Genomic DNA, 57,671 nt, shown 5'->3' with positions numbered 1-57,671 from the left:
GCGGCTGACGTAGTCCTTGACCTGCTCGCAGTAGGTGATCGCGTCGATGTAGTCGTCGCGCCCCTCGTGCTCGAGCTTCAGATCGCACTCGAGCATCTCGCGGACGTTCTCGCCGATGTTGAGCTTGCCCAGGTCCTGCAGGTTGGGGACGCCCTCGAGGAACAGGATCCGCTCGATCAGCTTGTCGGCGTGGTTCATCTCCTCGATGGACTCGTCGTACTCCCACTTGGCCAGCGCCTTCAGGCCCCAGTCCTTGTACATCTTCGCATGCAGGAAGTACTGATTGATTGCCACCAGCTCGTTGCCAAGCGCGGTATTCAGGTGCTGGATGACCTTGCTGTCGCCTTTCATCTCATTACCTCGATCACGGTTGTCAGGACACGATTTCAGCTTGGCATGGGCGCGACGGCCTGGCCAGCCTATGGCACCCCAGTGTAGACATCGTCAGAGATAACTCAATCAAATCATAGAGTTGGAAAACTCAAGACGAACGATAACGATTGCCGTCACACGGCGTAGGCGAGCCCCTCGGCGGCGGCATTCATCTCGGCCTTGATGGCCTCGCGGGTGATCTCCTTGCCCGTGCCGGCACACTTGCCGCACTGGGTCGCGCATCCCGTTTGCTGCTGGACCTCGCGCCAGCTGCGCGCGCCCTCCTCGACGGCGCCGCGGATACGATGGTCGGTCACGTTCTTGCAGAGACACACGTACATGTCATCACCCCACGCTGATCATGGAGTGAATGTAAATGATTCGCATGGGTAACCGCAAGCGCCGAACGGTGAAAATCTGATCAATATCCAGTTTTCTCTCCCGGCACTGCCGCGACTCAGCGGCGCTTGGGCAGCACCACCACCCGGGTGCCGGAGACGATGTCCGGCCAGCTGCGCCGCTCGGCATCGAAGAGGATCCACAGGTAGCCGAGCCCGAAGGCGGCCAGCGAAATGCCGGCCACCAGGAAGCGCTGCAGCGCCTGGAAGGCGGTGATCGAGCAGCCATCGAGGGTCTGCACCCGCAGCCGCCAGGCCTGCATGCCCAGCGTCATGCCGCCCTTCGTCCAGAAGAAGGCGAAGAACACGAAGGCGCCCAGTGCCATCAGCAGGCGCAGCGAGAGCACCTGGGCGGGCCCCACGCCGACCTGCTCGGCCGGCACCCCGAGCACCAGCCGCACCACCGCCAGGTGCAGCGCGGCGATGACGATCCAGATCGCCAGCACCAGCAGGCCGTCGTAGAGCATGGCGCCCAGCCGCCGGCCAAGGCCGGCGGGCCAGACTTCGTCGAGTCGTTCGAAACGTCGCTGCATGGGGTCCTCGTCTCAGCCGGTACGGCGCAATAGGTACAGGCCCAGCCCAGCACACAGCAGGGTCGGCGCCAGCACCGCCCAGGCCGGCGAGAAGCCGAACACCGTCGATGCCGGCCCCAGCAGGTCCTGGAGGTACTTGAAAGTGAGGCCGGTGACCACGCCGTAGAAGACCCGGGTGCCGGCCGCCACGGTCCGCAGGGGGCCGAACACGAAGGAGGCCGCCACCAGCACCAGCGAGGCCATGGTCAGCGGCATCAGCATCTTCTGCCAGAAATAGAGCAGCGGCTGGGTCGCCTGCTGCCCCTGCTCGCGCAGGTAGCGGGCATAGTTCCACAGCTCGCTGGGCGCCTGGGTCTCGACGTCGCGCAGCAGCCGGTCGAGCTGCGCGGGGGTCATGGCGGTCTCCCAGGGCAGGGTGTCGTGGTGCCGTGCCTCGGTGCGCCCCCCATCGAAGCGGGTCACGGCGACCTGCCTGAGCTGCCAGTGATCGCCCTGCCAGACCGCCTGGCGGGCGCTCAGCGCCTCGGTGAGCGTGCGGCCCTCGAAACGATAGCGGGTCAGGTCGAGCACGGTGTCATCGGCGCGGATGGCGCCGAAGCGGTAGACGTCGTCCCCCTCACGCTGCCAGCCGCCCCGCTCGGTGAGCAGCGCGCCTTCGCCCTGCATCTGCTCGAGGCGCCAGGCGCTGGCGAACTGCTCGGTGCGGGGGCTGACGAACTCGGCGATGGTCAGCACCACCAGGATCACCAGGATGATCGGCTTCATCACCCCCCAGAGGATGCGCACCAGGGAGCGACCGGCGGCGCGCATCACCGTCAGCTCATTGCTCGAGGCCATGCTGCCCAGGCCGATCAGCGCACCGATCAGCACCCCCACCGGCGCGTATTGATAGAAGCGCCAGGGCAGGCGCATCAGCAGGTAGAGCAGCACCTGCAGGGCGCCATAGTCACCCTCGACGTCGCCGAGGTCGTTGATGTAGGTGATCACCAGGTCCAGCCCCAGCAGTACGACCTGCACGACGAGGATGGCGCCCAGCACGTTGCGGGCGATATAGCGATCGAGACGGTCGGTGATCATCCACTCATTCCCTTGTGCTGGGCCCTGGCCATCATGGCCAGGCCGATGGCCAGAAAGCCGCCGTGGATCGGCCACATCCCGATCGCCACCGGCCAGCTGCCGCGGCCGATGGCGTCCAGCGCCGCCAGCAGCAGGCTGAGGTAGGCCACGTAGAGAAAGATCGCCGGCAGCAACTTGGCGAAGCGCCCCTGGCGCGGGTTGACCCGCGAGAGCGGCATGGCCAGCAGGGTCAGGATGAAGACCATCAGCGGCAGACCGAGGCGCCACTGCAGCTGGGCCAGGGCCGGCAGGGCCTCGGCGCTGAACAGCGCGGCGGTAGTGGCGTACTCGGGGGCGTCGAGTTCGGGACTCTGGGCGGCCCCGGAAAGGCGCACGGCGTAGGTGCCGAACTCGAGGCGCTCGGCCTGGGCGCGGCCGGGGTCGACGCTGTAGCGCTCGCCCTCTTCCAGCACCAGGAAGCGGCTGCCGGTCTCCTCATCGACGGTCTGGTAGCCGCTCCGCGCCCGGGTCACCACGCTTTCCGGGGTCGTGTCGCCGCGCGACTGGCGCTCGCTGATGAAGACCTCCTGCATCCGCGTGCCGTCGTCGTTGAACCCCTCGGTATAGGCCGTGCGCCCGCCACCGAAGTCCTGGAAGCGTCCCGGCGCCAGCGCCGTGAAGTCGAGCTGGCTGCGCTGCTCCTCGAGGAGCACCTCGTTGTGCAGGGCGCCGGCCGGGGTCAGCCACAGGCTGCAGAGTCCGACCAGCAGCGCCACCAGGGTCGCCGGCACCAGGCTGACCTGCAGCAGGCGATGGGGACTGGTGCCACAGGCCACCAGCACGGTGATCTCGCTGTTGAGATAGAGCTGCCCATAGGCCAGCAGGATCCCCAGGAAGAAGGCCAGCGGCAGGATCAACTCGAGAAAGCCCGGCAGGTGGAAGAGCATCAGGGTGCCGAGGATGCTCACCGGGATCTCTCCTTCCGCCGCGTTGGAGAAGTAGCGGATGAAACGGCTGCCCATGATCACCAGCAACAAGACGCCGGCCACGGCGGACATGGTCAGCAGGATTTCGCGGGTCAGGTAACGAAATATGATCAACGTTGTCTCCCGGCTGGACACCCCCTGGTGCCCGGCCATCTTCCATGCAATGACGCCTTGCCTTGGGTACACTGGGATGACTCGGCAACGTGCCGGCATTATCCAGAATCCCCCTTCGCTTGTAACCCCAAAGCTTGTCTTGTGGAGACTCCATGGAATTCCCCGTTCAGACGGCCAATCCCGCCAAGGTCGAGACGGCCTGTCTCGTGGTCCCGGTATTCAAGGACGGTGAGCTGCTGCCCGCCGCCGCCAAGCTCGACAACGCCAGCGAGCGGCTGATCGGCCAGCTGATCGAGCGCGGCGATTTCGAGGCCACGCTGGGCAACGTCCTGATGGTGCCCTTCGCCCCGGGACTCAACACGGACCGACTGATGCTGGTGGGACTGGGCGAGCGCGGCAAGTGCCAGGAAGGCGCCTTCCGCAAGGCCGTGGACGCCGCCTTCACCGCGATCGCGCCGCTGCCCGCCGAGGACGTCGCGGTGGCCTTCACCGACGTGCCGGTCGCCGACCGCGGCTGCGACTGGAAGGCCCGCATGGTGGCCGAGGCCGCGCATCGCGCCCTCTACCGCTTCGACGATTTCAAAACCGAGAAGGCCCCCGCCCCGCGCCTGGAGAAGGTCACCCTGCTGATCAGCGAGCAGGGCGTCGCCGACGACGCCCGCCAGGGAGCGCGCATCGGCGACGCCATCGGTCGCGGTGTGGCCACCACCCGCACCCTGGGCAACCTGCCCGGCAACGTCTGCACGCCGAGCTACCTGGCCGAACGCGCCGAGCAGCTGGCCGCCGAGTCCGGCGGCGCGCTGACCGCCGAGATCCTCGACGAGGCGGCGCTGGAGGAGCTCGGCGCCCACAGCCTGCTCTCCGTGGGCCGCGGCAGCGCCGAGCCCTCGCGCCTAATCGTCATGCGCTACCAGGGCGCCGACGAGGCCGACGAGGCCCCCCACGTGCTGGTCGGCAAGGGCATCACCTTCGATACCGGTGGCATCTCGCTCAAGCCCGGCGAGGCCATGGACGAGATGAAGTTCGACATGTGCGGCGCCGCCAGTGTGTTCGGCACCGTCACCTCGGTGCTCGCCCTCAAGCCTAGGATCAACCTGGTGGCCATCGTGGCCGCCGCCGAGAACATGCCCGACGGCCGTGCCACCAAGCCCGGCGACATCATCCAGACCCTCAAAGGCCTCTCCGTGGAGGTGCTCAACACCGACGCCGAAGGCCGCCTGGTGCTGTGCGACGCCCTGACCTACGCCGAACGCTTCGAGCCGGCCAGCGTCGTCGATATCGCCACTCTGACCGGGGCGGCGATCATCGCCCTTGGCCATCACGCCACCGGCCTGCTCTCCAACGACGATGACCTGGCGCTGGATATCCTGGACGCCGGCGAGACTGCCTGGGACCGCGCCTGGCACCTGCCGCTGTGGGACGAGTATCAGGAGCAGCTCTCCTCCAACTTCGCCGACCTGGCGAACATCGGCGGCCGTCCGGCCGGCACCATCACCGCCGCCTGCTTCCTCTCGCGCTTCGCCGACAAGTTCCCCTGGGCGCACCTGGACATCGCCGGTACCGCCTGGACCTCGGGCAAGCAGAAGGGCGCCAGCGGACGCCCGGTGGGCCTGCTGACCCAGTACCTGCTGGACCGCGAGGCCGACAGCGAGGTCGAGCTCGCCGACGACTGATCGCCGCCGGCGGGGTTGCCTTTTCCCCACGCTGACCTTTTCATGTGGGATGTCGATTCTCATGTACCGGGCCCTCGCCGGCCCGGTTCCCTTTTTCGTGACGAGGGCGCCCGATGGCGCCCCGCCAGAAGCGGAGACCCCTTGCCGTGTCCATCGAACGCTTTACCGTGCTGCCGACCGCCCAGCCGACCGCGCCGCAGATCCGTGACGACATCCTTGCCAACCCCGGCTTCGGTCGCTACTTCACCGATCATATGGCCCATGTGCGCTGGACCCTCGACGCCGGCTGGCACGCCCACGAGGTGCGCCCCTACGGCCCGCTAACCCTGGATCCCGCCGCCGCCGTGCTGCACTACGGCCAGGAGATCTTCGAGGGGGTCAAGGCCTACCGCCACGCCGACGGCTCGGTGTGGACCTTCCGCCCCGAGAAGAATGCCGAGCGCTTCCGCCGTAGCGCGCGTCGCCTGGCGCTACCGGAGCTCTCCGACGAGGACTTCGTCGACTCACTGAAGGCGCTGCTGGCCCAGGACCAGGGGTGGGTGCCCACCCCGGCCAGCGAGGCCGATGAGTCGAGCCTCTACCTGCGCCCCTTCATGATCGCCAGCGAGACCTTCCTCGGCGTGCGCCCCTCCCACGAGGTCGACTACTACGTCATCGCCTCGCCGGCGGCGGCCTACTTCCAGGGCGGCGTGAAGCCGGTCTCGATCTGGCTCTCCTCGCACTACAAGCGCGCCGCCGCGGGCGGCACCGGCTTCGCCAAGTGCGGCGGCAACTACGCCGCCTCGCTGGCCGCCCAGAAGGAGGCCGCGGCCCACGACTGCAGCCAGGTCGCCTTCCTCGACGCCGCCGAGAACAAGTGGATCGAGGAACTCGGCGGCATGAACCTGTTCTTCGTGTTCAAGGACGGCCGCATCGTCACCCCGCGCCTGACCGACACCATCCTCGAGGGCGTGACCCGCGACTCGGTGCTGACCCTGGCCGGCGACGAGGGGCTGACTCCGGAGGAGCGCCCGATCAGCATCGACGAGTGGCGCGAGGGCGCCGCCTCCGGCGAGATCACCGAGGTCTTCGCCTGCGGCACCGCCGCGGTGATCACCCCGGTGGGCGAGCTGGTCACCGAGGAGGGCAGCATCCGGCTCGCCGCCGAGGGGGACAACGAGGTGGCCAAGCGCCTGCGCACCCGCCTGCTCGACCTGCAGTACGGTCGCAGCGAAGACACCCGCGGCTGGCTGACCCGACTCGCCTGAGCCCTTTCCGGCCCCGATGATGGCGGGGCCGGCCGGGGGCAGGGCGACGACACGACCTGACCGGCTCGGGCCTCTTCGCTCGGGCCACTTCGAGATCCCATGACCCGCATCGACTTCTACATCCTGCCCGATACCACTCTAGAGGCCCGCCTCGACTTCGCCTGCCGGTTGGCCGAGACGATCTACCGCAAGGGCTATCGGCTGCACCTGCACGCCGAGGACGAGGCGATGGCCCGCGAGCTCGACGAGCGGCTCTGGACCTTCCGCCCCGACGCCTACCTGCCCCACGCCCTGCTGGGCAGCGACCAGGAGCCGACGGTGCCGGTGACCATCGGCTGGGAGGGCCCGCCGGAGCCGGGCGCCCAGGCGCTGCTCAACCTGCACCCGGGCATCCCCGAATGGTTCTCGCGCTTCGAGCGGGTCGCCGAGATCATCAACCAGCACCAGGACGTGCTCACCGCCAAGCGCGAGTGCTGGCAGACCTACAAGAAGCGCGGCTACCCGGTCACCCCGCACCACCTGCGCGGCCAGGGCTGATCGCCTCGCCCATGACGCCGGCACGCTCGGCACGCTATAATCGAGCCCATTTTTCGCGCCCTGCGGCGCCGCCATGACGCGGCCTGCCGTGCCTCGACGCCACTCTGAACACCCGGAAGCCCCCATGGACAAGACCTACCAACCCGAGCAGATCGAAACCCGCTGGTACGAGCGCTGGGAGGCCGACAACCGCTTCGCCCCCTCGGGCGAGGGCGAGCCCTTCTCCATCATGATCCCGCCGCCCAACGTCACCGGCAGCCTGCACATGGGCCACGCCTTCCAGGACACCATCATGGACACCCTGACCCGCTGGCGGCGGATGCAGGGGCGCAACACCTTGTGGCAGGTCGGCACCGACCACGCCGGCATCGCCACCCAGATGCTGGTGGAGCGCAAGGTCGCCGCGGAAGAGGGCAAGAACCGCCACGATCTCGGGCGCGAGGCCTTCACCGACAAGATCTGGGAGTGGAAGCAGGAGTCCGGCGGCGAGATCACCCGCCAGTTGCGCCGCATGGGGGCCAGCGTCGACTGGAGCCGCGAGCGCTTCACCATGGACGACGGCTTCTACCGCGCCGTGCAGGAAGTCTTCGTGCGCCTGCACGAAGAGGAGCTGATCTACCGCGGCAAGCGGCTGGTCAACTGGGACCCGACCCTGCACACCGCCATCTCCGACCTCGAGGTGGAGAACCGCGACCAGCAGGGCAGTTTCTGGCACTTCCGCTATCCGCTGGCCGACGGCGTCACCACCGATGACGGCCAGGACCACCTGGTGGTCGCCACCACCCGCCCCGAGACCCTGCTCGGCGACAGCGCCGTGGCGGTCAACCCGGAGGATGCGCGCTACGCCTCGCTGGTCGGCAAATTCGTCGAACTGCCGCTGGTCGGGCGTCGCATTCCGGTAGTGGCCGACGAGCACGCCGACATGGAGAAGGGCTCGGGCTGCGTGAAGATCACTCCGGCCCACGACTTCAACGACTACGAGGTCGGCAAGCGCTGCGGCCTGCCGCTGATCAACGTCTTCACCCAGGACGCCGCCGTGCGCGAGCACGCCGAGGCATTCGACCTCCAGGGTCGGCCGCTTCTCGACGTCGACCCCAGCCTGCCCGCCGCCTACGCGGGCCTCGGCCGCTTCGAGGCCCGCGAGCGCATCGTCGCCGACATGGAGGCCGCTGGCCTGCTCGAGCAGGTGGAGATCGTCAGCAACACCCTGCCCTACGGCGATCGCAGTGGCGACGTCATCGAGCCGCTGCTCACTGATCAGTGGTTCGTCGCCGTGGAGGAGCTGGCGGGGCCGGCCATCGCCGCGGTGGAAAACGGCGACATCGAGTTCGTGCCGAAGAACTACGAGAACATGTACTTCGCCTGGATGCGCGACCTCCAGGACTGGTGCATCTCGCGCCAGCTGTGGTGGGGCCACCGCATCCCCGCCTGGTACGACGATGAGGGCAACGTCTACGTGGCGAGAAGCGAGGCCGAGGCCCGCGAGAAGCACGGCCTGCCCGCCGAGCTCGCGCTCACCCAGGACGAGGACGTGCTCGACACCTGGTTCAGCTCCGGGCTCTGGACCTTCGGCACCCTGGGCTGGCCCGAGCAGACCCCGGAACTCGCCACCTTCCACCCCACCAGCGTGCTGGTCACCGGCTTCGACATCATCTTCTTCTGGGTCGCCCGGATGATCATGATGACGCTGAAGTTCACTGGTGAAGTGCCCTTCCAGCAGGTCTACGTGCACGGCCTGGTGCGCGACGGCCAGGGCCAGAAGATGTCCAAGTCCAAGGGTAACGTGCTCGACCCCATCGACCTGATCGACGGCATCGCGCTCGAGACCCTGGTCGAGAAGCGCACCAGCAGCCTGATGCAGCCGCAGAAGGCCAAGGCGATCGCCAAGGCGACCCGCGCCGAGTTCCCCAAGGGCATCGAGCCCCACGGCACCGACGCCCTGCGCTTTACCTTCCTCTCCCAGGCCACCACCGGGCGCGACATCAAGTTCGATATGGGCCGCCTGGACGGCTACCGCAACTTCTGCAACAAGCTGTGGAACGCCTCGCGCTACGTGCTGATGAACGCCGAGGGCGAGGACTGCGGCGCCGACGAGGGTAGCGAGGTCGAGCTGTCGCTGGCCGATCGCTGGATCGTCTCCCGCCTGCAGCAGACCCAGGCCCAGGTGACCCAGGCGATGGAGGAGTTCCGCTTCGACCACGCCTCCCAGGCGCTCTACGATTTCGTGTGGAACGAGTACTGCGACTGGTACCTGGAGCTCTCCAAGCCGGTGCTGTGGGACGAGGGCGCCAGCGCCGCGGCCAAGCGCGCCACCCGCCGGACCCTGGTGCGCGTGCTCGAGGCGATCCTGCGCCTGGCCCACCCGATGATGCCCTTCATCTCCGAGGAGATCTGGCAGCGCGTCGCGCCGCTGGCCGGCACCCTCTCGGCGGACGGCGGCTCCATCATGAACCAGCCCTGGCCGCTGGCCGATGAGTCCCTGGTCGATGAGCGAGCGACCCGCGACATCGAGTGGCTCAAGGGCGTGATCGTGGCCGTGCGCAACATCCGCGCCGAGATGAACATCGCCCCGGGCAAGCCGCTGGAGGCGCTGCTCACCAAGGGTGGACCGGAGGACGCCGAGCGCCTGGCGGCCAACCGCCTGTTCCTCTCCAAGCTGGCCAAGCTCGAGCGCGTCGAGTGGCTCGACGACCCCGCGCAGGCGCCGCTCTCGGCGACCCAGCTGGTCGGCGAGATGGAGGTGCTGGTGCCGATGGCCGACCTGATCGACAAGGACGCCGAGCTCGCGCGCCTGGCCAAGGAGATCGACAAGCAGGAGAAGCTGATCGGCGGCATCGAGAAGAAGCTCGACAACGAGAGCTTCGTCGCCAAGGCCCCGGAAGCGGTGGTCGAGAAGGAGCGCGCCAAGCTCGCCGACTTCGAGGCCGCGCGCCGGCTGCTGGTCGAGCAGCGCGAGAAGATCGAAGCACTCTGACCGAGCACGGCGATCCCTGACGGCAAAGGGGCCGGGCGCTTGGCGCCCGGCCCCTTCTGCTGCGCGACGCGATCAGTCCACGCGCCGGAAGCCCCCCAGCACCCGCTGATCGGGACCGAAGAACACCAGCCGGTCGTGGTCGATCAGGTAGCGGTAGGCGTTCTCCAGCATGCCGGTCACCCGGGCGGCATCCTCGGCCCGGGGGCAGGCGCGCCGCGTGGTGGCAAGCTCGGTGAAGGCGATCCGCTGGTTATCGCCCAGCGTCGCCTGGCCGGTCAACTGGTTGCAGCCGTCGCTGCCGCTCACGCGTCCCTCGCCGTCGATCACGAAGTAGGGGCGCGTGGGCATGTCGAGGCGCTCGCTGGTGCCCACCAGCAGCAGGTTCCAGCGCTGGTCGACCACCGGCCCCTCGAGGCGGGCCGAGGGCTCGTCGACGACGCGGGGCGCCGGCCCGCCGCTGCAGGCGACAAGCATCAGGGCGCCGGCGGCCAGCAGGGCGGTATTGCGTAACGTTTTGATCATCATGGTATCTTCCTTGAGGCGCAGGACGGTGGCCCGGGCCAAGCTTGCCCCAAACCGGCCTTTCGGACAATGCTGGGACTATCGCCATCGACAAGGACGCTTCTGATGCTCAACGCTCTTCACAACGACGCCCTCGGCAAGCTGATCCTGCGCCTCGCCGTGGGCGGCCTGATACTCTTCCACGGCGTGGCCAAGCTGCTCAACCCGGGCAGCCTCGACTGGATCGGCGGGATGCTCCAGGGCTACGGCCTGCCCTCCTTCCTGGCCTACGGGGTGCTGATCGGCGAGGTGCTCGCACCGATCATGGCCATCGTCGGCTGGCAGACCCGCCTTGCCGGGCTGCTGATGGCCGGCAACATGCTGGTGGCCTTCCTGCTGGTGCATACCGGCGAGGTGTTCATGCTCAACGACAACGGCGGGTGGCAGCTGGAACTACAGGGCATGTTCTTCCTCTCGGCCCTGGCGCTGATCTTCCTGGGCAGCGGGCGCATGGCCTGGCGGCCGGACTGAGTCGCGCGTCCGGCCACCACGACACCTACCAGCTGCCGGTGTTCTCCATCGATGCCCAGGGCTCCTTGGGCGGCAGCGCATCGCCGGCCTGCAGCAGCTCCACCGAGATGCCGTCGGGGCTTTTGACGAAGGCCATGTGGCCGTCCCGCGGCGGGCGGTTGATGGTCACGCCGTTTGCCTGGAGGTGCTCGCAGAGGGCGTAGATGTCTTCCACCCGATAGGCCAGGTGGCCGAAGTTGCGCCCGCCGGTGTACTCCTCTGGGTCCCAGTTCCAGGTCAGCTCGATCTCGGGCGCCTGGAGTTCGGCCGAGCGCGCCTCGTCCTGGGGCGCGGTCAGGAAGACCAGGGTGAAACGCCCCTTCTCGTTCTCCTTGCGGCGCACCTCCTTGAGGCCCAGCAGGTCGCAGTAGAAGTGCAGCGAAGCGTCGAGGTCGCTGACGCGAACCATGGTGTGCAGGTACTGCATGGGGGACTCCTGTCGCTTCAGTCGTGGGTATATTCGGCGAAGACCGAGGGCGTGCGATCGTCATGACGCCAGCCCAGCACCGCGTAGTCGTCGTGGCGGCCGGTCTCCATGCCGGGGGAGCCATGGGGCATGCCCGGCACCGCCAGGCCCGCCAGGTCGGGGCGTTCGTCCAGCAGGCGGCGGATGTCGGCCGCCGGGACGTGCCCCTCGATCACGTAGCCGTCGACCACCGCCGTGTGGCAGGAGGCGAGCCCCGGCGTCACGCCATGCTCGATCTTCACCCCGCGCATGTCGCGGGTCTCGTGCTGTCGCACCTCGAATCCCGCCTCCTCCAGGTGCTCGGCCCAGGCCGTGCAGCAGCCGCAGTTGGGGTCCTTGTGCATCTCCACCAGGGGCGCCTCGGCCCAGGCGGGACTGGCGGCGGCGGCCAGCAGGGCGCCGGCGAGCGTCAGGCGGTGCAGTGATGTCATGACGGGCACTCTTCGCGATAAGGTAACGACGATTGTCGGGCATCTCCCGGCTTCTCTGCCACCCCGGAGCGACAGCATGAGCCACTACTGCGACCTGGCCCCCGGCCATCCGTTCCACGGCCCCTACCATGACCACGAATACGGCTTTCCGGTCGTGGACGACGACGCCACCCTCTTCGAGCGTTTGGTGCTGGAGATCAACCAGGCGGGGCTCTCCTGGCTCACCGTGCTGAAGAAGCGTGCGGCCTTCCAGGCGGCCTTCGAGGGCTTCGACGTCGATCGGGTCGCGGCCTACGACGAGGCCGACCGGGCCCGGCTGCTGGCCGACGCCGGGATCATCCGCAACCGCTTGAAGGTCGATGCGGCGATCCACAACGCCGGCGTGATCCAGGTCCTTCGCGCCGAGCACGGCAGCTTCCAGGCGTGGCTGGATCACCAGCATCCGCTGGACCATGGCGACTGGGTGCGCCTGTTCAAGCGCACCTTCCGCTTCACCGGGCCGGAGATCGTCGGCGAGTTCCTGATGAGCAGCGGCTACCTGCCCGGCGCGCATCGCGACGACTGCCCCGTTCAGGCGCGCATCCTGGCCGCGGGTCCCCCCTGGGCTCAGGCCTGAGAATAGAGCTATCGCAGATGGCAAGGTCGCTGGGGGCTGTTCCGTCGATAATCCTACGGGGAGGCGCTGTGAATACCTCCCTGTACGCTACCGACGCCATCCCTGGCGTCGGACCTCCCCTACGGATTATCCCCGGCGCCCCTTGCTATGAACCTGGATAGATCCTGTCTATGGGGAGCGTAGGAGAACCCAGACATCGGCCGTGGCATCATAGCCAGACACTCTCGCTGCGAGGAAAGCCTCCCGATGGATTCGATGACCCAGGCCGCGCTGGGCGCGGCGATCGGCGGCGCGGTGCTCGGCCGGCGGCTGGGCCGTAAGGCGGTGCTGCTCGGCGCGGTGCTGGGCACCCTGCCCGACCTGGACGTGATCATCTACTACGGCGATGCCGTGGCCAACGTCACCCAGCATCGCGGCTTTTCCCACTCGCTGTTTGTGCTGGCGGGGCTAGCCACCGCCCTGGCGCTGCTGTCGGCGCGCCTCTCGCGCACTCGGGAGATCTCGCCGGCCCGCTGGGGGGCCTTCTTCGGGCTCGTCCTGCTGACCCACCCACTGCTCGATGCCCTGACCACCTACGGCACCCAACTCTGGTGGCCGCTGGACGTGCGGCCCGCGGCCTGGCCCCACGTCTTCATCATCGACCCGCTCTACACCCTGCCGCTGCTGGGGGGGATCGCCGTGGCGCTGATCAGCGGCCGCGCGGCGCGCCCCGCAACCTGGGGCCTCGCCCTCGCCTGCGCCTACCTGGTGCTCGCCGTCGGCGCCCGGCAACTGGTCGAGGCGCGCATCGAACCGGTGCTGGCCGAGCGGGGCCTCGAGCAGGCCCCACGACTGATCCAGCCCACGCCCTTCAACATCCTGCTGTGGCGGGTCACCGTGATCGACGGCGAGCGCTATCACGAGGCCCTGGTGGGGGTGTTCGACGGCGACAGCGCCCCGGCACTCGAGACCTACGCCCGCGGCGCCGAGTTGGAGGCCGAGGCGCTGGAGAGCCGGCGCGGCCGGCGACTCGACTGGTTCGCCGGTCCCTTCCTGCGCTTTGAGGTGCGCGAATACGGCGGCAGCGACACCCTGGTGGCCACCGACCTGCGCCTCGGCTTCCCGGGCTTTCACCCCTTCGCCTTCACCCTGGCGACCCGCGAGGGCAGCAACTGGCGACCGGTAGCGGTCTCCGAACAGCTCGCCTCTGCCGGGCGCAACCGCCGCGAGGCGCTGACGCGGCTCGGCGCACGCCTGCTGAACCCGGAACCGCGGCTCTGCACCAGCGACTTCGTCTCCCATCGCTGGCTCATCGCGCCCACCGGCCCCTGCTGAGGCTCGACACGCGAACGGGGTGGCCGATGCCACCCCGTTCGCGGTTTCCGATCAGCGCAGCGTCGCGGCGATCAGAGGCGCTGCACCAGGCCCTCGATGGCCTGCTTCGCCTCCTCGAGCGCCGCCTCGCGATGGGCCTCACCCATGGCGAGCCCCTCGGCGTAGACCACATCCACCTCGGCGATGCCGATCAGCCCCAGCATGCCCTTGAGATGCGGCGTCTGGCTGTCCATCGCGGTGCCGGCATACTGGCCGCCGCGGACCGCCAGGATCACCGCGCGCTTGCCCTCGACCAGGCCCTGGGGGCCATTCTCGGTGTAGCGGAAGGTCTCGCCGGCCCGCAGCACGCGGTCGAACCACGCCTTGAGCTGGCTGGGCACGCCCAGGTTATACATCGGCACCGCCAGCACCACGACGTCGTGCTCGTTGAGCTCGGCGATCAGGGCGTCGGAGCGGGAAGCCAGCGCATGCTGCTCGTCGGAGCGCTCGGCGGCCGGCACCTGCCAGCTGGCGAGCTCCGGCTGGGTCAGGTGCGGCAGGTCGTCGGCCACCAGGTCACGGGCGGTGATCTCGAGACCGTCGCGCTCGGCGGCCAGGGTGCGGAAGTGGTCGGCCAGGGCGATGGACTGGCCGTTCTCGCCGAGGATCGACGAGGTGAGAATGAGGGCGCGGGTGGTCATGGCGATCTCCTTGAGACGTCAGCGGATAGCGAACGCCATTTTACGTGCACTAAATACAACGAAAAGCGCAAATAACCGCCGCCCTCTTTCAATAAAAACGAAAGAAACGCCCGCGCCGCCTCAGGGCGCGATGCCCTGACCGCAGCCCCGATAGACCTTGTCGTTCAGGGCCAGGGTCACCCGAGCCGGCCAGGGCTGGCCGCTCATGGTGTCGAAACAGGCCTTCGCCTCGAGGCGCAGGGTAAAGGGCCGCGCCGCCTGGCCGCTGGCCAGGATCACCCGCCCGGCCTCGTTGTCCAGGGTGGTCACCCGGTAGGGCAGGGTCACCTCCCGGCGGCCGTAGTCCAGCGTCATGGTCAGCTCGGGGACGTCGTTGGCGAGCTCCACGTGCCAGCCCGGCTCGTTGCCCTGGCCGCGGAACATCACCCCGGGGTGCTCCTGACGGGTCAGCGCGTCTTGGGTGACGTCGACCCGGCAATCGAGCCGGCCGCGCTGGCTCTCGACCAGCGCCTCCCGCCCCTTGCTCCAGAAGCTCAGGTCGCCCTGCTGATAGCGGGCGCCGCTGGCCACCACGGCAGGGGCGAGACGCGCGGCCCCCTGGGCCGACCACAGCCGCAGCTCCTCCTCGGTGGCGGCGGTGACCAGGTCCTGTGCCGGGGTGCAGCGCCAGGCGGTCAGCTCATCGGCCTCGCCAGGAAACAGCGTCGAGGGCAGCAGTGGCGCCTTGGCCGAGGTGTCGTCCTGCGCCGTGTCGGCCGCCTCCGGGGAGGACGGCGCCGGCTCAGGCGCCGGCGCGCTCACGTAGGTAACGCAGCCGGACAGCCCCAGGGCCAGCAGCAACGGCAGGGCAAGACGAAGGGGGGCATGATGGGACATGACAGGGCTCCTTGGCAGACGAATCCTTGACGTGCGCTTACGTGGCGTGCGCTTACGTTACCGCAGGATACCAGCCGCCGGACGGCTTGGCGCCGCCCGGCAAGAGACGCATCAGCCGTGGCGCTGACGCAGTACCCGCGCCGCCTCCACCATGTTGGCAAGCGCCGGCTCCACCTCGGCCCAGCCGCGGGTCTTGAGGCCGCAGTCCGGGTTCACCCAGAGCCGCTCGACCGGGATGCGCTCGGCGGCCTGCTCCATCAGCGCCACCATCCAGGCCACCTCGGGAATGTTCGGCGAGTGGATGTCGTAGACGCCGGGGCCGATGGCGTTGGGATAGGCGAAGTCCTGGAAGGCGCCGAGCAGCTCCATGTCCGAGCGCGAGGTCTCGATGGTGATGACGTCGGCATCCAGGGCCGTGATGGCAGCGATGATGTCGTTGAACTCGGCGTAGCACATGTGAGTGTGGATCTGCGTCTCGTCGCGCACCCCCGCCGAGGCCAGCCGGAAGCACTCCACGGCCCAGTCGAGATACTCCTGCCACTCGGCCTGACGCAGCGGCAGCCCCTCGCGCAGCGCGGGCTCGTCGATTTGGATGGCGCGGATGCCCGCCGCCTCGAGGTCGAGCACCTCGTCGCGCAGCGCCAGGGCGATCTGCCGGCAGGTGGTCTCGCGGGGCTGGTCGTCGCGCACGAAGGACCACTGCAGCACGGTGACGGGCCCGGTGAGCATGCCCTTCATCGGCCGCTCGGTGAGCGACTGGGCGTACTCGCTCCAGTGCACCGTCATGGCCGCCGGGCGCACCACGTCGCCGAAGAGGATCGGCGGCTTGACGCAGCGCGTACCGTAGCTCTGCACCCAGCCGAAGCGGGTGAAGGCGAAGCCGTCGAGCTGCTCGCCGAAGTACTCGACCATGTCGTTGCGCTCCGGCTCGCCGTGGACCGGCATGTCGATACCGAGTGCCTCCTGGCGCGCCACGGCCCGAGCGATCTCCTCGCGCATCTGCGCCTCGTAGGCCTCCCGGGACAGGTCGCCGGCCTTGAAGGCACGCCGCGCGGCACGGATCTCGCCGGTCTGGGGGAAGGAGCCGATGGTGGTGGTGGGGAACAGCGGCAGGGCGAGATGGCGCTGCTGGGCCACGGTGCGCTCGGCGAAGGGCCGCCGGCGCCGCGCGTCGTCGTCGGTGACGCCGGCCAGCCGCTCGGCCTCGCGGCGCGCCTGCAGGGCGCGGCTGGCGGCCTCCACGCGGTCGCGGTCGGCGGCGTCGGCACGGCCGTCGAGCAGACGAGCCAGGGTGGCGACTTCATCCAGCTTCTGCCGGGCGAAGGCCAGCCAGCTCTTGAGCTCGGGCGCGAGGGCGGTCTCCGCCTCGAGGTCCACCGGCACGTGCAGCAGCGAACAGCTGGTCGCGATCCACAACCGCTCGCCCAGGCGGATGCGCGCCACGGCCAGGCGCTCGCGCCATAGGGCCAGGTCGGCTCGCCAGACGTTGCGCCCGTCGATCGCCCCCACCGAGAGCACCTTGTGGGGCAGCAGACGGTCGAGCACCGCCTCAAGCTCGTCCGGGGCGCGCACCGCGTCGATGTGCAGGCCGGCCACCGGCAGGCCCACCGCCAGGGAGAGGTTGTCACCCAGGCCCCCGAAGGGGCTGGCCAGCAGCAGCTTGACCGGCGCGGCCTGCAGGCGGTGATAGGCGCGCTCATAGGCCTGCCGCCAGGCGAGCGGCAGGTCCTGCACCAGCGCCGACTCGTCGAGCTGCACCCACTCGACGCCCTGCCCGCCCAGCCGCTCGAGGACCTCGGCATAGACATCGAGCAGGCCGTCGAGCAGCGCGAGGCGATCGAAGTCCTCGGGCACGTCGCCACGCCCCTTGCCAAGCCACAGCCAGGTCAGCGGGCCGGTCAGCGCCACCTTGACCGCGTGGCCGGCGGCCCTGGCCTCCTCCACCTGATCAAACAGCCGTGCGCTGGCCAACCGGAAGCGCTGCCCGGGATGCAGCTCCGGCACCAGGTAGTGGTAGTTGGTATCGAAGTACTTGGTCATCTCGCAGGCCGCGGCAGGCGCGCCGCTGGGGGCGCGCCCCCGCGCCATGCGAAAGGCGGTGTCGAGATCCACCTCGCCGCGCGCCACCTCGTCCTCGGCGGCGAAGCGCGCCGGCACCGCGCCGACCATCACCGAGACGTCGAGCACCTGGTCATAGAAGGCGAAGTCGCCCACGGTCACCAGATCGAGGCCGGCCTCGCGCTGGGCCGCCCAGTTCACCAGGCGCAGCTCGCGCCCGGTGGCCTCCAGGGCCTGCCGGTCCAGGGTGCCCTGCCAATAGGCCTCGGTGGCACGTTTCAGTTCGCGGTCCGCGCCGATGCGCGGATAGCCGGTCACATGAGCCATCGTCATGATGACATCCTTTGTTCATGAATGATGCTGGTAAGTCTCGCTGGCCACGGGAGGTGAATCAAACTAGACTTTCTAATCTTCAAGATGAATCAGGCTCACCCCCATGCTCGAACTTCGCCATCTGCGCACCCTGGTCGCCCTGCGCGATGCCGGCTCACTGGTGGAGGCGGCCGAACGCGTGCACCTGACCCAGTCGGCCCTCTCCCACCAGATCAAGGACCTGGAGGAGCGCCTGGGCAGCCCGCTGTTCCTGCGCAAGACCCGGCCGGTGGAGTTCACCCGCGCCGGCCTGCGCCTGCTGACCCTGGCCGAGCAGGTGCTGCCGCAGGTACGCATGGCCGAGCGCGACCTGGCGCGACTGGCCGGCAACGAGCAGGGGCGCCTGCACATGGCCATCGAGTGCCACAGCTGCTTCCAGTGGCTGATGCCCACCGTCGATCACTTCCGCGATCACTGGCCGGAGGTGGAGATCGACATCCCCGGCGGCCACCACTTCGACCCGCTGCCGGCGCTGGCCCGCGAGCAGCTCGACCTAGTGATCACCGCCGACCCCCAGCCGCTGCCGGGGGTGCACTACGAGCCGCTGTTCCGCTATGAGGGGCTGCTGGCGGTGGCGCGCCGGCACCCGCTGGCGGGCCTGCCCTTCGTCACCCCCGAGGATCTCGGCGAGGAGACCCTGATCACCTACCCGGTGGAGCACTCGCGCCTGGATGTCTTCACCCAGTTCCTCGACCCCGCCGGCGTGCGCCCCAAGGAGGTCCGTACCGCCGAGCTGACGATCATGATGATGCAGCTGGTCGCCAGCGGTCGCGGCGTCTGCGCGCTGCCCAACTGGGCGTTGACCGAGTACCTGGAGCGCGACTACGTCAAGGCCGTGGCGCTGGGCGAGAAGGGGGTGTGGAGCACGCTGTTCGCGGCGATCCGCGAGGAGACCCGCGGCGCGCCCTGGATGGAGGACTTCCTGCGCACCGCCCGTGAAACCTCCTTCGCGGTACTGGAGGGGATCAGGCCGGCGTAGGGGCGCGGCGCGGCAGCAGCAGAGTGAAGCGGGCGCCGCCCAGCGTGGCGCTGGCATCCAGCACCACGCTGCCGCCGTGCCAGGCCATGACCTTCTGCACGATGGAGAGTCCGAGGCCGTAGCCGCCGGAACGCCGGGTACGGCTGTCATCGAGGCGTGCGAAGGGCTTGAAGACCTCCGAGCGCGACGCGGCGGGGATGCCGGGGCCGTCGTCCTCCACGTCCACGCGCACCAGCCGCGGCTCGCCCTGCAAGCGAATCACCACCCGGCTGCGGGCATGGCGGCAGGCATTGGCCACCAGATTCTGCAGGGCGCGCTGCAGGTAGCGGGGCTCGGCCTGGATCTCCACCTCCGGCCCCTCGATCAGCTCGATGCAGATATCTCCATGCAGCGGTCTCAAGGCCTCGATGACGCGCCGCGCCATGGCGCGACAGTCGACCAGCGAGGTCTCGAGCTCGCCGCCGTTGGCGGTCTCGTTGCCCAGCCGGGCGTAGGTGAGGATCTCGTCGATCAGCTCGTCGAGCTCGGCGATGTCGCCGTCGACACCCTCGAGCTGGCGGCGGATCGCCGGATCATCGGTCATGTCCTCGACCATCTGCACCGCGAAACGGATGCGCGCCACCGGGGTGCGCAGCTCGTGGGAGACGGCGCGGATCATGTCCTGTTGGGCGCGCAGCAGCGACTGCACCTGGGCCGCCATGCCGTTGAAGGCCATGCCTAGCCGCCCCAGGAAGTCGCCGCTCTCGACCTTGACCCGGGTGTCGAGACGGCCGCCGGCGATGCGGGTGGCGGCGAGCTCGAGCCTTGCCATGCGGGCCTCGACACCGCGCACGATCAGGTAGATGATCGCCGCCAGCACGCTGAGCAGCAGCATCAACAGCGTCAGCTGCAGCGGCAGGGGCAGCGGCTCGAAGGCCTTCACCGGGCCGATGGCCAGCCAGCTCGCCCGGGGACCGTCGCTGGGCAGCAGACGATACATCGCCATGGAGAGGCGTCCCGGGATCAGGCGGATAACCACCTCGCCCTCCGCCATGCGCACCAGCTGCCGGGTATCTAACCCCTCGGGGGCCGTGACCAGCAGCTCGAGGGGAACGGCGTCGCCGGCCATGCTCTCGAGCTGCGCCTGGCGCTCATCGGCGGGTACCCGGGCGAGCCACTCGGCGAAGAGCTCGGTAAGCCCGCGCAGCTGCTGCTCGCTGATGGTCGCCACGTCCACCTCGAGCAGCCGTTGCTGGTCGGCCAGCAGGTGCCAGAGCCGCCAGCCGCGATCCTCGCGGGGCATCACCAGCACGCGCCCCGCCCGCAGGCGCGTGCGCGAAAAGTAGTTCAGGTAGCGCGTCTCGACCGGCACCACCCGCAGGGTCATGTCGAGCTGTTCGGAACGCTCCATCAGCCACGCCTCGCGCTGCGCCTCGGGCAGCGACTCAACCCAGCGGGTCAGCATGCGCATGGGCGGTTCGACCAACTGCTCGCGATAGTGCTCACGGCGGACCTGATCGACCAGGGCCAAACCCAGCAGGGCCAGGCCGAAGGTCAGCAGCAGCGCCAGGGCCAGCAGCACATAGACGCGCAGGAAGGTGCTGTCGGCCAGCATCCGACGCATGGTTCAGCCATCCCTGACGAAGAGGTAGCCCTTGCTGCGCACCGTCTTGATGCGGTGCGGCTGGTTGGGATCGTCGCCGATCTTGGGCCGAATGCGCGAGACGCGCACGTCGATGGAGCGATCCTGGCCATCGTAGCGGATGCCGCGCAGGCGATCGAAGATCTCCTCGCGAGTCAGTACCCGGCCGGCATTGCTGGCCAGCAACCACAAGAGGTCGAACTCGGCGCTGGTCAGGTCGATGCGCTCGCCGTCGAGCCACGCCTCGCGGGTCGCGTTGTCGATTACCAGGTCGCTGAAGGTCAGGCGAGTCTCCTCGCCGGCGGCCCCCGGCTCGGCGCGACGCAGCAGGGCGCGCATGCGCGCCAGTAGCACCCGCGGCTGTACCGGCTTGGGCACGTAGTCGTCGGCGCCCATCTCGAGCCCCAGCACCTGATCCATGTCGTCGGTGCGGGCGGTCAGCATCATGATCGGGCCGGAGAAGTCACTGCGCACCCGGCGACAGATCGACAGACCGTCCTCGCCGGGCAGCATCAGGTCGAGGATCACCAGGTCCGGTTGCAGGGAGAGGATCCGCTCGACGCCGCGGGCGCCGTCGGCTTCCACCGTGACCCGGAAGCCGTTGGCCTCCAGGTAGTCGCGGGTCAGCCCGGCCAATCGCTCGTCGTCCTCGATGATCAGCACGTGATCCAGTTCCTGGGCTTGCAAGCTGTCGTCCATCCTCTGTTCCATCCTGGCGAGCAGGTGAGCGGAGCGGGCTCCCGGGGTCGAAGCCAACGCCTTTGCCTAGAAGGATACCCGAAAACCGGGGTCTCGCCTTCCCGTCGCCATACGGCGACAGATGGGCGTCGCCAGGCCCAACCACGGGGCCTGGCGAGACGCCCGATTCTACCCCACGGAAGGTCACAGCCCATCCACAGGTTATCCACTTGATGAAGCCGAGAAAGCACACTATCTTGTGCCTCGTTCCGGCACGAACACTACATCATGTGCCACTAACAATCACACCCAACGCTGTCAACCGTCGTCCGAGCGGCGGCCTTCACCACACGTTTCACCGAGTCAGGGACCCGGCGCCATGGATACCAATGTCACACCGGACGAGTCGTCCGTTTCCGTCACCGCACCCAAGGCCCTGCGCGTCATCAAGCGCAACGGCGACGTCATGCCCTTCGATGCCGACAAGGTCGCCGTGGCCATGAGCAAGGCCTTCATCGCCGTGGAGGGCAACAACGCCGCGGCCTCTTCCCGAGTCCGCGACTTCGTCCGCCAGTCCACCGAGGCGATCGAGCACGCCTTCGTGCGCCGCATGCCCGACGGCGGCACCCTGCACATCGAGGACATCCAGGATCAGGTCGAGCTGGCGTTGATGCGCGGCGGTGAGCAGCAGGTCGCCCGCGCCTACGTGCTCTACCGCGAGGAGCACGCCCGGGCCCGCGCCGCCGCCGGTGACGATATCCAGAAGCCCCACCCGAGCCTCAACGTGACCCTGCCCGACGGCAGCACCCGTCCGCTGGATCTCGGGCGCATCGAGACCCTGGTCTTCGAGGCCTGCTCGGACCTGCCTAACACCGAGCCGCAGAAGATCGTCGACGACTCGGTGCGCAACCTCTATGACGGCGTAAGTGCCGACGGCGTCTCCCAGGCGCTGACCATGACCGCGCGCACCCTGGTGGAGAAGGACCCGAGCTACACCTACGTCACCGCCCGCCTGCTGCAGGACAGCATCCGCCGCGAGGCGCTCTCCTTCCTGGGGGTGGCCGAAGAGGCCACCTACGGCGACATGGCCGAGCTCTATGCGCCGGCCTTCAAGGCCTACATCGAGAAGGGCATCGAGTTCGAGCAGCTCGACGAGGCGCTGGCCGAGTTCGACCTGGAGCGCCTGGCCGCGGCGCTGGATCACACCCGCGACAACGCCTTCACCTACCTGGGCCTGCAGACCCTCTACGACCGCTACTTCATCCACCGCGATGACGTCCGCTACGAACTGCCCCAGGTGATGTTCATGCGCGTCGCCATGGGCCTGGCACTCAACGAGGACGACCGCGAGGCGCGGGCCATCGAGTTCTACGAGCTGCTCTCCAGCTTCGACTACATGGCCTCCACGCCGACCCTGTTCAACGCCGGCACCCAGCGCAGCCAGCTCTCCAGCTGCTACCTGACCACCGTGCCCGACCACCTGGACGGCATCTACAGCGCCATCCGCGACAACGCCATGCTCTCCAAGTGGGCCGGCGGTCTCGGCAACGACTGGACGCCGGTGCGCGCGCTGGGCTCCTACATCAAGGGTACCAACGGCAAGTCCCAGGGCGTCGTGCCCTTCCTCAAGGTGGTCAATGACACCGCCGTGGCCGTCAATCAGGGCGGCAAGCGCAAGGGTGCCGTCTGCGCCTACCTCGAGTCCTGGCACCTCGACGTCGAGGAGTTCCTGGAGCTGCGCAAGAACACCGGCGACGACCGCCGCCGCACCCACGACATGAACACCGCCAACTGGGTGCCGGACCTGTTCATGAAACGCGTCTTCGACGACGAGGAGTGGACGCTGTTCTCGCCGGCCACCTGCCCGGACCTCCACGACCTGTACGGCGCGGCCTTCGAGCAGCGCTACCAGGAGTACGAGGAGATGACCCGCAACGGTCAGCTCAAGCTCTTCAAGCGAGTCAAGGCCAAGGACCTGTGGCGCAAGATGCTCTCGATGCTGTTCGAGACCGGCCATCCCTGGATCACCTTCAAGGATCCGTGCAACCTGCGTAGTCCGCAGCAGCACGCCGGCGTGGTGCACAGCTCCAACCTGTGCACCGAGATCACCCTAAATACCTCGGTCGACGAGATCGCGGTGTGCAACCTGGGCTCGGTCAACCTCGCCCAGCACATGACCGACGGCGAGCTCGACGGCGAGAAGCTCAGGAAGACCGTGCGTACCGCGGTGCGGATGCTCGATAACGTCATCGACATCAACTACTACGCGGTGCCCCAGGCCAAGAACTCGAACTTCAAGCACCGTCCGGTGGGGCTCGGCATCATGGGCTTCCAGGACGCCCTCTACGCCCACGGCATCGCCTACGCCTCCGAGGACGCCGTCGCGTTCGCCGACCGCTCCATGGAGCTGGTCAGCTACCACGCCATCGAGGCCTCCTCTGACCTCGCCGCCGAGCGCGGCCAGTATCAGAGCTATGAAGGCTCGCTGTGGAGCCAGGGCGTGCTGCCCATCGACTCCATCGAGAAGCTGAAGCAGGAGCGTGGCGAGCAGTACATCGAAGTCGACACTTCACAGACCCAGGACTGGTCGCGCATCCGCGAGAAGCTGGCCGAGCAGGGCATGCGCAACTCCAACGTCATGGCCATCGCCCCGACCGCGACCATCTCCAACATCTGCGGCGTGTCGCAATCGATCGAGCCGACGTACCAGAACCTGTTCGTGAAATCGAACCTCTCCGGCGAGTTCACGGTGGTCAACTCCTACATGGTCAACGACCTCAAGGCGCGCGGCCTGTGGGACGAGGTGATGATCAACGACCTCAAGTACTACGACGGCAGCGTGCAGCCGATCGACCGCGTGCCGGCCGATCTCAAGGCCCGCTACGCCACCGCCTTCGAGGTCGAGCCCAAGTGGCTGGTGGAGGCCGCCTCGCGTCGCCAGAAGTGGATCGACCAGGCGCAGTCGCTGAACCTCTACATCCAGGGCGTCTCGGGCAAGAAGCTCGACGTGACCTACCGGATGGCCTGGTATCGCGGCCTGAAGACCACCTACTACCTGCGCGCCCTGGGCGCCACCTCGGTGGAGAAGTCCACCGTGGAGCGCGGCACCCTCAACGCGGTGAGCAACGCCGCCCCGGACGCCACGCCGGCACCGGCGCCGAGCCCCGAGGCCAAGCCCGAGGCGCGAGGCGTCGAGGATTTCCTGTCCGGCAAGAGCGGCAGCGGCTCCCGCGCCCCCTCCGCGGGCGATCTCGACGAGCTGGGCTGCGAGGCCTGTCAGTAACTTCTTGAGCTGTAAGCCATAAGCTGGAAGCCGTAAGAAAAACCGGCGGCTTCCGGCTCAACGACCAACTTATTGCCGTGGGAGCGCAGCAAGCTGTGCTCCCACGGATCATCCGGAATGCCACCGGGAGAGACATCATGCTGAACTGGGACGAATTTCACGAAGACGATGCCGCGGTCGCCGAGCAGCCGGCCGCGGCCCAGACCGCGCCGGCCCCGGCGCCCGAGCCTACGCCCACCCCGGACGCCGTGGCGGAGAGCGCCGGCGCCTACGAGGTGGCCGACGAGGATCGCATGGCTCGCGCCAAGCGCTCGCTGGAAGAGCTCGACGTGGCCGCGGGCCTCGAGGAGCTCGAAATGGGCGCGGCGCGCATCGAGGTCGACGACAAGCAGATGATCAACGCCCGCGCCGACCTCAACCAGCTGGTGCCCTTCAAGTACGAGTGGGCTTGGCAGAAGTACCTGGACGGCAGCGCCAACCACTGGATGCCCCAGGAAGTGAACATGAACGCCGACATCGCCCTGTGGAAGAGCGCCGAAGGCCTCACCGCGGACGAGCGGCGCATCGTCGAGCGCAGCCTGGGCTACTTCTCCACCGCGGATTCGCTGGTCGCCAACAACCTGGTGCTGGCCCTCTACCGCCTGATCACCAACCCCGAGTGCCGCCAGTACCTGCTGCGCCAGGCCTTCGAGGAGGCGATCCACACCCACGCCTACCAATACTGCGTGGAGTCGCTGGGCATGGACGAGGGCGAAGTCTTCAACATGTACCGCGAGGTGCCCTCCGTCGCCGCCAAGTCGGCCTGGAGCCTCAAGCACACCCAGTCGCTCTCCCGCCCGGACTTCAACACCGGCACCCCGGAGACCGACCAGGAGCTGCTGCGCAACCTGATCGCCTTCTACTGCGTGACCGAAGGCATCTTCTTCTACTGCGGCTTCAGCCAGATCCTCTCCATGGGTCGCCGCAACAAGATGACCGGCGTCGCCGAGCAGTTCCAGTACATCCTGCGCGACGAGTCCATGCACCTGAACTTCGGCGTGGACATGATCAACCAGATCAAGATCGAGAACCCGCACCTGTGGACGGCCGAGTTCCAGGACGAGGTCACCCAGATGATCCTCGAGGGCACCGAGCTCGAGATCGCCTACGCCCGGGACACCATGCCCCGCGGCGTGCTGGGTATGAACGCGGCGATCATGGAGGAGTACCTGCACTTCATCTGCAACCGCCGCCTGGCGCAGATCGGCCTGAAGGAGCAGTTCCCCGGCGCGAAGAACCCCTTCCCGTGGATGAGCGAGATCATCGACCTGCGCAAGGAGAAGAACTTCTTCGAGACCCGCGTCACCGAGTACCAGGTGGGCGGCGCGCTGAGCTGGGATTGAGCCATAGCTGGGATTGAGCCATAGATTGACACCATAGACGGCCGGGGCATTTCGCCCCGGCATGCTGGAGATGCCCATCGCGACCCGCGAGATGCGACGCGTCCACCGGCCTGCCGCCACCCCAGATGATGACGCCCTGTCCGGCCACGCCGGGCGGGGCGTTTTTCAGGTTCTTCGACGTTTCATGGCCCGGAAACTGGCATATCAATGGAGGTACACCCCCTGCAGGTAACTCACTCCACCGCACGTCACAACGCCAGGGCGTGACAGACCGCCCTGGATCGCGCCCTGAGCGTTCACGGCCGCTTACCGTCGCCTGGCGATTGCGTCTCGGCCATCGGCATGAGAGCTTCTGGTACTATCATCATCACTCGATGCCCGCCAGAGACGCCGGGGCGGGGCCGTCCTGACGGCCGACCACCTGCCAGGAAGAGACCTCGATGAAGGTGCAAGACCCTATCCCCCCGCTGTCATGGGACTCGCGTCGGATCCAGATTCAGGGCTTCATGGCGGGGCTTCATCAGATCGAGTGGTTGCTGGTCACCCTGATCACTCTCTACCTGGTGATCATTGGCGCCCCGAATGAGCGTAGCCTGGGACTGCTGCTCACCACGGTGACCTATTTCGGCTTCAGCCTGCTCGCCAGCCGCCTGCATTTCTTCGGCGACAGGCAACGCTGGCTGCTGGCCATTCACACCTGGGTGATGATCGGCTTCATCAGCTGGTTTCTCCACAACACCGAGGGGGTATCGGGGCCCCTCACGAGCCTCTACCTGCTGGCGGTGGTGACCAGCGCTCTGACGCTGGGAGTCCTGGCCACCATGCTCCAGGTCGTGGCAATCGGCGCGTGCATCCTGCTGCTGTTTCAACTCAGCGGCGAGAGCCTCACGGAACCTGCGAACCTGTCCCTCCTGGGTATCAATCTCATCGCCTACCTCATCGTCGGCTACCTGATATCGACACTGGTCAACGGCATAGAGGTCTCCAACCGGATGCTGCTCGAGATGGCGAGTAAGGACCCTCTGACCGGCCTCTTCAATCGTCGTGCCTTCAATGACCTGATCAAGCCGATTCACGCCATGTCCCAGCGGGCCCAAACCCCCTACAGCGTCGTGGTCATCGACATGGATGGCCTCAAGACCATCAACGACACACAGGGGCACGGGGAGGGAGACCGCACGATCAAGGCCCTGGCCGATCAGCTCAAGGACCACACACGCAGCAGTGACCTCCTGGCTCGCCATGGTGGCGACGAGTTTGTCATCATGCTGCCGGATACCGACGTCAGCGGGGCGGTGAAGATGTTGCAGCGCCTGATCACCGACCCGGTCGATGAGGTGCCACCCCTCAGTATCGGGGTGGCCTGCTACCCCGAACATGGCGACAGTTTCGACGTCCTCTTCGAGCAGGCCGACCAGGCGATGTACGTCAGCAAGCGTCTCGGCGGCCATCGCGTGCACGTCACCGGCAAAGGAGAGACCCCCTGAGCTATTCCCCCTCGCCACACCGCTATGAGCGGATGCCTTATCACCGCTGCGGACGCAGCGGCCTGACGCTGGGGTTCTGGCAGAACTACGGCCTTCCTCCCATGGCACATGCCTTCAGGCATTGGCCGTTTTTCGTTGCCGGGCACACCGCAACATCGCTTTTTCGTGGACATCCTCTGCGGCTTGCGGCAGCGTGAATCGCCACAGCCACATGAATGAGAGGCGATTCACTGCATGATCCCACCTTCATGGCGCGAGGAAGTCCTGACGCTTGCGCGCACCGTCCACCTGCAGGTCGACCGCGACGGGCGGATCCTGGATGCCATCGGGGACACCGACACGCTGCTCGACGAGCCCCGGGAGGCGCTGATTGATCGCCCCCTTCACGAGCTGGCTGACCCGCGCGTGCGCCTCGCCGCCACGCTGATCGAGCAGTTCAGCATCCTGGCGCCCGAGCCCGGCCAGACCCGGGCCGTGGAGACCGACGCCTGCAGCGTCTACGCGCTCTCCGACAGTAGCGTCGCCCTGCGGCTGACATCCGAGGCCTCGCACGACGACGGCGTGATCCGGCGACTCGCCGACCGCCTGCCGGTGATGGTCGCCTACGTCGACCCGGACGGCCGCTTTCGCCTCAACAACCAGGCCTACCTGGACTTCATCGGCCTCAGCCGCGAGGCCCTCTACGGTCGACCGGTGTCGTCGGTGCTCGACGAGGCCTCCTACGCCAAGGTGGCACCGCGTTTTCGTCGCGCCCTGGCCGGCGAGGAGGTGACCTACGAGGATCGCCTGACGCTGGCCGACGGCCGCATTGTCTACTTCAAGGTCCACTACGTCCCCGACTATATCGACGGCGAGGTCGCGGGGTTCTACGCCATCATCCAGGACATCTCCGAGTACGGGGCGATGATCCAGCTGCTGCGCGACGTGCACACCGGCATCAACCGCACCGATATCGATACCCGGGAGATCGTCGAGCAGTTGCTGGAAGATGCCCTGGCCTACCTCTCTCTGGAGATCGGCCTGATCAGCCGCATCGAGGACGAGCGCTACACCGTCTGGTGGGCCGCCTCCCGCGGCCCCGAGATCGCGCCGGGTACCACCTTCCCGCTGGGCGACACCTACTGCCGGCTGGTGCTTGACGAGGCGGACGTCTTCCATACCGTCCGGGCGGGCGAGGATCCGCGCATCAGCGGCCACCCCTGTTACCAGGCCTTCGGCCTGGAAAGCTACATCGGCATACCCCTGCGCGTGAACGGCCGGGTCTGGGGCACCCTCAACTTCTCCAGCGCTGCCCCGCGCGGGCGCCCCTTCAGCGAGATCGAGGAGGAGCTGCTGCGGCTGATCGCCAACGCTACGGAGCGCGTCATCACCCACGAGGTCGAGTTCGAGCGGGTACGCCGCGAGCGCGACCGCATGGCCAACCGGGCGATGACCGACCACCTCACCGGCCTGCCCAACCGCTCCGGCCTGGAACATCGCATCGAGGGGCTGATGCAGGCGCGCGAGGCCGGTGAACCGCCCTTCTGCCTGGCGATGCTGGACATCGACCACTTCAAGGTGATCAACGACACCCACGGTCACGACGTCGGCGATCGCGTGCTGCGCTGGCTCGGCGAGCGCATGGCCCAGTGCCTACGCGACGGCGATCTCGTGGCCCGCACCGGCGGCGAGGAGTTCGTGATCGTGATGCCCGGTGCCAGCCAACGGGCGGCCCGGGAGATCGTCGAACGCGTGCGGACCCACGTGCGCCGCGGGCGAGTGTCCCTCGACGACGGTCAGGAGATCGGCGTGACCGTCAGTGGCGGCATCGGCGAGCACCAGCCGGGCGAGTCCTACCCCGGCCTCTTCCGGCGCACCGACGCCGCCCTCTACGCCGCCAAGCGCGCCGGACGCGACCGCACGCATCTCGCCGCCTGTCCCGCGTGACGCCCCGGCCTCGCCCGCTCCCCCGAGTGGGCACATGAATAACCAGGAGATCCCCATGTCTTACTCCCCCGCGGAAGATCGCTACGAGCGCATGCCCTACCACCGCTGCGGGCGCAGCGGCCTGAAGCTGCCGGCCCTGTCGCTGGGGCTGTGGCAGAACTTCGGCGAGACTGGAAGCGTCGACACTGCCCGGGCGATCTGCCGCACCGCCTTCGATCACGGCATCACCCACTTCGACCTGGCCAATAACTACGGCCCGCCCCCCGGCAGCGCCGAGGCGCTGTTCGGGCGCATCCTCGCGAGCGACTTCGCCGGCTACCGCGATGAGCTGGTGATCTCCACCAAGGCCGGCTACCGCATGCACCCCGGCCCCTATGGCGAGTGGGGCAGCCGCAAGTACCTGCTCTCGAGCCTCGATCGCAGCCTCGAGCGCCTGGGGATCGACTTCGTCGACATCTTCTACTCCCACCGCTTCGACCCCGAGACCCCGCTCGAGGAGACCATGGGCGCGCTGGACCAAGCCGTGCGCCAGGGTAAGGCGCTATATGCCGGCATCTCCTCCTACAGCGCCCAGCGCACCCGCGAGGCGGTGGAGATCCTGCGCTCGCTGGGCACCCCCTGCCTGATCCACCAGCCCAGCTACTCGCTGGTCAATCGCTGGATCGAGGACGACGGCCTGCTCGACACTCTGGACGACCTGGGCATGGGCTCGATCGTCTTCTCGCCGCTGGCTCAGGGCCTGCTGACCGACAAGTACCTGGACGGCATCCCCGAGGGCAGCCGCGGCGCTCGCGGCAAGACCCTCAAGGACGCCCACCTCTCGGCGGAGAACCTGGCGCGGGTGCGCGCGCTGAACGAGATCGCCCGGCGCCGCGGCCAGACCCTCGCCCAGATGGCCATCGCCTGGACGCTGCGCGGCGGCCGGGTGACCTCGGCGCTGATCGGCGCCAGCCGCCCACAACAGGTCGTCGACGGCGTGGATGCGCTCAGCGCGCCGGCCTTCACCGACGAGGAGCTCGCCGAGATCGACCGCCATGCGGTGGAGGGCGGCGTGAACCTCTGGGCGGCCTCCTCAGAGCGCTGAGGCGCCGGAGCGAGGACGCCGCGAAGCGAGTGGCGTCAGGCACGACGGCGGCCGGCTCGGCGAGGTCCGTTGCGATTTAATCAGCTGATTAATACACTGCGGCATGGTCTCGGGCGTGCCCGACGCCCATCGCTCGCCGTCGAGGATTGCGCCCATGCCGTTCCCCCGCCGCATATCGGCCCTCTGGCTCCTGCTGGCCGGCCTCTCGTGGCTGGCCGCCGGCTGCTCGCCGGAGGCGGGCGCGCCCGCCAAGCCACCGCCCACGATGGTCGACAGCCATGTCATCCAGGCGGGCAACGGCGCCGCCATCACCCGCCTCTCGGGCCGGATCAAGGCCGCCGAACGCACCACGCTGAGCTTCGAGATCCCCGGGGAAATCCGCCGCCTGAACGTGGACATAGGCGAGCGCTTCGCCGCCGGCGACGTGCTGGCCGAGCTCGGCGCCGCCCGCTATCGCCTGGTGGCCGACCAGCGCCGCGCCGAGCGGCAGGAGGCCGAGGCGGTGCTGCGCGAGAAGCGCCAGGACTACCGCCGCCAGGCCAGCCTCGCCGACAAGGGCTATGTCAGCGAGATGCGTCTGGATGCCGCCCGGGCCGCCCTGGGCACCGCCGAATCCCGCCTGGCCTCGGCTCGGGCAGCCCTCGCACTCGCCGAACGCGACTTGACGCTGACCCGCCTCGCGGCCCCCTTCGACGGCTCGGTGAGCCGGCGCCAGACCGAGCCCGCCGAACGGGTCGCGGCCAGCCAGCCGGTGCTCGAGGTGATCTCCGACCGGGAGGGCTTCGAGGTGGAGACCAGCGTGCCCGAGACGCTGGTCGACGCCCTGGCGACGGGATCGACCCACCGCGTCATCCTGCCCGCCCTGGGCAACGCCGAGAGCGCGGCCAACCTGCGCCACCTGGGCACCCAGCCCCGCTCTTCCAACGACTATCCGGTGATCCTCGGCGTGGACACGCCGCCCCCCGGCCTGCGCTCGGGTATGACCGCCCGAGTCGAGCTTTCGCTTGACGAGCGCGAGACCGCAAGCGAGGGCGCACCGCTGCTGCCGGTGCCGATGACCGCCCTGGTGTTCGGTGACAAGCGCGATGGTCAGCCCGGTGACAGGCGCGACGGTGAACAGGCGGGCGGTGAGGATAGCGACGCCCGCCGCGCACACGTGCTGCGCATCACCGAGGACCTGACCCTCGAGCGCGTCGCGGTGGAGGTGGTGACCATGGGCGAGGGCCGGGCCTCCGTGCGCGGCGCACTGGCCCCGGGTGAGCGCATCGTGGCTCGCGGCGTGGAGTTCGTGCGCCCCGGACAGGCCGTGAGCCTGCTCGGCCACGGCCCCGAGCGCTACCACTGAGGCCGCCATGAACCTGAGCGAGCTCGCCCTCGAGCGCCGTCCGGTCTTCTTCCTGGCCACCCTGGTGGCCATACTCTACGGCCTCTACAGCTATGCCACCCTGCCGGCCCGGGAGGATCCCGAGATCACCGTGCGCGAGGCGGTGGTGACCACCGCCTTCCCCGGCCTGCCGGCCGCCCAGGTGGAGGAGAACATCACCAAGCCCCTGGAGGAGAACATCCGCACCATCGGCGAGGTGGAGCGGATCCGTTCGACCTCGATGCGCGGCCACTCGATCCTCCACGTGGAGATCCAGGACCGCTACTTCGACCTGGAGCAGATCTGGGACGAGGTGCGCCAGAAGGTCGAGGCAACGAGGCCGGCCCTGCCCGCCGGCACCCAAGACCCGGTGCTCAACGACGACTTCGGCGACGTGGCCGTGGTCACCGCGGCGCTCACCGCCGCCGACTTCCCCCAGGCCGAGCAGCAGGAGATCGCCGAGCATATCCGCACTCGCCTCTACGGCGTCGCCGGCATCAAGCGGGTCGAGCTGCTGGGCGTGCAGGAACAGCGCATCTTCATCGACATCGCCGAGGCGCGCCTCGCCGAGCTCGGCCTCTCCCCGACCGAACTAGCCGGCCAGATCCAGCGCCGCAACATCTTCCCGCCCGGCGGCATCCTCGAGGCCGGCGAGCAGCGCCTGGCCCTGGAGGTCAGCGGCGAGTTCGCCAGCCTCGAGGCGCTGGGCGACACCGAGCTGCGCCTGCCCGACGGCGGCACCCTGCGCCTGCGCGACCTGGGCGAGATCCGCCGCGGCTACGAGGATCCGGCGGACCGTCCCGCCTACTTCAACGGCCGGCCGGCGATCGTCTTCGCCGTCTCGATGCTCGAGGGCGAGAGCGTGCTGGACGTCGGCCGCGCCATCAAGACGCGCCTGGACGCGATTCGCCCCACCCTCCCGGCTGGCTACCGCCTCGACATCATGACCTTCCAGCCCGAGCAGGTGGCCAACGCCGTCTACGGGGTGACCGCCAGCGTCATGCAGACGCTGGCCATCGTGCTGGGGGTGGTGATCCTCTTTTTGGGCCTGCGCACCGGGCTGATCGTCGGCTCGATCATCCCCGCGGTGATGCTGGTGACACTGGCCATCATGGGGCTCGCCGAGCTGACGCTGCAGCGGGCGAGCCTCGCCACCCTGGTGATCGCCCTGGGCCTGCTGGTCGACAACGCCATCGTCGTCGCCGAGGACTTCAAGACGCGGCTGGAGGCCGGCAGCGACCGCGACGCGGCGATCCGCGAGACCGGCGCGGAGCTCACCCTGCCGCTGCTCTCCTCGAGCCTGACCACCATCCTGGTGTTCCTGCCGCTGATGCTCGCCGAGCACGCCTCCGGCGAGTACACCCGCTCGATCTCGATCGTCATCGCCATCACCCTGCTCGCCTCCTGGTTCCTGTCGATGACCGTCACCCCGGCGCTCTGCCACCGCTTCCTGAAGGCGCCTCGAGGGGACTGGCGAGCCTCGCACGGGACCGGCGACACCCCCCGCCTCGCCGACCGGGCCTTCGGCTGGGTCTCGCGGCGCTATGGGCGCGGGCTCGCCGGGCTGCTCCACCACCGCGGGCTGTTCCTGGCCGCCATGGCCGTAACCCTGGTCGCCGGGGTGGCGATGATGCAGCTGGTGCCCAAGAAGTTCTTCCCCGACTCGGACCGCAACCAGGTGCTGGTGACCATCGACTTCCCCTCGGACATCGCCGAGACCCTCACCGGCCAGCGTGTCCAGGCGCTGAGCGACGCCCTGATCGGCGCCCCGGCGCTGAGTGAGGACGTCACCGGCGTGGCCGCCTACGCCGGCTTCGGCGGGCCGCGCTTCGTGCTCTCGCTGACGCCCCTCGACCCGGCGCCCAACAAGGGCTTCATGGTGCTCAACGTCGCCGACCGCGAGCGGGTCGAGGCGGTCATCCAGGCGACCCGCAGCTTCCTCGCCACTCGCCACCCGGACCTCTCACCCCAGGTCACGCGGATGTTCCTCGGCCCCTCCGACAGCACCCTGCTCAAGGTGCAGGTCAAGGGACCGGATCGGGAGGTGCTGTTCGCGGCCGCCAAGCGGGTCGAGGACATCCTGCGCGACCTCGATGGCGCCCGGGGCGTGCGCCAGAGCTGGGAGGCGCGGATTCCCTCACTTGCCATCGAGGTCGACCAGGCGCGGGCGCGCAGCGCCGGCATCACCTCCGAGGACATCGCCCGCTCGCTCACCGGCGCCATCGACGGCTACCACCTGAGCCACTACCGCGAGGGCGACGACATCATCCCGGTGGTGATGCGCTACGCCGACGCCCAGCGCGAGAGCGTCGAGCGCCTGAAGTCGCTGATCGTCTATCCGCTGGGCACCCCCGGGGCGGGCGTGCCCCTCAACCAGGTGGCCGAGGTGCGCCTCGACAGCGGCTACTACCGCATCGACCGCGAGAACCTGGTGCGCACCATCACCGTCGAGGGGCGCAACCGCCACTACACCGCCGAGGACATGGTGCCAAGAGTGGAACCGGCGCTGCGCGAGCTGGAGGCCACGCTGCCTGTGGGGCACTGGATCGAGTTCGACGGCGTGGTGGCGGAATCCCGGGAGGGCCAGGCCGCCCTGCAGGCCAACCTGCCGCTGTGCATCGGGCTGATCTTCATCCTGCTGGTGGGGCAGTTCAACTCCTTCAAGCGCCCATTGGTGATCATCGCCACCATCCCGCTGGTGATCGTCGGCGTGGCGCTGGGCCTGCTGGCCACACGCGCCGACTTCGGCTTCATGGTGCTGCTGGGCATCTACAGCCTGGCCGGCATCATCATCAACAACGCCATCGTGCTGATCGACCGCATCGACATCGAGCGTCAGGATTCGGCGCTGTCGGGACGTGACGCCGTGGTCAAGGCCTCGGCACGGCGACTGAGGCCGATCCTGATGTCGGCGATCACCACCATCCTCGGCTTCCTGCCGCTGATCATCGGCCGCGACCCGCTGTTCTACGGCATGGCCGCGGCCATGGCCTTCGGCCTGGGAATCGGCACCGTCATGAGCCTGGGGGTGGTGCCGGTGCTCTACACCGTCTTCTTTGGCATCGACACCCGCGCCCCGGCCGGGGAGGAGTGACGTCATGATCCCCCGTCCCGCATCCCCCGATACCCGCGACCGGCTGATCCAGGCCGGCATCCGGCTGTTCGGAGAGTTCGGCTTCGAGGCCACCACCACCCGCGGGCTGGCCGAGGCGGCAGGGGCCAACATCGGCTCCATCGCCTACCACTTCGGCAACAAGCGCGGCCTCTATCTCGCCGCGTCGCGCTATATCGCCGAGCAGCTGAGGCGCCGGCTCTCCCTCGACGCGGCGGCCGCGCCGGCGCCCGTGGAGGATCGCGACGCCGTCCTGGCCACGCTGCGTGCCCTCGCCAGGCGGATGGTGCGCACCTTCACCGAGGACGAGGAGTGTCGCCGCTGGCTGCTGCTGGTGATGCGCGAGCAGGTGCATCCGGGCGAGGCCTTCGAGATCCTCCAGGCCGAGGCCTTCGGCCCGGTCCAGCGTAGGCTGGGCGGCCTGATCGCCCGGCTCACCGGCCGCGCGGTCGACGATCGACGGGTGATACTCGAGACCCATACCCTGATCGGCCAGATCGTCTTCTTCCTGATCGGCCGCGAGCCGCTGCTGCGCCGCCTGGAGGTCGCGGCCTTCGATGAGGCGATCCTCACCGACATCGAGACGGTGATCGACGCCCACCTGCGCCTCTATGCGGCGCAGGACGGTGATCTGGCGCCGAGAGACCCGATCTAAGGAGCCCTACATGCAACAGCCGATCGTCGGCTACCATCGCGACGAGGAGGGCCACTGGGTGGCCGAGCTGGCCTGTGGCCATAACCAGCACGTGCGCCACCAGCCGCCCTGGGTCGAGCGGCCCTGGGTGACCACCGTGGAAGGCCGGCGCTCCCGGCTGGGGTTGGCACTCGACTGCGTCAAGTGCGAACGGGGCGAGCCCCGGGACCATCCCGGAGTCTCCGACTCCCCCGCTTGACTATACTGGTGGCCAACCACTCATCCTCGGCCTGGGCAGCACGTGGTTCGCCTGGCCAGAGAGCTCGACCACGGAAGGCACCGTCATGCCCCAATGTTCTTCTGTCTTCCGCTGGTTTCTTCTGATGGTCGTGGGCCTGTCGACGCCGACCTGGCCGCAGCCATCCCCGAGTGCCCCGCAACCGCCACCGCAGCAAACGCCGGAAACACGCCTGCTGCTCGACTGGCAGAAAAGTGCCGAGTCCCTGCGTGTCACCACCCTTCAGGGACGCGACATCACCGGCGAGGCCGAGCCCCGCCAGGCACAGGACAAGGTCAGCCTCGCCGTTTCCCCGGGTCACCCCTTCGTCGTCAAGGATGAGCAGGTCGAGACTCTGGTGCTGAGTTCCGAGGAGCCCCGGGTACTGCCGGGGGGGCTGGTCATGCCCGACATCCCCTCCACGCCCCCCGCGAGCGGGAGCTCCCCTGATGGAGGGCTGATCGCCTCCTGGATTCGCCTGACGCTGGTCCCGAGCCCGGTTCCTGCCTTCTGGAACGAGGAGACAGGGGCCTACCATACCGACCTGAACTTCGGCCTGCGCGTCCCGGATGCCCAGCACGACACGATCTCACTCGACTCCCCGGTGACCGTCAGGCTGGGCTTCGCGGGGCTGGAAGCCCTCGAGGACATCCCCACCTTGACGCTCAAGGCAACAGGGCTGGCCCACGAGAAGAGCGTGCCCCTGCATTTCATCCCCCGCACGCCGAGGCCCACTGTACGGGTACGCTCCACCCTCTCCGATGTCGACCTGCAAATCGAGGCGCTGCCTCGCCTCGCAGTCCGGCCCGCGGCATCCAGCCTCATGGGGCTGGGACTGGCGACGCAAGAGGTGACCATCGTGCAACTGGCTCCGCATGGCGTGCCGCTCCCCGCCGACGTTGCCACCGACATCGACGTAACGCTGACGGGGGGCGGCCATCTCGATTCCGGCCGGCTACGGCTCGACCCCGAGGCATCCGCCACGGCGTTCACCCTGCGCTCCCAAGGCCTGGCCCCGATCACCATCACCGCCTTCGCCAGCGGCATGCGCGGTTCGGCGACCATCGAACAGCACATTCCCTGGGGGCCTGCCATCGCGGCCCTGGTGGGCGGTGCCTTGGGGGGCTTCGCACGCCGTTTCGTCAAGGGGACCCGCAAGCGCCAGGCGTCACGGCGCCTTCTCGAAGGCGTGGTGGTGGCCAGCATCGCCTACGTCGCAGGCGTATTGGGGGTCGGTTACCTGGCCCTGCCGGTGGCCGTGGTGGCCTCCGAGGCCGGGGCCTTCTTGACCGGCGCCCTGACCGGCTTTCTCGGCGTGACCGTGCTGGAAACCCTGTCCCGCCAACGGGCTCGGCCGAAAGGCTAGCCTCCTCGCCAGCATCGTGGGTTCCAAACGTCCTCGGGCAGGCCAATTGGCCTGCCCGAGTGGCACATGATCATGCCGTACGCGATGTGTCGCTATCCCTTGGGGCCAAGCAGCAACCAGACGATCAGACCGATCAGCGGAAAGAACAGCAGCACCAGGATCCAGAGCAGCTTGGCGAGCCCCCCGGCCGAACTCTTGGCCACCTTGACGATGGCCCAGATCACGATGATCAGCCAGATGAGGCCCAGCAGGCCGCCGACTTCGATACCCATGATGACGTCTCCTTGTCCGTTGCCCTTCGGCGAAGGGCCATCTCGTGAGGACCACCTCTAGGGGTAGCACAGCGGGCGCGAAACGGACAATCGTCGAAGTGCCATCGACCCGTCGCACTCGGTCGCCTCAATCGGGCAGCAGGTGGCCCACCTTGACGTAGATCAGCGCGCCATCGTCGCCGGTGAAGGGGGTGTGCTGGCTGCGATGGGGGCTGCGCAGCCAGCTGCCCGCCGGATAGGCGCCGTGCTCGTCGTGGAAGGTGCCCTCGAGGACCAGGATCTCCTCGCCCCCCCAGTGGGCATGGGGCTGGAAGCGGGTGTTCGGGGCCCAGCGCACCAGCGCCACGTGCTCGCCCTCGAAGTCGTGCAGCGGCAGCACCTGAAGGCCCTCGACCAGGCCCGACCGCCAGCCGCCGGCCCGGGTGTCGATCACCTTCTGCGCGGTATCGTCCGGCGAGAACTGGTGCAGCTTGACGAAGATCAGGGCCCCCTCATCCCCGACCCGGGGCGCATGGGCGGTGCCGATGGGATTGCGCAGGTAGTGGCCCGCCGGGTAGCGGCCGTGCTCATCGGCGAACTCCCCCTCCAGCACCAGGATCTCCTCACCCCCGCCGTGCTCATGCGTCGGGAAGGTGCTGTTGGGCGCATAGCGCACCAGGGAGGTGGCCCGGGCCACCTCCTCGCCAACCCGATCGAGCATCATCCGCTCGACCCCGGGCGTGGGCGAGGCCACCCAGCGGTAGTCATCGGGGGTGACCACCGCGCGGCGGCTGAAGTCGGCGTTGAGTCGCATGGCGGTCTCTCCTGTCGCGCAATAATGAAGGGGCTTCGGTGACGACTGGGACCGGCCATGACGCCTGCCGTTCCCGTCAGTCACGGCGCCCACCTGACGCGCGGGCGGATCCATCGGATAACATGGGGGCACCCCCGCCGTTCGCAAGGAGCCCCCCTTGGCCACCGACCTGCTGCTCAACGCCCTGATCTTTCTCGCCTCGGCGGTGCTGATCGTGCCGGTCTTCAAGCGCCTGGGGCTCGGCGAGGTGCTGGGCTACCTGGCCGCGGGGGTGGCCATCGGCCCCTCGACCCTCGCCCTGGTGGCCGATACCGAAGCCGTGCTGCAGTTCTCTCAGGTCGGCATCATCTTCCTGCTCTTCGTGATCGGCCTGGAGCTCAAGCCCTCGCGCCTCAAGCTGATGCACAAGGCGGTCTTCGGCTTCGGCAGCCTGCAGGTCGGCGTGACCACCCTGCTGCTCACGGCCTGCGGCTGGGCGCTCGACCTGTCGCCGGTGGCCGCGGCGGTGACGGGCTTCAGCCTGGGGCTCTGCTCCACGCCCCTGGTGCTGCAGCTGCTGGGCGAGCGCCATGAGCTGCAGAGCCGCCACGGCCGCAACGCCTTCGCCCTGCTGCTCTTCCAGGACCTGGCCGCGATCCCGGTGCTGGCCCTCATCCCCTTGCTGGCCGCCCAGGACCTGCTGGCGGGGGGGCTCATGCCGATGCTCCAGGAGGTCCTGGTGGCCATCGGCGCCTTCGCCGGCCTGATCATCGGCGGCCGGCTGCTGCTGCGACCGCTGTTCCGCTTCGCCGCCGGTACCCGCAGCCGCGAGGTGTTCGCCGGGACCGCCCTGCTGGTGGTGATCGGGGCCGCCCTGCTGATGGAGCTCGCCGGCCTCTCCATGGCGCTGGGCGCCTTCATCGCCGGGGTGCTGCTGGCCGACTCGGAGTACCGCCACGGCATCGAGGCGGACATCGAGCCCTTCCGGGGCCTGCTGCTGGGCCTGTTCTTCATGGCCGTGGGCATGACCGCCCAGATCGGCCTGCTGGCCGAGCGCCCCGGGATGATCCTCGGCCTGACCGGAGCCCTGCTGCTGGCCAAGGCCCTGAGCGTGGTGGCGGCGGCCAGGGCCTTCGGTACCGGCTGGCGCGAGGCCCTCAACCTCGGGGTGCTGCTCTCCCAGGGCGGCGAGTTCGGCTTCGTGCTGCTCACCGCGGCCGGTACCACCGCTCTGCTGCCCACCGCCCTGGTCGACGAGCTGGTGCTGGTGGTGTCGCTGTCGATGGCCGCCACGCCGGTGATGTTCCTGGCCCACGCCCGCTTGGTGCGCCCGCTCTTCAAGGCCCGCAAGCCGCGCCCCGACTTCGATACCCTGCCGGACGAGTCGCCGCAGATCATCCTCGCCGGCTTCGGGCGCTTCGGCCAGATCATGGGCCGCGCCCTGCAGGGCCTGAAGATCCCCTACACGGTGCTCGACATCAACGCCGACCAGGTGGCCTTCGTCCGCCGCTACGGCAACAAGGTCTATTTCGGCGATGCCTCCCGCATCGGCCTCCTCGAGGCCGCCGGCGCCGATCAGGCCCGGGTGCTGGTGGTGGCGGTGGGCGACCCCGAGGCCTCGATGCGCATCGTCGCCAGCGTGCGGCAGCGCTTCCCCCATCTGCGCCTCTATGCCCGAGCCCGCAACCGCTACCACGCCCACCTGCTGATGCGAGCCGGCGTGAACGACCTGGTCCGCGAGCTGCTGCCGGCGAGCCTGGAACTGACCCGCGACGTGCTGGTCGGCCTGGGGATTCCCCGCGACCAGGCCCAGCACACCATCGACACCTTCCGGCCCCACGACGAGCTGACGCTGCGCCGCCAGCTGGAGGTGTTCGGCAACGAGAAGAAGCAGATCCAGACGGTCCAGGAGGCGGCCCGGGAGCTCGAGGCCCTCTACGAGGCCGACGAGGACGTCACCACCTCGCTGGGAGAGACGCCCCGCCGCGAGCCGTGACGGCCGGCCAGCCGCTCATCCCCTTCCTGTCTCTCAGCGTCGCGCCTCCATGAGGGGCGACCCCCACCAGGCCGGCAGCCGTGCCCTCACCTCGCGCCGGGCGAAGCGGTCGTCCATCAGCACCACCGTTCCGCGGTCGTCGGGCCCGCGGATCACCCTTCCTGCCGCCTGCACCACCTTGATCAGCCCCGGGATGTGATAGGCGTAGTCGTCGCCGCGACCGAAGCGCGCGGCCAGCCGCGCCTTGAGCGCCTCGTTGAAGGCGTCGGCGGGCGGCAGCCCCAGGGTGGCGATGAAGGCGCCGACCAGCCGATCGCCGGGCAGGTCGATCCCCTCGGCGAAGGCGCCGCCCAGCACCGCGAAGCCGATGCCCGCCCCGCCCGGCGCGAACCCGGCCAGGAAGGCGTCCCGCGCCTCCTCGCGCATGCCGCGGGTCTGGGCGCGCACGGGGATCTCGGGATGCGCCTCGCAAAAGCGGGCCAGGGCCGCCTCCAGATAGGCGAAGCTGCTGAAGAAGGCTAAGTAGTGGCCCGGCCGGCGGCGGAACTGGTCGCCCAGCGCGGTGACGATGGGCGCAAGCGACGCGTCCCGGTCGCGCAGCCGGGTGGAGATGTCGGCGCGGATGCGCACCTCGAGCTGCTCGGCGGCGAAGGGCGAGGCTACCTCGCGCCAGACAGTGGCCGCCGGCAGGCCCAGCAGGTCGCGATGGTAGGGGGCCGGGCTCAGGGTCGCCGAGAAGAGCACGGTCGCGTGGGCGGCCGCGAAGCGGGGGGCGAGGAAGTCTGCCGGCACCAGGTTGCGCAGCCCCAGCACGGCACGCCCGCGCCCGTGGCGGGCCAGGTCACAGAGCGAGTGATCGCCGAAGCGCTCGGCCAGCCGGGTGAAGGCCAGCGCCTCGAAGAGCAGCTCCTGAAGCTCGAGGGAGGCCTGCTCGGGGTGCTCGCCGAAATATTCGGTGATGGCACTGGCGATCCCCTGCAGGGCCGCGACCATGCCCTCCGGCAGCCCCTCCAGCACCCGGTAGGCGGGCCGCCCCGGCTCGCCGCCCTCGGCAAGGCCCGCCTCCTTGACCAGCACCTGCCACTGGCGCGTCAGGCGACCCAGCGGTCGCTGGAGGGCCCCGGGCGCCTCGCGGCGGAGCCGGGCCAGGCGGCGCTGGTCGAGCTCGGCGCTGTACATGCCCCGGGCCCGTTCCACCAGGTTGTGGGCCTCGTCCACCAGCAGCCCCGTCCGCCAGTCGTCGGCCCGGGCCAGGCCGTGCAACAGGGCATTGGTATCGAACCAGTGATTGACGTCGCCGACGATGACGTCGCACCAGCGTGCCAGTTCCTGGCCGAGATAGTAGGGGCAGACGCCGTGCTCGCCGGCCACCTCGCGCAGCGCCGCGCGATCCAGGAAGCCGCGCGCCACCCCGGCGCGCCGCGCCGCGGGCAGCCGGTCGTAGAAGCCCGCCGCCAGGGGGCAGGCCTCGCCGTGGCAGGCCCGGCCGGGGTATTCGCAGGCCTTGTCACGGGCGGTGAGCTCCAGCACCCGCAGCGGCGCGGGTACGACGTCCGGGCTGCCGGGGGCCCCGGACCCGAGGACGGCCAGGGCATCCAGCGCCAGCCGGCGTCCCGGCGTCTTCATGGTCAGGAAGGCCACGCGGTCGAGACCCTGGCGAGGCATGGCCTTGAGCAGCGGAAAGAGGGTGCCAAGGGTCTTGCCGATGCCGGTGGGGGCCTGGACCAGCAGGCAGCGCCCGGTGCTGGCGGCCTTGTAGGCGCTCTCCGCCAGGTCGCGCTGGCCGGGGCGAAAATCGGGATGGGGAAAGGCGAGCGCGTCCAGGGCCGCATCGCGGCGGGCGCGGTGCGCTACCTCCAGCTCGGCCCAGGCGAGGAAGCGCCGGCACTGAGTCGTGAAGAAGGCCGATAGCTCCGCGGCGCTCGCCTCCCGGGTCAGCACGGTCTCGCGGCCGCTGGCGACGTCCAGGTAGACCAGCGCCAGGGTCAGCGAGGCGAGGCCGCGCTCGGCGCACAGCAGCGCGCCGTAGACCGAGACCTGGGCCCAGTGCAGGGCGCGCTGGTTGTCGGCCATGCGATCGAGCCGCCCGCGGTGGGTCTTGATCTCCTCCAGGCGGTTGGCCGCGGGATCATAGCCGTCGGCGCGCCCGCTCACCGTCAGCCCCTCGACGGTGCCGGAAAGGGGCAGCTCGGCTTCAAAGCCCTCGCCACGCCGCCCCGCCACCAGGGCATGGCCGGCGATGCCTTCCCGGGCGCTGGGGGCCGGCGTGAAGCGGTGATCGAGATCGCCCTCCCGGGCGGTGAAGTCGCACAGCGCGCGCACCGCCACCCGCCGGGGCGCGGCCTCACCCATCCCCGAGTGCCTCCTGCGTCTGCTGCCAGGCGACATGGCAGACCACCGCGGGCATCCCCTGGGCGTGGAAGAAGGCGAGCCAGCGCCGCTGGTTATCCTGCAGCCGATCGCCCGGCCCCTTCACCTCGATCAGCCGGTAACGCGGCTCGCCCCCCGGGGCCTCGGGGCGAAACTGGATCAGGTCCGGCAGCCCGGCCCGATTGGCCTTGAGATCGCCGAGCAGGCGCTCGAAGCAGGCCTTCAGGTCGGCCGGCGGCAGGCAGGCCAGGGCCCGCTCGAGCAGCGCCTCGTCGAGTGAGTCCCAGTGCACGAAGGGCGAGGCCAGCCCCTGCTTCGCCCGCCAGGTGGCAAGGATCGCCTCACGATGGCGGCCGTCATCGAGCCGGGCCAGGCAGGCATCGAAGCGCGCCCGACGACGGCTGACGAAGTCCTCGCGGTAGAGATCCGCCGGTCCGCGATGGAAGGGGTGGAAGAAGGCGCCGGGCAGCGGCGCGAAGAGCGCCTCCCAGCAGAGCAGGCCGAAGAGCCCGGTGAGCAGGGCGTTCTCCACATAGTGCACCGGGGCCGCCTCGTCGTGCAGGTGATCGCGCACCGCCGCCTCCACCGGGCCGGGCGGCAGGGTCAGCGCCCAGCGCTCGTGGGCGGGCGCCCGCCGGGTAGAAGGCGGGGTCAGTCCCAGCCGGCGTCGCAGCCGCGGCACCAGCCGCTCCAGCGCCTGGGCCTCCTCCTCGCTGGCCGGGGCGGCGGTGAGCGGCTCGGCCAGGGCCAGGGCCGCGGCGTGCTCGCCGCGACGCTCCTGGAGGCGCAGATGGCGGATGCGCGCCTCGACGCTGCCGACCGGCGCTTTTTTCTCGGGCCCCGCCGCCGGCCCGATCTCTGTTTCTGTCTCCGCCTCCGGCCAGCCGGCCCGGCGGTAGAGCGCGAGGGCCGCCTCGCCCTGCCCGTCTCGCTCCGCCTGGCGCCCCAGCGCCACGCAGAGCCGGCGATGCCGCGAGGCCAGCCAGGCGTTGCCGGCCAGCGGCTCGGGCAGGGCATCGATGAGGTCGACGATCGGCTCGCCGGCCGTCAGGCGCTCGCGCAGCCGGTGCAGGGCCAGGTAGGCGTCGAGCTCGTCACGATGGTCGAAGGCGCGGGAGTCGGCGGTGATCGCCACCCGCTCGTAGTGCTGCAGGCCGAGCTCGGCGAGCACGAAGGCCGACCAGTCCTGGCGCAGGTTGCCGAAGAACATCAGCCGCAGCCGGTCGCAGGTCGGCATCACGGTGAGACGCACGATGCAATCCGGCGCCTCGGGCCACCAGTCGACGAGCCGGCGGGGCGCACTGAGACGCGGCGCCAGCGCCTCGCAAAGCGAGGCCTTGCCGGTGGCGACGGGCAGCCCGGCCGCGGCGATCTCGGAAGCCAGGGCGCGGCGCAGCTCGGGCAGGCGCAGCTGCTGGAAGAGGGTCTCGAGATCGAGCGCGAGGTCGGCCTCGACGAAGCCCGCCTCGACCAGCGGGGCGAGGGCCGCCTCGGTGTCGCCGATCTCGGGATAGTGGAGGCGGGCGGTGCGAAAGTGCTCGCCCTTGCGCATCACCATGCGCACCAGCAGCGCCTGGGCAGCCTCGGGCAAGGCCGCGATGCGCGACACGACCGCGTGCTCGTCGTCGCTCAAGAGGTCGCCGTGACGCTCGACCACCCAGTCGAGCACGCAGCGGAAATTCGCCAGGTAGTAGCGCGGGTCATCCAAGGAAGCGGTGACCACCTCGGGGGCTAGAAAGCTGTCCATATATACATGCTATCAGCCCTTGCCAGCCAACTCACTGTTCCCCGGAGCCCCGAATCATGTTCAGTCAATTACGCCTCGACTGAGGTCGGCGACCACCTCGGCGGCGGGGACCTCGCGGCAGTGGCTGGCGTTCTGCCCGGCCCACAGCGGAGAGAAATCGCCCCGTCCTTGCGCCTCGGCGGCGGCCCGCAGCGGGGCGATGGCTGCGGTGGCCAGCGGGAAGGCCGGGGCCACCTCGCTGATCGGCCCCAGCTCGCGCATCAGCCGGGTGACGATGCCCCGGGCCGGGCGGCCGCTGTAGAGGTTGGTCAGGGCCGTGTGCCGGGCTGCCTCGCTCATCAGCGACTGGCGATGGATGGCCGACACGCGGGACTCCGGACAGCAGAGGAAGGCGGTCCCCACCTGGATGGCATCGGCGCCCAGCGCCAGCGCCGCCGCCACGCCGCGGGCCTCGGCGATGCCGCCGGCGGCGATCACCGGCACGTTCACCGCCTGGCGGACCTGGGGCAGCAGCGCCAGGGTGCCCATCTGGCGTGTCAGGTCGTCGTTCAGGAAGTGTCCCCGATGGCCGCCGGCCTCGAGCCCCTGGGCGATCAGCGCGTCGGCGCCGTGGGCCTCGAGCCAGCGTGCCTCCGCCACCGTGGTGGCCGTGGAGAGCACCGTCGCCCCCCAGGCCTTGACCCGGGCCAGCAGGTCGGGCGCCGGCAGCCCGAAGTGGAAGCTGACCACCTCCGGGCGATAGGGCTCCAAGGCATCGCAGGCCGCATGATCGAAGGGGCGCCGGCCGGTGCCCTCCGGTACCGCCTCGAGGTCGAGGCCGAACTCGGCGTACCAGGGTGCCAGCGCCGCGTGCCAGCGCGCCTGGCGCTCGGGATCCGGGGAGGGCTCGGTATGGCAGAAGGCGTTGATGTTGATCGGGCTCGTGCTCGCCGCGCGAACGGCTGCGAGCTCCGCCGCCATGGCCTCGGGGGAGAGCATGGCGCAAGGCAGGGCGCCGAGGCCGCCGGCCCGGGAGACGGCGATGGCCAGTTCGCTGCCCTGGGCACCCGCCATGGGGGCCTGGAGGATGGGAAGGTCGATCTGAAGGCGTTGCCACAATGTCATCATGGGGTCTGGGCCTCGAACTCGGCGGAGGGAGATCGCCCCATTTGCACATTGATCAGGGCGCCAAGCAAGACGACGAAGGCCGACAGCCAGAACCACAGCATCAGCACGACCACCGCGCCGAGGGAGCCGTAGAGCTGGCCGAGGTTGGCGACATGGCGCGCATAGAGCGACAGCCCGCCGGAGCCCAGCAGCCACAGCAGGGTGGCGCCCAGGGTACCCACGCGGATCCACTCCCAGCGCGGGGTCTTCCGGTAGGGCCCGTAGCGATAGAAGACGGCGATGACCGCCATCATCGCCAGCAGCAGCACCGGCCAGCGCAGCAGGCCGATGAGGGTGAAGAGTGGCCCCTCCAGGCCCATCATCTCGATGGCCAGGGGGAAGAGCGCCACGAAGGCGATCGCCACCTGGGTCGTAACGACCAGTCCCAGGGTCAGGGCCAGGATCATCACGCCCCGCTGCCACAGGGTACGACGCTCGGTCTCGCCATGCACCACCGCCAGGCCGATCAGCAGGCCGCGCACCCCCTTGGACGCGACGAACATGGCAATCGACAGGCCGCCCAGGGCCGTGGCGCTGAGCCCGGCCTGGGTATGCTCGCCGATCTCCAGGGCCTGGTCCTGAACCAGCCGTGCCGCGCCGGGGGGCATCAGGCGGCTCACCTCGCCGATCTGGCGGGCCATGTCCTGCGGGTCGAGCACCAGCGCCCAGAGGGAGATGATGGCGGCAATCGCCGGAAACAGCGCCAGCATCGCGTAGAAGGCCACCCCGGCCGCCAGCATGGTGACCCGGTAGGCGACCACGGCGCGCTTGACCCGCCAGGCCATGAGCACCCAGCCGCGCAGGGCCTGCGGAAGGCGTCGCAGGATCGAGAGGATCACCATGGTCACCTCAGAGCCGCTCCGCCGAGCGCAGCACCATCTGCTCGCCACGGATCTCGATGTCGAAGCGCCCCAGGAAGCTCATGCCGAGCAGCGCCGTCTCGCCGCCGAGCCCGGGACTGATCGAGCCGCGCACGTCTCGGGCCACATAGCCGCCCAGGCTCACCGTCTCGAGGGTGGCCAGGTCGCCGCGCACGCGCCCGTTGGCGGTATTGAACCAGGCGCTGCCGATGCGCTCGAGCCCCAGCCGGTCGGCCAGCGCCTCCGGCACCGCCACGTAGGTGGCGCCGGTATCGAGCAGGAACTCCACCGGCTCGCCGTTGATGCGCCCGGTGGCCACGAAGTGGCCGGCGCGATTGCGCGCCAGCACCACCGGGCCGCCCTCACCCACCGAGACCTCGGCGAGGTGGGCGTTGGGGTTGCGCTGCGCGTCGAGATAGCCCTGGAACCACCAGGCGCCGCCCGCCAGGAAGAGCACCCAGAACAGCAGCATCATGCCAAGCCCGGTGCGCCTGACGGCGCGTCGTTCGTCGCTCATGCGCGCTCCTTCCCCACGCGAGTCTCTTGAGCATGATGACACCGGGCACCCGATGCTGCCCACCAGAAAACGCCGCCCGCCTCGCCCTGCGGTGACCGGGACAACCCACACCAAAGGGGGTGGATCGCCGCCATGGCGGATACGCCACTGTTCAGGGCGTATCCATCCGTTCCAGGGTCCAGTAACCGCCATCGTTCTCGGAGCGCTTGCGCCCCCAGCGGCCATGCAGGCGACGCCCCTGTTCATCGGCCTCCATCACGCCAAGGCCCCGATCCACACCCAGTGTCCAGACATAATGCAGGCGCCCCTGCTGGACCTCGCCCTGGAGCTCCCCCAGCCCGAGGCCATAGGTGAACACGCCCCATACCCGGTCCCCCTGGCGCTCGAGCACCATCCTTACCGGCAGTTCGCCGCTGGGATCGCCAAGCCGCCCCTCGAAGGTGCCGGCGAAGGGCATCGTCCCGGGCGGCGACGCCCGGTCGATGACCCGCTCGCCGCTGCGACGGGGTGCCAGGATGGCCGGATCCGCAGCGCGACCGAGGCGCGCGATGCCCTCCTGGATATCGCGGTCATCCATGAAGTCCGCCAGGCGGCCGATCTCGTCGGCGACGCCAATGATCCGCCCGCGGGCGGCGGGAAAGTCCGGCTCGGCCCGGGCGAAGGCGTCGCTGCGCTCGACCAGGGCCGAGGCCAGCCCGCGCAGCCGATCCGAAGTCAGCGGGTGGGTGGCCTCGGCCAGGTGGGCCCGGTAGGCCGCCTCGTCGGCAAAGTGCCAGCGATTGGGCTCCCAATGGGCCATTAGGGTGAAGAAGAGGCTCATACCCAGCGGCGGATAGCCCAGTCGCGCCATGACGTCCAGGGCGAAGGCATCGGCCTCGGTCTCGTTGCCGCGAGCCGCCTGGCGGGACACGCCGGGCCCATAGCCCGGATGGCGATGTAGGGCGTGCCCCAGCTCATGGAGCAGCACGAAGACCACCGATGAGGTGAAGATCTTGCCGTAGAGCGCCATGACCGCCTCGCGGTCGCGCACGTCGTCCGGCACCCCCAGCGCCGCCAGGGGCAGCGGGTAGCGTCCGAACGGGAACGCCGTAGCCGGGCGATGACGCAGCATGGCGACGTAGCGGGAGGGCGTCTCGAGGGACAGCCCCTCGAGCTGCAGCCAGGCCGTGGCCAGGGCGAGATCGCCGAACAGGCGCAGCGAGGCCACCGACATCACCACCTGGCGCCGACCGTCGGCGTGTGTCCGCTGGTAGTAGCAGAAGGGCTCGCCGGCGGGCCTCGGGCAGCGCAGCGGAAAGACCAGCTCGACCCCCGCCAACCGCGCCCGCTCCTCGGCCTCGAGGGCCGGCAGCAGGTCCTCGTCATGTACGCGGCGAATGTCCTGCGGCGTGATCCGCGACCAGTACGCCAGGGTCGCCTCGTCGTAGAGGGGCACCGCCGCCGATACCGGCATGGCCAGCAGGCACAGCAGCAGCGCGACGAGACGCCGTGGCTTCCCCATGGCCGCTAGCCGCCCGTCCCGAGGTCGGTGGCGTCGACGCCTCGAGGGGCCTGGCCCTGGTGATAGAGCGCCGCCGGCTCGGCCAGTCGCGGATCCGGCGGCTCACCACGGGCGTCGGTCGCCCCGGCCCAGCCGGCGAAGGCGGCATACTCGCCCCATGCCTCCTGCCAGGCGGGCTGCATCAACAGCAGCTTCACCTGGCGCAGGTCACCGCGCTCCGCCACGGCCTGGCTGCCCTCGCTGGTCGAGGATTCGGCCAGCGAGTTGAGGGTGTAGAAGAGCCGACGCAGCCGGGCCTGGACCACCGCCGGGTCGACGTCGGCCTGGGAGCCGAACCCCTGATAATAGCGGGTGGTCTCCAAACGGGGCGACTGGGATGACTGAGCCACCGTCGGTGATCGGTGGGCCTCTGGCAGTGTCGAGGTGGTCTGAATGGCGCTGTGCAGCGAGAGGGCGAGGGCGACGCTGCCGAACAGGGCAAAGAAGAGCCCGGGGGCGGCCCGATTGAGCACCACCTGGGCGCCCCCGGGCAGGGTCAACTTGCCGTCGCTGTCGCGCTGGGTGGGTACCGCCAGGAACAGCCGGTACCCCAGATAGATCGCCATGCCGGCGAACAGCACGACCAGGATGCGCTCGATGGCGCGAAGCGTGATGGGATCCATCACGGCAACCTCCGGAAGCCGCGGGAATGCCTTCAGTCTAGCGGCTTCACCGGCCGTTGCGCGCCTCCCAGTCGCGGGCCGCCTGCTGGCCGCGCGCCTGGTCGACGAACAGGCAGACCAGGATGGCGACGATGAACAGCGCTGCGCAGAGTAGGATCGAGGCCTTGAGCCCCACCAGCGACTGGAGCAGCCCCAGGCCGATGATGCCGATCACCCCGGCAAGCTTGTTGGCCAGCCCCCAGAAACCGAAGAACTCGGCGGCCTTGCGGCTCGGCGAGAAGAGGCCCACCAGCGCGCGGCTGGCCGACTGGCTGGAGCCCAGGGAGAGCCCCGCCAGGCAGCCCACCACCAGGAAGAGGTGCTGCGCCTCCCAGGCGAGGCCGAGGTGGGCATTCAGGAAGGCGGTGACCTCGGGGGTGGCCCAGATGGAGAGTATCGCCGCCACCCAGAGCCCCAGGGTGAAGAGGTAGGTGATACGCGTGCCGATGCGATCCTGGATGAACCCGAAGCCGAGCGCCCCGACGGCGGCGGTGATCTGCACGATGATGAACATGAGGTTGCGGATCGCCTCGTCCCAGCCGATCACCTGGGCACCGTAGATGAAGGCGAAGGCGATGACGATGTAGACGCCGGCCATGGAGAAGAGCAGCGAGACCAGGAAGATGCCCAGGTCGCGGAAGCGCTTCAGTTCGTGCAGCGTGGTCGCGACCCGCGCCACGGCGATCTCGCGATAGGACTTGCCCGGCGGTTGAGGCGTGCCGCGCTCCCGCACCCACAGGAAGGTGGGCACCGCGGCGATCAGGAAGAAGCCCGCGGCGAAGGGCCCCACCCAGCGGACGCGCGCGAAGTTCTCCGCCGTGGCCTCGCCCAGCATGAACAGCGAGAAGCCCGCGGCGAGCAGCCCGCCGACGTAGCCCAGCGCCCAGCCGAAGCCGGATATCTTGCCCAGATCCTCCGGCGGACCGAGGTCGGGCAGGAAGGCGGCGATGAACGACTCGCCCATGGAGAAGGCGTAGTTGGCGATCACGATCAACACCACCCCCAGCAGCACCGCCCCCGGCACCACGAAGTAGAGCATCGCGGAGGCCGCCACGGTAGCCAGGTAGCTGACGAATAGGAAGCGCTTCTTCGACGCCTGGTAGTCCATCACCGCCCCGCACAGCGGACCGGTGAGCACCACCAGCAGGTAGCTCATGGCCAGCGCCAGGCTCCACAGGAAGTTGGCCAGGCGATAGCCGTCGCCGCGATCGCCGACGATCACCGTGGTGAAGAGTTCGCCGAACACTACAGTGATGATCAGCAGGGTGTAGGCCTGGCCGGCGAAGTCGAACATCGCCCAGCCGAGAATTTCCTTGCGCGAGGCACGCGGCGTCGCGGTCGCGGCCACGGCGGCGGAGGTGAGGCTCATCGGCGCGTCCCGGTATGAATCAGGTCGTCACGATAGCAGCCTCCCCTGCCCTAGACGAGGTCCCGGGGGATCGTCTCGTCCCAGGTCCTGGCGAAGATGCGGGTCTCACCCTCCCAGGCATCGAGGGTAGCGCGGATGCGGAAGTTGTTGGCATCAGAGGTCAGCAGGGTGCGGGTCAGGGTGTGGACCTCCCACTCCCCGCGCCGGAAGCTGCGTTGCCACTCGGTCCAGCCGCTGACGCTCTCGTAGCTGCCGTAGGCGTAGGAGTAGCGCTCGGTGACGCTGGCGGCGATCTCCAGGTCGATGTCGTCGATCCGGTAGCGCCCCTCGTCGTGGACCACCTCCAGGGTGGTGCGATCCTGGGCCAGGTCGCGGATCACCCGCCAGGACTCCTGGCTGGGCTGCAGCAGCGTCTTGGCCAGCGCCGGCGCGCCCTCGGGCTCGGCGAAGGCGGGCAGCGCCGCCTCCTCCGCGGGGCGTGGCTCGCGCCGCGGCAGCACCAACCGACTGGCGCCGGGCCAGAGGGTGATCCGCACCGGCTCGGGCGAGGGCCACGCCAGCGGCCAGTAGCTGGTGGAGAGCGACAGGCGAATGGCGTGGCCCGCCGGGAACTGCTGGGCGATGTGCTTGAGCGGGATGGACACTCGATAGCGTTGGCCCGGTACCAGCGGTTCGGGATGCTCGTTGCTGTCGCGGTGGGTGAGGTTGAGCAGGCCGTAGGAGACGCGGGTGGCCTTGTCGTCCTCGCCGATATCGGAGAGGCGCAGCGCCACCATCGCCACCGGCTGGTCGGCGCTGAGCTCGAGCTCGACCAGCGGCGAGCCGCAGATCTCCAGCGCCGCCTCGAGACGCGGCGTCTGGAAGATCAGGCAGCCACCATCCTCCTCACGCTGATCATGGGGCAGATCCGGGGGCGCATTGTAGGAGCACCACTTGCCCGCATAGAGCCCCACCGAGAGCGGCGAGCGAAGGTCCAGGGTGGCCTCCGGCGGGTCCTCTCGCGGCTCGTCCTCAGCCATCAGATCGTGGCCCTGGGTGAGTCGGAAGGCCTGCGGGGTGATGTTCGGCGACGGCCACTGGGGCTCGGCGACCCAGCGTCCGGGGCGCTCGTCATAGCGCGCCGACGGCGGCATCGACTCCTGCATCCAGACCCGCAGCATGGGCTCCTCCATGATCCCGGTATCGTGACCCTTGAGCCACTGGTCCCACCAGCGCAGCGACTCCTGCAGGAAGCCGATGGCCGGTCCCGGCACGCCGAGGTGCGGGTACTTGTGGGCCCAGGGGCCGACCAGTCCCTTGCGCGGCACGTGAAGCCCCGCCAGCAGGCGGAAGACAGCGTTGCAGTAGCCGTCGGCCCAGCCGCTGACGGCATAGACCGGGCACTGGATCGCCGTGTAGTCCTCGCACACCGAACCGTGCTTCCAGTAGTCATCGCGCCGCTGGTGCTCGAGCCACTGGGCGAGCCACAGGCCGCTGCCGTCCAGACGCTCGAGCCACATGTCGCGCCAGCGCTCGCCCACCAGGTCCGGGTCGGGCGGGCAGGCGTTGCCGTCGAACATGGTCGAGGCCCAGGAGAGGTTGTCGCCCAGCAGGCAGCCGCCCATGTGGTGGATGTCGTCGGCGTAGCGGTCGTCGGTGAAGCAGATCGTGATCACGGCCTTGAGCTGGGGGGGACGCAGGGCGGCGATCTGCAGGCCGTTGAAGCCGCCCCAGGAGATGCCGATCATGCCGACGTCGCCGGTGCACCAGGGTTGGGCCTGGAGCCATTCGAGAACCACCAGGCCGTCGTCCAACTCGCTCGGCAGGTACTCGTCGGTGAGCACGCCGTCGGATTCGCCGGTACCGCGGATGTCGACCCGCACCCCGGCATAGCCGTGCCCCGCCCAGTAGGGATGGCTCTGCACGTCGCGCTCGGCAGTGAGGTCGCGCTTGCGATAGGGCAGGTACTCGAGGATCGCCGGCACGGGATGAATCTCGGCGTCCACCGGCCGCCAGATCCTCGCCGCCAGGCGGCCGCCGTCGGGCAGCGGGATCCAGGTTTCCTCCTCCATGACCCGGCGCGGGAAGTCGTTGACGATGCGCATGATCCTGCTCTCCTTGTCCCGTGATGGCCCGCTCAGCCCTGGACCTGGTCGAACTCGAAGGCCAGGCGCGCCGCCAGCCGATCGTAGTCGGCGAGCAGCCCGTCGGCCGTGGTCGCCCCCAGCCAGACATGCGCCAGGGCGAAGCTGTAGCTGTCCTGCTCGGGCAGCGAGGAGAGCCACTGCCCTTCCGCCACCTGGATATCGATCATCGCGCCCGGGAAGTCGGCCTCGAGCTCGGCGAGCTCCGAAGGCGTCGGCACCCGGGTCACCAGGGCATCGGTGAAGAACACCCGATAGAAGAACTTGGCCGCCATGGGAAACGCCCCCTGCCGATGCGGCATGTCGGGACGCTGTCCCAGCCCCAGGTCGAGGGTGACCTGCTGATGGCTGATACCGTCGACCTTCTCGAAAAGATCGCAGTGGGACTGGGAGATGCGCGTGTTGATCTCGAGCAGCCAGATGCGGTCCTGCACCTCGTCCCAGAAGTACTCGACGTTGAAGGCGGCATTGTCGTAGCCGATATGGGTCATCACCGTCTCGGTCAGCTCGCGCATCTTCGCCTGGATGGGCTCGGGCAGCCCCGAGGGATAGCGGTAGTGGAAGAAGCTCAGCACCTGGGGATAGCGCAGCGAGTCGACGATCCCATAGCTGACCACGTCTCCCGCGAAGACGTACCCCTCCACGGTGCACTGCCAGCCGCCGATGATCTCCTCGGCCATGCAGAAGTGGCCGTCCACCGCGGCGATCTCGTCGGGCAGCCGTGCCTGCTCCAGCACCGTGTTGAAGGGGTCGGCGATCAGCCCGATGGCCTCACGCAGCTGGTCGATGGCTTGATAGAAGTCCTCGGGGGTGTCGATGCGAAAGCCCAGCCGCGATCCCGAGGACTTGATCGGCTTGATGAAGAAGGGGAAGTAGAGCCCCGCCTCGCCGATCCGGACCAACGCCTCGTCGTCGAAGGGATCGAAGGCCGTGAAGCCCGGGATGAAGTCGGGGATGACCTCCTTCTGCACCCGGCGGCTCCAGTATTTGTGCTCGCACTTGAGCAGGCTCGCGAGGGTCGTCGACGTGGTGCCGAAGCGCTCGCAGAGGATCGGCAGCATGGTCGAGACGGGAAAGTCCATGTAGCCGACGATGGCGTCGATGGAGCCCTCGAAGGCCTCGAGCTGGGCCGTCGCCTCGGCCAGCATGGCGGCGATATCGAACTCCTCGGTGTCGTAGACCGCCTCGGGCGCGATGGTGCCGTGGAAGCGCCAGTGCTCGGCGCCGCGCAGCGTCTCGAGCCGCTGGCGATTGAAGTCGTTGAGCCCCACCACGAAGATGTTCTTTTCCCCAGCCATCGCCCTGCCCCTCCGTTACGCGCCGGACCCGGCGCCTTCGAGCAGCATAGTCCAGTGCGGGCGGGATGCAGGGTCAGCCGTGCCGGTCGGGCTCGATGGTGTCCTCTCCCTCGCGACCGCGTGCCAGGCGATCGATGGCCTCGCCGCCCTGGCCGGCCAGGGTCGCCAGCCGGTCGATCTGGTCGTCCAGGCGCGGCAGTGCCTCGCGGCGATAGCGCGAGAGGTCGTCGATGGCCCCGATCACCTCGCCGAAGGCCTCCTCCAGGGCCTGCATGTCGAGCATCGCCGACGAGGCCCGCTGCTGGATGTCCACGCCCTGCTGGCGCAGCGCTCGAGCGGTGCCGCCGATCATCTCCGAGGTGGTGGCATTGAGCGACTCGACGCGATCGAGCACCAGGCGCTGGTTGGCCAACGCCAGGGCCACGGTCACCGCCACGGTCAGCGCCGAGACGGTGACGTTGATGGCACGGTCGACACCGCGCATCAGCTCGCGGTTGTTGCGGATGATCACCTCGAGGGCCAGCACGCCCTGCTGGCTGACCGCCAGCTGCTGCTGCAGGTCGACGATGCGCTGGCGCAGCGGGAAGAGCAACTCCTCCTCGAGAAAGCGTCGCTGCGGGTCCTGTTCATCGCGCCGCGCGATGGCGACCTGCAGGCGATCGTCGATGCGCCGCCCCAGGGCGATCTGGCGCGTGAGCTTGGCGAGGGTCTCGCGCAGCGCCTGCTGATCGTCGTCGAGGGTCAGGTTGTCGCGGCGCAGCATGTCGCGGCCGCCTTCCAGGTCGGCGATGATCGCGTCCAGTGCCTGCTGGGCCGTCTCGAACTTGCGGAAATAGCGCTGCAGGCGGCTGCCGGCCCCCGGGATCAGCGCCATCACCCGATCCAGCGGGCCCGAGGCGAGATTGTGCCGGGCGGGGTCCAGCGACTGCATGCGCCCGCGCAGGTCGACCAGCGCCTTGGCCACCGGGCCGCCCTCGTCGCCGTGGTGGGCCAGCTGACGCAGTGGGGTCTGCAGCATCGCGCTCTGGTGGGCGGCCTGCTGCTGAAGCTCCAGGCCCAGCTCGTCGACGGCGCGGCGCTGGCGCGCCTGGGCCTCGGCATCGCCGCCGTCCAGCAGCGACTCGACGAAGGCATCGGCCTGTGCCGACAGGGTCGCGTCGTCATCGGCGCGAGCGGAGGTTCCCCCGTCGTCCAGGTCGCGGGCGATCTCCTCCACCGGCGGCAGCGCCAGGCGGGCGCCATCTGGGGATTGCTGGGTCATGGTCACCTCTCCAAGGAAACGGTCGGGGGTGGGATCAGGCGGTGTCGCGGGCCCGGGGCCCGGGCGAACGTCATGAGCCGCTGCGTCCGTAGCGCTCGGCGCGGGAGACGAAGCGGCTCAGCTCCGCCAGCGCCCGCTCGGCGGTGACCGAGGCCTGGGGGCGGCTGGTCTCGATGCGCGCCAGGGAGACGGCGGTATCGTCGAGCACGGTCAGCGCCGCCTCGTTGCGCGCGGCCAGCTCGCGCAGCCGCCGCTCGGTCTCCTCGAGCAGCTCGAGGCGCCGCCGCAGGGCCTCGCGCTCCTGGGTGCCGAGGCGGCGATCCTCGCGGCTGAGGCGCCGGCGCACGAAGTCGCCGTCCACGTTGACCACCCCGCTGGCCTGGGAGGCCATGGAGTGCAGCGTATCCACCGCGCCGAGGCCGACCTGGGAGACCAGCTCCCGGGCCCGGGCGAAGGCCAGCTCGCCGCGATCGAAGCGCCCCTCGAGCACGCCCAGCAGGTGGCGATAGCGGCTGTAGAGGCGATCGGCCTGGACGGCCAGGTCGGGGCGGTGCACGTCGAGCAGCGCCTGCTTGGCGCGGCACAGCGCCAGCACCAGGTCGTCGGCCTCGGCCGGGGGCCGGGCGGGATCGAGCACCATCAGCCCCGCCTCGTGGGCCTCGCGCTCCTCTTCGGCCCGGCGCCGGGCGGCCTCGGCGGCGAGGCGCTCCCGGAAGCGCCGCACCCGCCGCCGCTCCAGGAAGCGGCGCAGGCGACGCTCCAGCGGCAGGGCCACGGGAATCGCCACCAGCCCCGCCAGCCAGCCCGCGAGGGTCGGCCCGAAGCCGCCCCACAGCGAGGTCAGCCACAGCAGCAGGCTGATGAAGGGCACCACCAGGCAGTAGCGCAGGATCACCTGCAGCCGGCCGGGCGGCTCGATCGGCACGGCCAGGCGCGGATTGATCAGGCCCACCAGCAGCCAGGGCAGGCAGGTCAGGAAGAGGCCGTAGGAAAAGCCCTGGAGGAATCCCAGCATGGCGTCGACGTGACCTCCCTGCGATCGATCGCGATGATATTGGCGATATGGTGACGATAGTGACTGGCGCCATGATGAGGCCAGCACGTCCATCCCGCTACCCCCGCCGGTGGACCGCGCCTCGCGCAAGGGTAGGGACACGAGCCCCGTGCGTTGGCTGCGACGGCGGCAAGGCGCGCCACTCGCCATGCTATGCTCGACCGGCCAAGGAACCCACCACGCCGTCAGGAACGCCCCGCCGTGCTCTCCACCGACACCCTCGCCATCGCCGATAGCCAGGCCTGGCACCAGCGTCTCGCCCAGCTGATCCTCGCGGCCGGCGGCGTCGGCTTCCCCGCCCTGCTCGAGAAGACCCTCCACGAGCTGGTCGGCTTCGACACCATCCTGATCAATACCTACCAGGCGCAGCATCGGCCGCTGCTGATCCACGACAACTACCCGCCGGGGCGTCGCGAGCAGGGCATCGAGCGCTACCTCAGCGAGGCCTACCTGCTCGACCCCTTCTTCAAGGCCGTTCACGACGGCCTGGCGAGCGGCATCCATCGCCTGCGCGAGCTGGCCCCGGACCGCTTCGAGTCAAGCGACTACTACCATCACTACTATCGCGCCCTGGGCCTGACCGACGAGGTCGGCCTGTTCGCCCGAGTCGATGCCGACGTGGTGATGGTGGTGTCACTGGGCTTTCGCGAGGATGCGCCCCGAATGACGCGGCGCGGCCTGCAGGCGCTGCGCCATGTCGCCCCGGTCCTGGAGGTGCTGCTCGGGGAGTACTGGAAGTGGCAGGGCCAGCGCTTCCAGGAGCGACTGGCCGAGCACGAGCCGGTGGAGGCCGCCTTCGACAGCTTCGGCCAGGAGGCCCTTACCGCCCGGGAGCGCGATATCGTCAGGCTGCTGCTGGCGGGCCACTCCACCAAGTCGGCGGCCCGGCAGCTCGACATCAGCGACGGCACCGTCAAGGTCCACCGCAAGCACATCTACCAGCGCCTGGACGTCTCGAGCCAGTCGCAGCTGTTCCGGCTCTTCCTCGACCACGTGGCCCTGGTCTCTCGTCGCCAGGCGGGCCCCTAGGCCGGCGCGCCGCCCTCGGCGGCGGCCGTCAGGGGCCAGGGCCACGCTCAGGTCGCGAGCGTTATCCACACGCTCTTCAGGTCGGAGTACTCCTCCAGGGAGTGGTGGGATTTGTCGCGGCCGTTGCCCGACTGCTTGACCCCGCCGAACGGCATGGTCTGATCGCCCCCCGCCCAGTTGTTGACGAACACCTGCCCCGAGCGCAGCCGGCGCGTGACGCGCATGATGCGATCGATATCCTGGCTCCACAGCCCGGCCGCCAGGCCGTAGTCGCTGTCGTTGGCGAGTCGCACCGCCTCCTCCTCGCTGTCGAAGCCGAACACCGCGAGCACCGGGCCGAAGATCTCCTCGCGGCCGATGGCCATCTGCTCGGTGACGCTGTCGAACACCGTCGGCGGGATAAAGAGCCCCTTGCCCTCGACCTCGGTCGCCTCGCCGCCGGTGCGCAGGATCGCGCCCTCCTCCACGCCGCGGCGGATGTAGTCGAGCACCCGCTCGTACTGGGCGCGATCGACCATGGCGCCCATGAAGCTTTTCGGGTCCAGCGGGTCGCCGGGCTGCATGGCCTCGGCGGCGGCCAGCACCTTCTCGACGAAGGCCTCGCGGATCGAGTTCTCGACCAGCAGCCGGGAGCCGGCGATGCACACCTCGCCCTGGTTGTGGAAGATCGCCGCGGCGGCGTGCTGGGC

At 69.2% G+C, this 57,671-nt stretch carries 48 protein-coding genes (1 of these 48 running past the window's edge); 20 read left to right on the top strand and 28 right to left on the bottom strand.

Annotated features, from left to right (window positions below; genetic code table 11):
* From bfr to lptF, 5 genes are all read right to left on the bottom strand, one after another.
* On the bottom strand, nt 1–351 hold the 5' portion of the coding sequence (gene bfr / locus FEI13_RS11860) for a bacterioferritin (RefSeq protein WP_138181734.1). 132 nt of this gene lie to the left of the window's left edge; 351 of the gene's 483 nt are visible here — the first part of the coding sequence; it begins with the start codon at nt 349–351; its stop codon lies beyond the left edge, outside the window.
* A 155-nt stretch (nt 352–506) separates the two neighbouring features.
* Complete coding sequence (locus tag FEI13_RS11855) at nt 507–713, bottom strand: (2Fe-2S)-binding protein (protein WP_138181733.1); 207 nt, start codon at nt 711–713, stop codon at nt 507–509.
* Between the two features lie 116 nt (nt 714–829).
* Nucleotides 830–1,303: an RDD family protein gene (locus tag FEI13_RS11850; RefSeq protein WP_138181732.1), complete on the bottom strand. Its 474-nt coding sequence runs from the start codon at nt 1,301–1,303 to the stop codon at nt 830–832.
* Between the two features lie 12 nt (nt 1,304–1,315).
* A complete protein-coding gene (gene lptG / locus FEI13_RS11845) occupies nt 1,316–2,380 on the bottom strand; it encodes an LPS export ABC transporter permease LptG (RefSeq protein ID WP_138181731.1) in 1,065 nt (354 codons plus the stop codon).
* The gene (gene lptF / locus FEI13_RS11840; protein ID WP_193555735.1) at nt 2,377–3,459 is read right to left on the bottom strand and encodes an LPS export ABC transporter permease LptF; all 1,083 of its coding nucleotides are present in this window, start codon (nt 3,457–3,459) and stop codon (nt 2,377–2,379) included. The genes lptG and lptF overlap by 4 nt, the downstream gene beginning before the upstream one ends.
* A gap of 152 nt (nt 3,460–3,611) precedes the next feature.
* Between lptF and FEI13_RS11835 the strand changes: the two genes are divergently transcribed.
* The 4 genes from FEI13_RS11835 to FEI13_RS11820 all read left to right on the top strand — a co-directional run bounded on the left by FEI13_RS11835 (nt 3,612) and on the right by FEI13_RS11820 (nt 9,890).
* Nucleotides 3,612–5,132 (top strand): leucyl aminopeptidase, encoded by a 1,521-nt coding sequence (locus FEI13_RS11835; RefSeq protein ID WP_138181729.1) that lies wholly within the window; start codon nt 3,612–3,614, stop codon nt 5,130–5,132.
* Nucleotides 5,133–5,278: 146 nt separating this feature from the next.
* Entirely contained in the window at nt 5,279–6,379 is a 1,101-nt protein-coding gene (locus tag FEI13_RS11830; RefSeq protein ID WP_420841593.1) for a branched-chain amino acid aminotransferase, read from the top strand.
* A 99-nt stretch (nt 6,380–6,478) separates the two neighbouring features.
* Entirely contained in the window at nt 6,479–6,916 is a 438-nt protein-coding gene (locus FEI13_RS11825) for a DNA polymerase III subunit chi (protein WP_138181727.1), read from the top strand.
* Between the two features lie 124 nt (nt 6,917–7,040).
* Nucleotides 7,041–9,890 (top strand): valine--tRNA ligase, encoded by a 2,850-nt coding sequence (locus tag FEI13_RS11820; protein WP_138181726.1) that lies wholly within the window; start codon nt 7,041–7,043, stop codon nt 9,888–9,890.
* A gap of 72 nt (nt 9,891–9,962) precedes the next feature.
* On the opposite strand, the gene FEI13_RS11815 is transcribed toward FEI13_RS11820, so the two are convergent.
* Nucleotides 9,963–10,412, bottom strand: a complete 450-nt coding sequence (locus FEI13_RS11815; protein ID WP_138181782.1) for an META domain-containing protein — start codon at nt 10,410–10,412, stop codon at nt 9,963–9,965.
* Between the two features lie 105 nt (nt 10,413–10,517).
* On the opposite strand from FEI13_RS11815, the gene FEI13_RS11810 reads away from it, so the two are divergent.
* Nucleotides 10,518–10,922 carry a DoxX family protein gene (locus tag FEI13_RS11810; protein ID WP_138181725.1) on the top strand — a complete coding sequence of 135 codons (405 nt, stop codon included), beginning with the start codon at nt 10,518–10,520 and terminating at the stop codon, nt 10,920–10,922.
* A 25-nt stretch (nt 10,923–10,947) separates the two neighbouring features.
* On the opposite strand, the gene FEI13_RS11805 is transcribed toward FEI13_RS11810, so the two are convergent.
* Together FEI13_RS11805 and FEI13_RS11800 are read right to left on the bottom strand one after the other, a co-directional pair.
* Nucleotides 10,948–11,388: a VOC family protein gene (locus FEI13_RS11805; RefSeq protein WP_138181724.1), complete on the bottom strand. Its 441-nt coding sequence runs from the start codon at nt 11,386–11,388 to the stop codon at nt 10,948–10,950.
* Between the two features lie 17 nt (nt 11,389–11,405).
* A complete protein-coding gene (locus FEI13_RS11800) occupies nt 11,406–11,858 on the bottom strand; it encodes a DUF411 domain-containing protein (protein WP_138181723.1) in 453 nt (150 codons plus the stop codon).
* A gap of 76 nt (nt 11,859–11,934) precedes the next feature.
* Here FEI13_RS11800 and FEI13_RS11795 point away from each other — a divergent pair, with 76 nt between their 5' ends.
* Both FEI13_RS11795 and FEI13_RS11790 read left to right on the top strand, forming a co-directional pair.
* Nucleotides 11,935–12,474, top strand: coding sequence for a DNA-3-methyladenine glycosylase I (locus tag FEI13_RS11795; protein ID WP_138181722.1), 540 nt, complete (start codon nt 11,935–11,937; stop codon nt 12,472–12,474).
* Between the two features lie 246 nt (nt 12,475–12,720).
* Complete coding sequence (locus FEI13_RS11790; protein ID WP_138181721.1) at nt 12,721–13,788, top strand: metal-dependent hydrolase; 1,068 nt, start codon at nt 12,721–12,723, stop codon at nt 13,786–13,788.
* 71 nt (nt 13,789–13,859) lie between these two features.
* Here FEI13_RS11790 and FEI13_RS11785 read toward each other — a convergent pair whose 3' ends face one another.
* From FEI13_RS11785 to metE, 3 genes are all read right to left on the bottom strand, one after another.
* Nucleotides 13,860–14,468, bottom strand: a complete 609-nt coding sequence (locus FEI13_RS11785; protein WP_138181720.1) for an FMN-dependent NADH-azoreductase — start codon at nt 14,466–14,468, stop codon at nt 13,860–13,862.
* A gap of 120 nt (nt 14,469–14,588) precedes the next feature.
* Nucleotides 14,589–15,344 (bottom strand): COG3650 family protein, encoded by a 756-nt coding sequence (locus FEI13_RS11780; RefSeq protein ID WP_138181719.1) that lies wholly within the window; start codon nt 15,342–15,344, stop codon nt 14,589–14,591.
* 111 nt (nt 15,345–15,455) lie between these two features.
* A complete protein-coding gene (gene metE / locus FEI13_RS11775; RefSeq protein WP_138181718.1) occupies nt 15,456–17,735 on the bottom strand; it encodes a 5-methyltetrahydropteroyltriglutamate--homocysteine S-methyltransferase in 2,280 nt (759 codons plus the stop codon).
* A gap of 103 nt (nt 17,736–17,838) precedes the next feature.
* Here metE and FEI13_RS11770 point away from each other — a divergent pair, with 103 nt between their 5' ends.
* A complete protein-coding gene (locus FEI13_RS11770) occupies nt 17,839–18,753 on the top strand; it encodes a LysR family transcriptional regulator (protein ID WP_138181717.1) in 915 nt (304 codons plus the stop codon).
* On the opposite strand, the gene FEI13_RS11765 is transcribed toward FEI13_RS11770, so the two are convergent.
* Together FEI13_RS11765 and FEI13_RS11760 are read right to left on the bottom strand one after the other, a co-directional pair.
* Entirely contained in the window at nt 18,740–20,356 is a 1,617-nt protein-coding gene (locus FEI13_RS11765; protein WP_138181716.1) for an ATP-binding protein, read from the bottom strand. The genes FEI13_RS11770 and FEI13_RS11765 overlap by 14 nt on opposite strands.
* 3 nt (nt 20,357–20,359) lie before the next feature.
* Nucleotides 20,360–21,073, bottom strand: coding sequence for a winged helix-turn-helix domain-containing protein (locus FEI13_RS11760; RefSeq protein WP_138181715.1), 714 nt, complete (start codon nt 21,071–21,073; stop codon nt 20,360–20,362).
* Between the two features lie 358 nt (nt 21,074–21,431).
* On the opposite strand from FEI13_RS11760, the gene FEI13_RS11755 reads away from it, so the two are divergent.
* From FEI13_RS11755 to FEI13_RS11710, 10 genes are all read left to right on the top strand, one after another.
* Entirely contained in the window at nt 21,432–24,335 is a 2,904-nt protein-coding gene (locus tag FEI13_RS11755) for a ribonucleoside-diphosphate reductase subunit alpha (protein WP_138181714.1), read from the top strand.
* A gap of 137 nt (nt 24,336–24,472) precedes the next feature.
* Entirely contained in the window at nt 24,473–25,717 is a 1,245-nt protein-coding gene (locus FEI13_RS11750) for a ribonucleotide-diphosphate reductase subunit beta (RefSeq protein WP_138181713.1), read from the top strand.
* Between the two features lie 440 nt (nt 25,718–26,157).
* Nucleotides 26,158–27,204, top strand: coding sequence for a GGDEF domain-containing protein (locus tag FEI13_RS11745; protein ID WP_138181712.1), 1,047 nt, complete (start codon nt 26,158–26,160; stop codon nt 27,202–27,204).
* Nucleotides 27,205–27,438: 234 nt separating this feature from the next.
* Entirely contained in the window at nt 27,439–29,130 is a 1,692-nt protein-coding gene (locus FEI13_RS11740) for a sensor domain-containing diguanylate cyclase (protein WP_138181711.1), read from the top strand.
* A 55-nt stretch (nt 29,131–29,185) separates the two neighbouring features.
* Nucleotides 29,186–30,214, top strand: a complete 1,029-nt coding sequence (mgrA, locus tag FEI13_RS11735; RefSeq protein ID WP_138181710.1) for an L-glyceraldehyde 3-phosphate reductase — start codon at nt 29,186–29,188, stop codon at nt 30,212–30,214.
* Between the two features lie 154 nt (nt 30,215–30,368).
* Entirely contained in the window at nt 30,369–31,559 is a 1,191-nt protein-coding gene (locus tag FEI13_RS11730; RefSeq protein ID WP_138181709.1) for an efflux RND transporter periplasmic adaptor subunit, read from the top strand.
* 7 nt (nt 31,560–31,566) lie between these two features.
* Nucleotides 31,567–34,671, top strand: coding sequence for an efflux RND transporter permease subunit (locus tag FEI13_RS11725; RefSeq protein ID WP_138181708.1), 3,105 nt, complete (start codon nt 31,567–31,569; stop codon nt 34,669–34,671).
* 4 nt (nt 34,672–34,675) lie between these two features.
* A complete protein-coding gene (locus tag FEI13_RS11720; RefSeq protein ID WP_138181707.1) occupies nt 34,676–35,344 on the top strand; it encodes a CerR family C-terminal domain-containing protein in 669 nt (222 codons plus the stop codon).
* A 10-nt stretch (nt 35,345–35,354) separates the two neighbouring features.
* Entirely contained in the window at nt 35,355–35,582 is a 228-nt protein-coding gene (locus tag FEI13_RS11715) for a DUF3565 domain-containing protein (protein ID WP_138181706.1), read from the top strand.
* 85 nt (nt 35,583–35,667) lie between these two features.
* Nucleotides 35,668–36,966, top strand: coding sequence for a hypothetical protein (locus FEI13_RS11710; RefSeq protein ID WP_138181705.1), 1,299 nt, complete (start codon nt 35,668–35,670; stop codon nt 36,964–36,966).
* A gap of 92 nt (nt 36,967–37,058) precedes the next feature.
* On the opposite strand, the gene FEI13_RS11705 is transcribed toward FEI13_RS11710, so the two are convergent.
* Together FEI13_RS11705 and FEI13_RS11700 are read right to left on the bottom strand one after the other, a co-directional pair.
* Nucleotides 37,059–37,238, bottom strand: a complete 180-nt coding sequence (locus tag FEI13_RS11705) for a PLDc N-terminal domain-containing protein (protein WP_138181704.1) — start codon at nt 37,236–37,238, stop codon at nt 37,059–37,061.
* Between the two features lie 127 nt (nt 37,239–37,365).
* Complete coding sequence (locus FEI13_RS11700; protein ID WP_138181703.1) at nt 37,366–38,031, bottom strand: cupin domain-containing protein; 666 nt, start codon at nt 38,029–38,031, stop codon at nt 37,366–37,368.
* A gap of 157 nt (nt 38,032–38,188) precedes the next feature.
* Between FEI13_RS11700 and FEI13_RS11695 the strand changes: the two genes are divergently transcribed.
* Nucleotides 38,189–40,006, top strand: a complete 1,818-nt coding sequence (locus tag FEI13_RS11695; RefSeq protein ID WP_138181702.1) for a monovalent cation:proton antiporter-2 (CPA2) family protein — start codon at nt 38,189–38,191, stop codon at nt 40,004–40,006.
* Nucleotides 40,007–40,039: 33 nt separating this feature from the next.
* Here the strand turns inward: FEI13_RS11695 and FEI13_RS11690 are convergent, their stop codons facing one another.
* The 12 genes from FEI13_RS11690 to FEI13_RS11635 form a co-directional block, all read right to left on the bottom strand.
* Complete coding sequence (locus FEI13_RS11690) at nt 40,040–42,358, bottom strand: ATP-dependent DNA helicase (protein WP_138181701.1); 2,319 nt, start codon at nt 42,356–42,358, stop codon at nt 40,040–40,042.
* On the bottom strand, nt 42,351–44,123 hold the full coding sequence (locus tag FEI13_RS11685; RefSeq protein ID WP_138181700.1) for a VRR-NUC domain-containing protein: 1,773 nt from the start codon (nt 44,121–44,123) through the stop codon (nt 42,351–42,353). The genes FEI13_RS11690 and FEI13_RS11685 overlap by 8 nt, the downstream gene beginning before the upstream one ends.
* A gap of 60 nt (nt 44,124–44,183) precedes the next feature.
* A complete protein-coding gene (locus tag FEI13_RS11680) occupies nt 44,184–45,230 on the bottom strand; it encodes an NAD(P)H-dependent flavin oxidoreductase (RefSeq protein WP_138181699.1) in 1,047 nt (348 codons plus the stop codon).
* Nucleotides 45,227–46,111 carry a YihY/virulence factor BrkB family protein gene (locus FEI13_RS11675; RefSeq protein WP_138181781.1) on the bottom strand — a complete coding sequence of 295 codons (885 nt, stop codon included), beginning with the start codon at nt 46,109–46,111 and terminating at the stop codon, nt 45,227–45,229. Before FEI13_RS11675 ends, FEI13_RS11680 begins: the two co-directional genes overlap by 4 nt.
* Before the next feature lie 7 nt (nt 46,112–46,118).
* Complete coding sequence (locus FEI13_RS11670) at nt 46,119–46,646, bottom strand: retropepsin-like aspartic protease family protein (RefSeq protein WP_138181698.1); 528 nt, start codon at nt 46,644–46,646, stop codon at nt 46,119–46,121.
* A gap of 151 nt (nt 46,647–46,797) precedes the next feature.
* Complete coding sequence (locus FEI13_RS11665; RefSeq protein ID WP_138181697.1) at nt 46,798–48,147, bottom strand: M48 family metalloprotease; 1,350 nt, start codon at nt 48,145–48,147, stop codon at nt 46,798–46,800.
* 5 nt (nt 48,148–48,152) lie between these two features.
* The gene (locus FEI13_RS11660; RefSeq protein WP_138181696.1) at nt 48,153–48,812 is read right to left on the bottom strand and encodes a hypothetical protein; all 660 of its coding nucleotides are present in this window, start codon (nt 48,810–48,812) and stop codon (nt 48,153–48,155) included.
* A gap of 43 nt (nt 48,813–48,855) precedes the next feature.
* Nucleotides 48,856–50,217, bottom strand: a complete 1,362-nt coding sequence (locus FEI13_RS11655; protein ID WP_138181695.1) for an MFS transporter — start codon at nt 50,215–50,217, stop codon at nt 48,856–48,858.
* Nucleotides 50,218–50,267: 50 nt separating this feature from the next.
* The gene (locus FEI13_RS11650) at nt 50,268–52,301 is read right to left on the bottom strand and encodes a CocE/NonD family hydrolase (RefSeq protein WP_138181694.1); all 2,034 of its coding nucleotides are present in this window, start codon (nt 52,299–52,301) and stop codon (nt 50,268–50,270) included.
* Between the two features lie 32 nt (nt 52,302–52,333).
* Entirely contained in the window at nt 52,334–53,638 is a 1,305-nt protein-coding gene (locus FEI13_RS11645) for an ATP-grasp domain-containing protein (protein WP_138181693.1), read from the bottom strand.
* A gap of 73 nt (nt 53,639–53,711) precedes the next feature.
* Nucleotides 53,712–54,899 carry a toxic anion resistance protein gene (locus tag FEI13_RS11640; RefSeq protein WP_138181692.1) on the bottom strand — a complete coding sequence of 396 codons (1,188 nt, stop codon included), beginning with the start codon at nt 54,897–54,899 and terminating at the stop codon, nt 53,712–53,714.
* 70 nt (nt 54,900–54,969) lie between these two features.
* Nucleotides 54,970–55,914, bottom strand: coding sequence for a cobyrinic acid a,c-diamide synthase (locus FEI13_RS11635; protein ID WP_138181691.1), 945 nt, complete (start codon nt 55,912–55,914; stop codon nt 54,970–54,972).
* Nucleotides 55,915–56,154: 240 nt separating this feature from the next.
* Here FEI13_RS11635 and FEI13_RS11630 point away from each other — a divergent pair, with 240 nt between their 5' ends.
* Nucleotides 56,155–56,982: a response regulator transcription factor gene (locus FEI13_RS11630; RefSeq protein ID WP_138181690.1), complete on the top strand. Its 828-nt coding sequence runs from the start codon at nt 56,155–56,157 to the stop codon at nt 56,980–56,982.
* Between the two features lie 47 nt (nt 56,983–57,029).
* On the opposite strand, the gene FEI13_RS11625 is transcribed toward FEI13_RS11630, so the two are convergent.
* Nucleotides 57,030–57,671 (bottom strand): aldehyde dehydrogenase family protein (locus FEI13_RS11625; protein WP_138181689.1); only part of this gene is annotated, 642 nt, incomplete at its 5' end.

This window comes from Halomonas urmiana (genome assembly GCF_005780185.1).
Classification (GTDB): Bacteria; Pseudomonadota; Gammaproteobacteria; order Pseudomonadales; family Halomonadaceae; genus Halomonas; species Halomonas urmiana.
The sequence above is the reverse complement of the archived record's forward strand: the minus strand, read 5'-3'. Positions and strand labels throughout refer to the sequence as shown.

Bases quoted from the DNA above. Each gene is read 5' to 3' on its own strand.
- FEI13_RS11855 (WP_138181733.1), bottom strand. From the start codon at position 713: ATGTACGTGTGTCTCTGCAAGAACGTGACCGACCATCGTATCCGCGGC.
- FEI13_RS11850 (WP_138181732.1), bottom strand. From the start codon at position 1,303: ATGCAGCGACGTTTCGAACGACTCGACGAAGTCTGGCCCGCCGGCCTT.
- lptG (WP_138181731.1), bottom strand. From the start codon at position 2,380: ATGATCACCGACCGTCTCGATCGCTATATCGCCCGCAACGTGCTGGGC.
- FEI13_RS11835 (WP_138181729.1), top strand. From the start codon at position 3,612: ATGGAATTCCCCGTTCAGACGGCCAATCCCGCCAAGGTCGAGACGGCC.
- FEI13_RS11825 (WP_138181727.1), top strand. From the start codon at position 6,479: ATGACCCGCATCGACTTCTACATCCTGCCCGATACCACTCTAGAGGCC.
- FEI13_RS11820 (WP_138181726.1), top strand. From the start codon at position 7,041: ATGGACAAGACCTACCAACCCGAGCAGATCGAAACCCGCTGGTACGAG.
- FEI13_RS11815 (WP_138181782.1), bottom strand. From the start codon at position 10,412: ATGATCAAAACGTTACGCAATACCGCCCTGCTGGCCGCCGGCGCCCTG.
- FEI13_RS11810 (WP_138181725.1), top strand. From the start codon at position 10,518: ATGCTCAACGCTCTTCACAACGACGCCCTCGGCAAGCTGATCCTGCGC.
- FEI13_RS11805 (WP_138181724.1), bottom strand. From the start codon at position 11,388: ATGCAGTACCTGCACACCATGGTTCGCGTCAGCGACCTCGACGCTTCG.
- FEI13_RS11800 (WP_138181723.1), bottom strand. From the start codon at position 11,858: ATGACATCACTGCACCGCCTGACGCTCGCCGGCGCCCTGCTGGCCGCC.
- FEI13_RS11795 (WP_138181722.1), top strand. From the start codon at position 11,935: ATGAGCCACTACTGCGACCTGGCCCCCGGCCATCCGTTCCACGGCCCC.
- FEI13_RS11790 (WP_138181721.1), top strand. From the start codon at position 12,721: ATGGATTCGATGACCCAGGCCGCGCTGGGCGCGGCGATCGGCGGCGCG.
- FEI13_RS11785 (WP_138181720.1), bottom strand. From the start codon at position 14,468: ATGACCACCCGCGCCCTCATTCTCACCTCGTCGATCCTCGGCGAGAAC.
- FEI13_RS11780 (WP_138181719.1), bottom strand. From the start codon at position 15,344: ATGTCCCATCATGCCCCCCTTCGTCTTGCCCTGCCGTTGCTGCTGGCC.
- metE (WP_138181718.1), bottom strand. From the start codon at position 17,735: ATGACGATGGCTCATGTGACCGGCTATCCGCGCATCGGCGCGGACCGC.
- FEI13_RS11770 (WP_138181717.1), top strand. From the start codon at position 17,839: ATGCTCGAACTTCGCCATCTGCGCACCCTGGTCGCCCTGCGCGATGCC.
- FEI13_RS11765 (WP_138181716.1), bottom strand. From the start codon at position 20,356: ATGCGTCGGATGCTGGCCGACAGCACCTTCCTGCGCGTCTATGTGCTG.
- FEI13_RS11760 (WP_138181715.1), bottom strand. From the start codon at position 21,073: ATGGACGACAGCTTGCAAGCCCAGGAACTGGATCACGTGCTGATCATC.
- FEI13_RS11755 (WP_138181714.1), top strand. From the start codon at position 21,432: ATGGATACCAATGTCACACCGGACGAGTCGTCCGTTTCCGTCACCGCA.
- FEI13_RS11750 (WP_138181713.1), top strand. From the start codon at position 24,473: ATGCTGAACTGGGACGAATTTCACGAAGACGATGCCGCGGTCGCCGAG.
- FEI13_RS11745 (WP_138181712.1), top strand. From the start codon at position 26,158: ATGAAGGTGCAAGACCCTATCCCCCCGCTGTCATGGGACTCGCGTCGG.
- FEI13_RS11740 (WP_138181711.1), top strand. From the start codon at position 27,439: ATGATCCCACCTTCATGGCGCGAGGAAGTCCTGACGCTTGCGCGCACC.
- mgrA (WP_138181710.1), top strand. From the start codon at position 29,186: ATGTCTTACTCCCCCGCGGAAGATCGCTACGAGCGCATGCCCTACCAC.
- FEI13_RS11730 (WP_138181709.1), top strand. From the start codon at position 30,369: ATGCCGTTCCCCCGCCGCATATCGGCCCTCTGGCTCCTGCTGGCCGGC.
- FEI13_RS11725 (WP_138181708.1), top strand. From the start codon at position 31,567: ATGAACCTGAGCGAGCTCGCCCTCGAGCGCCGTCCGGTCTTCTTCCTG.
- FEI13_RS11720 (WP_138181707.1), top strand. From the start codon at position 34,676: ATGATCCCCCGTCCCGCATCCCCCGATACCCGCGACCGGCTGATCCAG.
- FEI13_RS11715 (WP_138181706.1), top strand. From the start codon at position 35,355: ATGCAACAGCCGATCGTCGGCTACCATCGCGACGAGGAGGGCCACTGG.
- FEI13_RS11710 (WP_138181705.1), top strand. From the start codon at position 35,668: ATGCCCCAATGTTCTTCTGTCTTCCGCTGGTTTCTTCTGATGGTCGTG.
- FEI13_RS11705 (WP_138181704.1), bottom strand. From the start codon at position 37,238: ATGGGTATCGAAGTCGGCGGCCTGCTGGGCCTCATCTGGCTGATCATC.
- FEI13_RS11700 (WP_138181703.1), bottom strand. From the start codon at position 38,031: ATGCGACTCAACGCCGACTTCAGCCGCCGCGCGGTGGTCACCCCCGAT.
- FEI13_RS11690 (WP_138181701.1), bottom strand. From the start codon at position 42,358: ATGGGTGAGGCCGCGCCCCGGCGGGTGGCGGTGCGCGCGCTGTGCGAC.
- FEI13_RS11685 (WP_138181700.1), bottom strand. From the start codon at position 44,123: ATGGACAGCTTTCTAGCCCCCGAGGTGGTCACCGCTTCCTTGGATGAC.
- FEI13_RS11680 (WP_138181699.1), bottom strand. From the start codon at position 45,230: ATGATGACATTGTGGCAACGCCTTCAGATCGACCTTCCCATCCTCCAG.
- FEI13_RS11675 (WP_138181781.1), bottom strand. From the start codon at position 46,111: ATGGTGATCCTCTCGATCCTGCGACGCCTTCCGCAGGCCCTGCGCGGC.
- FEI13_RS11670 (WP_138181698.1), bottom strand. From the start codon at position 46,646: ATGAGCGACGAACGACGCGCCGTCAGGCGCACCGGGCTTGGCATGATG.
- FEI13_RS11665 (WP_138181697.1), bottom strand. From the start codon at position 48,147: ATGGGGAAGCCACGGCGTCTCGTCGCGCTGCTGCTGTGCCTGCTGGCC.
- FEI13_RS11655 (WP_138181695.1), bottom strand. From the start codon at position 50,217: ATGAGCCTCACCTCCGCCGCCGTGGCCGCGACCGCGACGCCGCGTGCC.
- FEI13_RS11650 (WP_138181694.1), bottom strand. From the start codon at position 52,301: ATGCGCATCGTCAACGACTTCCCGCGCCGGGTCATGGAGGAGGAAACC.
- FEI13_RS11645 (WP_138181693.1), bottom strand. From the start codon at position 53,638: ATGGCTGGGGAAAAGAACATCTTCGTGGTGGGGCTCAACGACTTCAAT.
- FEI13_RS11640 (WP_138181692.1), bottom strand. From the start codon at position 54,899: ATGACCCAGCAATCCCCAGATGGCGCCCGCCTGGCGCTGCCGCCGGTG.
- FEI13_RS11635 (WP_138181691.1), bottom strand. From the start codon at position 55,914: ATGCTGGGATTCCTCCAGGGCTTTTCCTACGGCCTCTTCCTGACCTGC.